53 protein-coding genes (1 of these 53 running past the window's edge) are annotated in these 57,074 nt (G+C 67.4%); 40 read left to right on the top strand and 13 right to left on the bottom strand.

The genetic code is table 11. The features are described from left to right. Positions 1–1,180 carry the 5' portion of a heparan-alpha-glucosaminide N-acetyltransferase domain-containing protein gene (locus tag QRN53_RS19160; RefSeq protein WP_285245390.1) on the bottom strand. 71 nt of this gene lie to the left of the window's left edge, so only the first 1,180 of its 1,251 coding nucleotides appear in the window; it begins with the start codon at positions 1,178–1,180; the stop codon falls past the left edge of the window. A gap of 131 nt (positions 1,181–1,311) precedes the next feature. Here QRN53_RS19160 and QRN53_RS19155 point away from each other — a divergent pair, with 131 nt between their 5' ends. The 7 genes from QRN53_RS19155 to QRN53_RS19125 all read left to right on the top strand — a co-directional run bounded on the left by QRN53_RS19155 (position 1,312) and on the right by QRN53_RS19125 (position 9,243). After that, on the top strand, positions 1,312–1,692 hold the full coding sequence (locus tag QRN53_RS19155; protein ID WP_285245389.1) for a hypothetical protein: 381 nt from the start codon (positions 1,312–1,314) through the stop codon (positions 1,690–1,692). Positions 1,693–1,750: 58 nt separating this feature from the next. Beyond that, positions 1,751–2,659, top strand: coding sequence for a 4-hydroxy-tetrahydrodipicolinate synthase (gene dapA, locus QRN53_RS19150; RefSeq protein WP_285245388.1), 909 nt, complete (start codon positions 1,751–1,753; stop codon positions 2,657–2,659). Positions 2,660–2,699: 40 nt separating this feature from the next. Continuing rightward, positions 2,700–4,391, top strand: coding sequence for a ribonuclease J (locus QRN53_RS19145; RefSeq protein WP_285245387.1), 1,692 nt, complete (start codon positions 2,700–2,702; stop codon positions 4,389–4,391). Between the two features lie 188 nt (positions 4,392–4,579). Then, entirely contained in the window at positions 4,580–7,465 is a 2,886-nt protein-coding gene (locus tag QRN53_RS19140; RefSeq protein WP_285245386.1) for an FtsK/SpoIIIE family DNA translocase, read from the top strand. Between the two features lie 45 nt (positions 7,466–7,510). After that, entirely contained in the window at positions 7,511–8,149 is a 639-nt protein-coding gene (gene pgsA, locus QRN53_RS19135) for a CDP-diacylglycerol--glycerol-3-phosphate 3-phosphatidyltransferase (RefSeq protein WP_285245385.1), read from the top strand. Beyond that, a complete protein-coding gene (locus tag QRN53_RS19130) occupies positions 8,146–8,625 on the top strand; it encodes a CinA family protein (protein WP_285245384.1) in 480 nt (159 codons plus the stop codon). Before pgsA ends, QRN53_RS19130 begins: the two co-directional genes overlap by 4 nt. Before the next feature lie 165 nt (positions 8,626–8,790). After that, positions 8,791–9,243, top strand: a complete 453-nt coding sequence (locus tag QRN53_RS19125) for a helix-turn-helix domain-containing protein (RefSeq protein WP_018763632.1) — start codon at positions 8,791–8,793, stop codon at positions 9,241–9,243. Between the two features lie 79 nt (positions 9,244–9,322). On the opposite strand, the gene QRN53_RS19120 is transcribed toward QRN53_RS19125, so the two are convergent. Continuing rightward, entirely contained in the window at positions 9,323–9,853 is a 531-nt protein-coding gene (locus tag QRN53_RS19120; protein ID WP_285245383.1) for a MarR family winged helix-turn-helix transcriptional regulator, read from the bottom strand. Positions 9,854–9,894: 41 nt separating this feature from the next. Between QRN53_RS19120 and QRN53_RS19115 the strand changes: the two genes are divergently transcribed. The 6 genes from QRN53_RS19115 (at position 9,895) to dapF (ending at position 15,535) form a co-directional block, all read left to right on the top strand. Next, positions 9,895–10,119, top strand: coding sequence for a DUF3046 domain-containing protein (locus QRN53_RS19115; protein WP_018763630.1), 225 nt, complete (start codon positions 9,895–9,897; stop codon positions 10,117–10,119). Between the two features lie 251 nt (positions 10,120–10,370). Further along, positions 10,371–11,426, top strand: a complete 1,056-nt coding sequence (gene recA / locus QRN53_RS19110; RefSeq protein ID WP_026265110.1) for a recombinase RecA — start codon at positions 10,371–10,373, stop codon at positions 11,424–11,426. 159 nt (positions 11,427–11,585) lie between these two features. Beyond that, positions 11,586–12,086, top strand: coding sequence for a regulatory protein RecX (locus QRN53_RS19105; protein WP_350224190.1), 501 nt, complete (start codon positions 11,586–11,588; stop codon positions 12,084–12,086). 3 nt (positions 12,087–12,089) lie between these two features. Then, positions 12,090–13,646 (top strand): tRNA (N6-isopentenyl adenosine(37)-C2)-methylthiotransferase MiaB, encoded by a 1,557-nt coding sequence (miaB, locus tag QRN53_RS19100; RefSeq protein WP_285245382.1) that lies wholly within the window; start codon positions 12,090–12,092, stop codon positions 13,644–13,646. 3 nt (positions 13,647–13,649) lie between these two features. Continuing rightward, complete coding sequence (gene miaA / locus QRN53_RS19095; RefSeq protein WP_285245381.1) at positions 13,650–14,546, top strand: tRNA (adenosine(37)-N6)-dimethylallyltransferase MiaA; 897 nt, start codon at positions 13,650–13,652, stop codon at positions 14,544–14,546. 44 nt (positions 14,547–14,590) lie between these two features. Next, complete coding sequence (gene dapF / locus QRN53_RS19090) at positions 14,591–15,535, top strand: diaminopimelate epimerase (RefSeq protein WP_285245380.1); 945 nt, start codon at positions 14,591–14,593, stop codon at positions 15,533–15,535. Here dapF and QRN53_RS19085 read toward each other — a convergent pair. Beyond that, a complete protein-coding gene (locus QRN53_RS19085; protein ID WP_285245379.1) occupies positions 15,507–16,130 on the bottom strand; it encodes a class I SAM-dependent methyltransferase in 624 nt (207 codons plus the stop codon). The genes dapF and QRN53_RS19085 overlap by 29 nt on opposite strands. Positions 16,131–16,568: 438 nt before the next feature. Between QRN53_RS19085 and hflX the strand changes: the two genes are divergently transcribed. Together hflX and QRN53_RS19075 are read left to right on the top strand one after the other, a co-directional pair. After that, a complete protein-coding gene (hflX, locus tag QRN53_RS19080; protein WP_285245378.1) occupies positions 16,569–18,146 on the top strand; it encodes a GTPase HflX in 1,578 nt (525 codons plus the stop codon). Then, positions 18,139–20,199, top strand: coding sequence for an ATP-dependent DNA helicase (locus QRN53_RS19075; protein WP_285245377.1), 2,061 nt, complete (start codon positions 18,139–18,141; stop codon positions 20,197–20,199). Before hflX ends, QRN53_RS19075 begins: the two co-directional genes overlap by 8 nt. 32 nt (positions 20,200–20,231) lie before the next feature. Here QRN53_RS19075 and lexA read toward each other — a convergent pair whose 3' ends face one another. After that, positions 20,232–20,960 carry a transcriptional repressor LexA gene (gene lexA / locus QRN53_RS19070; RefSeq protein ID WP_285245376.1) on the bottom strand — a complete coding sequence of 243 codons (729 nt, stop codon included), beginning with the start codon at positions 20,958–20,960 and terminating at the stop codon, positions 20,232–20,234. Between the two features lie 412 nt (positions 20,961–21,372). Here lexA and QRN53_RS19065 point away from each other — a divergent pair, with 412 nt between their 5' ends. The 8 genes from QRN53_RS19065 (at position 21,373) to QRN53_RS19030 (ending at position 27,612) form a co-directional block, all read left to right on the top strand. Then, the gene (locus tag QRN53_RS19065) at positions 21,373–21,729 is read left to right on the top strand and encodes a LysM peptidoglycan-binding domain-containing protein (protein ID WP_285245468.1); all 357 of its coding nucleotides are present in this window, start codon (positions 21,373–21,375) and stop codon (positions 21,727–21,729) included. Between the two features lie 57 nt (positions 21,730–21,786). Continuing rightward, positions 21,787–22,905, top strand: a complete 1,119-nt coding sequence (locus QRN53_RS19060; protein ID WP_285245375.1) for a histidinol-phosphate transaminase — start codon at positions 21,787–21,789, stop codon at positions 22,903–22,905. Positions 22,906–22,966: 61 nt separating this feature from the next. After that, positions 22,967–23,593 (top strand): imidazoleglycerol-phosphate dehydratase HisB, encoded by a 627-nt coding sequence (gene hisB / locus QRN53_RS19055; protein WP_285245374.1) that lies wholly within the window; start codon positions 22,967–22,969, stop codon positions 23,591–23,593. Next, entirely contained in the window at positions 23,590–24,357 is a 768-nt protein-coding gene (gene hisH, locus QRN53_RS19050; RefSeq protein ID WP_285245373.1) for an imidazole glycerol phosphate synthase subunit HisH, read from the top strand. The genes hisB and hisH overlap by 4 nt, the downstream gene beginning before the upstream one ends. After that, complete coding sequence (locus QRN53_RS19045; RefSeq protein ID WP_285245372.1) at positions 24,358–24,516, top strand: CG2302 family histidine operon protein; 159 nt, start codon at positions 24,358–24,360, stop codon at positions 24,514–24,516. Between the two features lie 76 nt (positions 24,517–24,592). Next, positions 24,593–25,339, top strand: coding sequence for a bifunctional 1-(5-phosphoribosyl)-5-((5-phosphoribosylamino)methylideneamino)imidazole-4-carboxamide isomerase/phosphoribosylanthranilate isomerase PriA (gene priA, locus QRN53_RS19040; protein ID WP_285245371.1), 747 nt, complete (start codon positions 24,593–24,595; stop codon positions 25,337–25,339). 21 nt (positions 25,340–25,360) lie between these two features. After that, positions 25,361–26,245: an SseB family protein gene (locus tag QRN53_RS19035; RefSeq protein WP_285245370.1), complete on the top strand. Its 885-nt coding sequence runs from the start codon at positions 25,361–25,363 to the stop codon at positions 26,243–26,245. A gap of 56 nt (positions 26,246–26,301) precedes the next feature. Next, positions 26,302–27,612 (top strand): MFS transporter, encoded by a 1,311-nt coding sequence (locus QRN53_RS19030; RefSeq protein WP_285245369.1) that lies wholly within the window; start codon positions 26,302–26,304, stop codon positions 27,610–27,612. Between the two features lie 133 nt (positions 27,613–27,745). Here the strand turns inward: QRN53_RS19030 and QRN53_RS19025 are convergent, their stop codons facing one another. Beyond that, entirely contained in the window at positions 27,746–28,132 is a 387-nt protein-coding gene (locus tag QRN53_RS19025) for a DUF1844 domain-containing protein (protein WP_018763612.1), read from the bottom strand. Between the two features lie 401 nt (positions 28,133–28,533). Between QRN53_RS19025 and infC the strand changes: the two genes are divergently transcribed. The 4 genes from infC (at position 28,534) to QRN53_RS19005 (ending at position 31,380) form a co-directional block, all read left to right on the top strand. Continuing rightward, complete coding sequence (infC, locus tag QRN53_RS19020; RefSeq protein WP_502934861.1) at positions 28,534–29,559, top strand: translation initiation factor IF-3; 1,026 nt, start codon at positions 28,534–28,536, stop codon at positions 29,557–29,559. A gap of 121 nt (positions 29,560–29,680) precedes the next feature. Continuing rightward, positions 29,681–29,875 carry a 50S ribosomal protein L35 gene (gene rpmI / locus QRN53_RS19015; protein WP_009358635.1) on the top strand — a complete coding sequence of 65 codons (195 nt, stop codon included), beginning with the start codon at positions 29,681–29,683 and terminating at the stop codon, positions 29,873–29,875. Positions 29,876–29,993: 118 nt separating this feature from the next. Beyond that, positions 29,994–30,383, top strand: a complete 390-nt coding sequence (rplT, locus tag QRN53_RS19010; protein ID WP_018763610.1) for a 50S ribosomal protein L20 — start codon at positions 29,994–29,996, stop codon at positions 30,381–30,383. Positions 30,384–30,453: 70 nt separating this feature from the next. After that, on the top strand, positions 30,454–31,380 hold the full coding sequence (locus QRN53_RS19005) for a TrmH family RNA methyltransferase (protein WP_285245368.1): 927 nt from the start codon (positions 30,454–30,456) through the stop codon (positions 31,378–31,380). Between the two features lie 92 nt (positions 31,381–31,472). Here the strand turns inward: QRN53_RS19005 and QRN53_RS19000 are convergent, their stop codons facing one another. After that, positions 31,473–31,748, bottom strand: coding sequence for a GlsB/YeaQ/YmgE family stress response membrane protein (locus QRN53_RS19000; RefSeq protein ID WP_285245367.1), 276 nt, complete (start codon positions 31,746–31,748; stop codon positions 31,473–31,475). A 199-nt stretch (positions 31,749–31,947) separates the two neighbouring features. Here QRN53_RS19000 and QRN53_RS18995 point away from each other — a divergent pair, with 199 nt between their 5' ends. Next, entirely contained in the window at positions 31,948–32,904 is a 957-nt protein-coding gene (locus QRN53_RS18995) for a cation diffusion facilitator family transporter (protein WP_285245366.1), read from the top strand. Between the two features lie 15 nt (positions 32,905–32,919). On the opposite strand, the gene QRN53_RS18990 is transcribed toward QRN53_RS18995, so the two are convergent. Continuing rightward, a complete protein-coding gene (locus QRN53_RS18990; protein WP_285245365.1) occupies positions 32,920–34,128 on the bottom strand; it encodes an MFS transporter in 1,209 nt (402 codons plus the stop codon). 156 nt (positions 34,129–34,284) lie between these two features. Between QRN53_RS18990 and QRN53_RS18985 the strand changes: the two genes are divergently transcribed. After that, complete coding sequence (locus QRN53_RS18985; RefSeq protein WP_285245364.1) at positions 34,285–34,731, top strand: (deoxy)nucleoside triphosphate pyrophosphohydrolase; 447 nt, start codon at positions 34,285–34,287, stop codon at positions 34,729–34,731. Between the two features lie 66 nt (positions 34,732–34,797). Here QRN53_RS18985 and QRN53_RS18980 read toward each other — a convergent pair whose 3' ends face one another. From QRN53_RS18980 to QRN53_RS18970, 3 genes are all read right to left on the bottom strand, one after another. Further along, positions 34,798–35,907, bottom strand: a complete 1,110-nt coding sequence (locus QRN53_RS18980; RefSeq protein ID WP_285245363.1) for an Rv2578c family radical SAM protein — start codon at positions 35,905–35,907, stop codon at positions 34,798–34,800. Between the two features lie 76 nt (positions 35,908–35,983). Further along, on the bottom strand, positions 35,984–36,640 hold the full coding sequence (locus QRN53_RS18975; protein WP_285245362.1) for an SIMPL domain-containing protein: 657 nt from the start codon (positions 36,638–36,640) through the stop codon (positions 35,984–35,986). Next, the gene (locus QRN53_RS18970; RefSeq protein WP_285245361.1) at positions 36,637–37,092 is read right to left on the bottom strand and encodes a hypothetical protein; all 456 of its coding nucleotides are present in this window, start codon (positions 37,090–37,092) and stop codon (positions 36,637–36,639) included. The genes QRN53_RS18975 and QRN53_RS18970 overlap by 4 nt, the downstream gene beginning before the upstream one ends. 199 nt (positions 37,093–37,291) lie before the next feature. Here QRN53_RS18970 and pheS point away from each other — a divergent pair, with 199 nt between their 5' ends. Genes pheS through QRN53_RS18955 form a run of 3 tightly spaced genes read left to right on the top strand, consistent with a single transcriptional unit; the run spans position 37,292 to position 41,635 of the window. After that, complete coding sequence (pheS, locus tag QRN53_RS18965; RefSeq protein ID WP_285245360.1) at positions 37,292–38,353, top strand: phenylalanine--tRNA ligase subunit alpha; 1,062 nt, start codon at positions 37,292–37,294, stop codon at positions 38,351–38,353. 2 nt (positions 38,354–38,355) lie between these two features. After that, positions 38,356–40,899: a phenylalanine--tRNA ligase subunit beta gene (gene pheT, locus QRN53_RS18960; protein WP_285245359.1), complete on the top strand. Its 2,544-nt coding sequence runs from the start codon at positions 38,356–38,358 to the stop codon at positions 40,897–40,899. Positions 40,900–40,930: 31 nt separating this feature from the next. Further along, positions 40,931–41,635 carry a 4'-phosphopantetheinyl transferase family protein gene (locus QRN53_RS18955; protein WP_285245358.1) on the top strand — a complete coding sequence of 235 codons (705 nt, stop codon included), beginning with the start codon at positions 40,931–40,933 and terminating at the stop codon, positions 41,633–41,635. Here QRN53_RS18955 and QRN53_RS18950 read toward each other — a convergent pair. The 3 genes from QRN53_RS18950 to QRN53_RS18940 form a co-directional block, all read right to left on the bottom strand. After that, the gene (locus tag QRN53_RS18950; RefSeq protein WP_285245357.1) at positions 41,599–42,957 is read right to left on the bottom strand and encodes a M1 family metallopeptidase; all 1,359 of its coding nucleotides are present in this window, start codon (positions 42,955–42,957) and stop codon (positions 41,599–41,601) included. The genes QRN53_RS18955 and QRN53_RS18950 overlap by 37 nt on opposite strands. A 12-nt stretch (positions 42,958–42,969) precedes the next feature. Then, positions 42,970–46,914 carry a Pls/PosA family non-ribosomal peptide synthetase gene (locus QRN53_RS18945; RefSeq protein ID WP_285245466.1) on the bottom strand — a complete coding sequence of 1,315 codons (3,945 nt, stop codon included), beginning with the start codon at positions 46,912–46,914 and terminating at the stop codon, positions 42,970–42,972. Between the two features lie 193 nt (positions 46,915–47,107). Further along, positions 47,108–48,073, bottom strand: coding sequence for a quinone oxidoreductase family protein (locus QRN53_RS18940; protein ID WP_285245356.1), 966 nt, complete (start codon positions 48,071–48,073; stop codon positions 47,108–47,110). Positions 48,074–48,240: 167 nt separating this feature from the next. Between QRN53_RS18940 and argC the strand changes: the two genes are divergently transcribed. Genes argC through argH form a run of 8 tightly spaced genes read left to right on the top strand, consistent with a single transcriptional unit; the run spans position 48,241 to position 56,953 of the window. Next, on the top strand, positions 48,241–49,272 hold the full coding sequence (gene argC / locus QRN53_RS18935; RefSeq protein ID WP_285245355.1) for an N-acetyl-gamma-glutamyl-phosphate reductase: 1,032 nt from the start codon (positions 48,241–48,243) through the stop codon (positions 49,270–49,272). Further along, positions 49,269–50,435 carry a bifunctional glutamate N-acetyltransferase/amino-acid acetyltransferase ArgJ gene (argJ, locus tag QRN53_RS18930; protein ID WP_285245354.1) on the top strand — a complete coding sequence of 389 codons (1,167 nt, stop codon included), beginning with the start codon at positions 49,269–49,271 and terminating at the stop codon, positions 50,433–50,435. Before argC ends, argJ begins: the two co-directional genes overlap by 4 nt. Before the next feature lie 42 nt (positions 50,436–50,477). Then, on the top strand, positions 50,478–51,437 hold the full coding sequence (gene argB / locus QRN53_RS18925; RefSeq protein WP_285245353.1) for an acetylglutamate kinase: 960 nt from the start codon (positions 50,478–50,480) through the stop codon (positions 51,435–51,437). Then, on the top strand, positions 51,434–52,687 hold the full coding sequence (locus QRN53_RS18920; protein WP_285245352.1) for an acetylornithine transaminase: 1,254 nt from the start codon (positions 51,434–51,436) through the stop codon (positions 52,685–52,687). The genes argB and QRN53_RS18920 overlap by 4 nt, the downstream gene beginning before the upstream one ends. Next, entirely contained in the window at positions 52,684–53,685 is a 1,002-nt protein-coding gene (gene argF / locus QRN53_RS18915) for an ornithine carbamoyltransferase (protein ID WP_285245351.1), read from the top strand. The genes QRN53_RS18920 and argF overlap by 4 nt, the downstream gene beginning before the upstream one ends. Beyond that, on the top strand, positions 53,685–54,215 hold the full coding sequence (locus QRN53_RS18910; RefSeq protein WP_285245350.1) for an arginine repressor: 531 nt from the start codon (positions 53,685–53,687) through the stop codon (positions 54,213–54,215). The genes argF and QRN53_RS18910 overlap by 1 nt, the downstream gene beginning before the upstream one ends. A 45-nt stretch (positions 54,216–54,260) precedes the next feature. Continuing rightward, entirely contained in the window at positions 54,261–55,466 is a 1,206-nt protein-coding gene (locus QRN53_RS18905) for an argininosuccinate synthase (RefSeq protein ID WP_285245349.1), read from the top strand. Beyond that, a complete protein-coding gene (argH, locus tag QRN53_RS18900; protein ID WP_285245348.1) occupies positions 55,463–56,953 on the top strand; it encodes an argininosuccinate lyase in 1,491 nt (496 codons plus the stop codon). The genes QRN53_RS18905 and argH overlap by 4 nt, the downstream gene beginning before the upstream one ends. Positions 56,954–57,074 lie beyond the last annotated feature (121 nt).

Below are 57,074 nucleotides of genomic sequence, written 5' to 3'. Positions count from 1 at the left end.
ATTCCAGCGGGCCGCGCCAGGATAACCGCGCGAAAACCACGCCAAGGGTGATCGCAGCGGCCGCGTGCGCAAAGTACATCCCGCCCTCAGTCCAGCCTGCCGGGAGGGGCTTGAGGTAGAAGGTCGACAGTACCCACACATGGGCCGTGTACAGGGTCAGAGTCATGGCACCCGGTCCACGCAGGGGCAGCAGCAGGTCCAGGTCGATCCACTCGGCGAGCCGCTCCAGCAGGAGGCAGGCGCCGATGACGGCTGCGGCCACCCCCGAGGTGTGGAGCAGGTCAAGGGAGGTCCCGGAGTGCGGCGCCGCCGAGGCCAGCCACCACCACGAACCTTCCTGCGTGAGCCCGGCAAGGTTGACCTGCAACACGTTGCCCAGCGGGTACCCGGGAGCGTTGAGGGCTTTCTCCAGGGCGGCCAGGCCACCCCAATCCTCCATCGCCGCCACCCCGATTGTCTTGGCGACGACTGCCACCACCGTTCCGCCCAGCAGGAGCAAGACGGGGACGATTGCCTTCGCAAGGGCCAGGCGGCCGATGGCCAGACCCACCAGCAGGTAGGCCAGCCACTGCACCACCGGGTAATAGCCGGTCAGGAAGAGGTCGCCCAGCAGCCGGTCCGGCGTGCCCAGGTCCTCCCACCGCGGGTTATGGCCAAGCGTCAGGGGCGGCTCCGCGGCAAGGAGCCAGGGGCGGAGGAGATAGGCCAGTACCGGTGAGGCCAGGACCCAGCCTGCCGCCCAGGAGCACAGGCTCCTGACGCCCATGCACAGGAAGGGCAGCACGCAGAGGAACAAGACGGCGTAATGGACCAGGATGACGGCCACGTTCACGTCCAGGCCCCCCAGGGTAAGTCCGACGGCGGCAATCACCACGGCCCGCAGCGCCACGCCACGGCGGGCTTTGGCGAGTTCGGAACCCGCGAGTGGCTGCTGCTTTCCCGTGGACAAGGCAAGCCCCACACCGGCGAGCACGGCGAAGAGGGCGGCAGCCCGTCCGGAAAAAGTGAGGCCGATCCAGGTAGGAGTGAGGGTGGCGTTCGACTCGAAGGTTGGCAGCAGGTGCGTGGCCATCATGCCCAGCAGTGCGAGTCCCCGTGCTGCGTCGATGCCGCGAAGACGGCCCGGTTGGTTCCGCACGGGGGCCTTTCGGGACCCGGTGGCCGGGGTGCGGGACGTCATGACCCGATCGTCTCATATGCCCGCGCGGCGAGGTTCCCCGACGTATGTGCCCTGCCCGTCGGCGGCCTGCCGCGCCGGGGCTGCCGGCGCATACCCTTGTGTTCGAATATATGTTCGAATAACATGGCGGGATGGACACGCCATCATCCGGAATCCCTGCCCGGCGGGAAAGCCTGCAGCCGGGAAGCACCCACTCACTCAACCTGCCGCTGAGGGCAATGAGCCCGGGTGTGGTGGACTATCTGTTCCGCCAGCTGGTGTCCGGGCGGCCGTCAGAGGACGTTCAGTGGGAGCGCGAGGGCATCGCCCTCGCCGCCCAGCCGGAAGGGGCGGAACTCGCCCGGCGGCTGTCCGAAACCGACATCGACGCCCTCACGCCCACCGAGCTGTTCCATTACGTACGGGCGGCGCAGCGGCTCGCTGCCTGGGCAGAGGATTTGCGGCAGGCCGCCGTCGGCCGCTATTGCCACGCCGGAACCGACACGCCACGGCCCGGCAATCAAGCTATTTGACGCTCGTCACGCCCGTGGCATTGTCCTAACCAGCCGGGGACAGGGTAACGTTTTTTCCATGGCTGATTCTTCCGCGCACATCCCTGCCCTCGGTACCCTCCTGACCGCCATGGTCACGCCGTTTACCAAGGACGGCGCAGTGGATTACGACCAGGCGGCGGCGCTGGCCAGCAAGCTCGTCGATGACGGCTGCGACGGGCTGGTGGTCACCGGCACCACCGGAGAAACCTCCACCCTGACGGACGAAGAAAACCTGGGCATGTTCCGTGCCGTGAAAGACGCCGTCGGGAACCGCGCCGCGATCATCGCCGGTACCGGGACCAATGACACCGCACACTCGGTCCACCTCTCCCAGCAGGCAGCTGCCCTCGGCGTCGACGGCCTGCTCCTGGTGACCCCCTACTACAACAAGCCCAGCCAAGCGGGCGTCCGCGCGCACTTCGAAACCGTCGCCTCCGCCGTCGACGTTCCCGTCATGCTCTACGACATTCCGGGCCGGTCCTCCATCGCGATCGAACCCGACACCATGATCCGGTTGGCCCAGCACCCCAACATCGTGGCCGTCAAGGACGCCAAGGCGGACCTTGTTGCGGCAACCCGCGTCATGGCGGAAACCGACCTCCTGTTCTACTCCGGCGACGACGGACTGACCCTCCCCTGGATGGCGCTGGGCGCCGTCGGCCTGGTGGGCGTCACCACCCACGTGGCCACCCGCCGCTTCCGCGAACTCATCGACGCCGTCAATGCCAACGACCTCGGCACCGCCCGGAAGATCAACATCGAGCTCCAGCCGGTGGTCCGCGCCACCATGACCCGTGTCCAGGGCGCCGTTGCGGCCAAGCAGATTCTTAAATGGCAGGGAGTCCTGCCCAACTCGATTGTCCGTTTGCCCCTCGTGGAGCCGGACGAAACCGAGATCGAAACCATCCGCGGGGATTTGGCGGAAGCGGGGCTGGTCTTCTCCTGAGGCTAAGACCGGCACCCTTCCGCCTGGAAAGTAGTGCACTATGACCCAAACTGCCCTTACCGGCCTTGTCACCCCTCCGCGCCTGCCCCAGGGCACGCTGAGGATCGTTCCGCTTGGCGGACTGGGGGAGATCGGCCGGAACATGGCCGTGTTCGAAATCGACGGCAAGCTGCTGATCGTGGACTGCGGCGTCCTCTTTCCGGAGGAAACCCAGCCCGGCGTTGACCTGATCCTGCCCGACTTCTCCTACATCGAGGACCGGCTGGACGATGTGGTGGCCGTGATCCTCACCCATGGCCACGAAGACCACATCGGCGCCGTGCCGTACCTGCTGCGCCTGCGCAACGACATCCCCCTGGTGGGATCGCAGCTCACCCTCGCCCTGATCGAAGCGAAGCTGCAGGAGCACCGCATCCGGCCCTACACGCTGACCGTCGAAGAAGGCCAGGTGGAGAAATTCGGGCCGTTCGAATGCGAATTCGTGGCCGTCAACCACTCCATCCCGGATGCCCTCGCCGTGTTCATCCGCACGGCCGGCGGCACAGTCCTGCACACCGGTGACTTCAAGATGGACCAGCTGCCGCTGGACGGACGCATTACTGACCTGCGCCACTTCGCCAAGCTTGGGGAAGAGGGCGTTGACCTGTTCATGTCAGACTCCACCAACGCCGACGTTCCCGGGTTCACCACCGCGGAGAAGGAAATCGGACCCACCCTGGAGCGGTTGTTCGGGCAGGCCAGCAAGCGCATCATCGTCGCGTCCTTCTCCTCGCACGTCCACCGCGTGCAGCAGGTCCTTGACGCTGCGGCCAAGCACAACCGCAAGGTGGCCTTCGTGGGCCGCTCCATGGTCCGCAACATGGCCATCGCCGAAAAGCTGGGCTACCTGGACGTTCCGGCGGGGCTGATCGTCGACATCAAGAACATCGACAACCTCCCGGACAACCGCGTGGTCCTCATGTCCACCGGCTCCCAGGGTGAGCCGATGGCGGCGCTGTCCCGCATGGCCAATGGCGACCACCGTGTGGTGGTGGGCGACGGCGATACCGTCATCCTGGCCTCCAGCCTCATCCCGGGCAACGAAAATGCTGTGTTCCGGATTATCAACGGCCTCCTCAAGCTCGGCGCCGACGTGATCCACAAGGGTAACGCCAAGGTCCACGTCTCCGGCCACGCAGCGGCCGGCGAACTGCTCTACTGCTACAACATCCTCGAGCCGCTGAATGCGATGCCCGTGCACGGCGAGACCCGCCACCTGATCGCCAACGGCAAGATCGCCATTGAGTCCGGCGTCCCGGAAGCCAGCGTCATCCTCGCGGACAACGGCACGGTGATCGACCTCCGCGACCACCAGGCGGACATCGTGGGCCAGGTGGAAGTGGGCTTCGTCTACGTCGACGGCTCCAGTGTTGGGGAGATCACGGACGCCGACCTCAAGGACCGCCGCATCCTGGGCGACGAAGGCTTCATCTCGATCATCACGGTGATCCACCGTGCCACCGGCAAGGTGGTGTCCGGACCTGAGATCCATGCCCGCGGCGTTGCCGAAGACGACTCCGTCTTTGACGACATCATCCCCAAGATCAACGCGGCCCTGGAGGAAGCGGTCCAGAACAACGCCGACCACACCAGCCACCAGCTCCAGCAGGTTGTCCGCCGCGTCGTGGGCACCTGGGTGAACCGCAAACTGCGCCGCAAGCCGATGATCATCCCGGTGGTCCTCGAAGCCTGAGTGCACCCGCGATGACCTGACCTGCGCAGACCTGCCAAGGGTCAGTTGCAGAACAGCTGAAAAGGCCCGGTTCCTGATGGACCGGGCCTTTTCGCGTGTTCGGCCAGATGCGTCGGGGAGCCCAGGCGGGCGGCCCGGCGGCCCCGATATCCCCGGAATCACGGCATGCTTCCGGTACCGTGGCTACTATGGCCACACGTACTACTTCCGCGCCCAAAGGTACCGGCAGGGGCAGCTCCGGCAGCAAAGCCGGAAGCTCCGCAGGCCGCGGAACCGGCTCCACAGCCGGCAAAACAGCGCGTGGCGGCTCATCCAGCACCTCACGCACCCGCCAGCTTCCCGCCGTCGAACACCACCAGCCCTGGCTGTTGCGTGTTGTAGGCGGAGCCTGGCTGGGAGTCGGCCACCTGGTGGGCGGGGGAGTGCGCCGGATCGGCCATGACGTCAGCGACCTCCCCGCGGAGGAACGCCGCGACGGTGCCGCGCTGTTCAACCTGGCGCTGGGTGTCTTTATTGCCACCTTCGCCTGGTGGGGCCTGACGGGCTGGTTCCCGGACGCCGTCTACGCCGTGGTCAACGGAACCTTCGGCTGGATCTCGCTGTTGCTGCCGCTCATGCTCTTCGTCTGTGCGTTCCGCCTGTTCAGGCGCCCCGCGGACGGCCGGGGCAACAACCGGGTGGGCATCGGCTTCCTGATCATGACCTTCGCAGGGTGCGGCCTGGCCCATATCCTTGGCGGCCAGCCCACGGTTGCCGACGGCTTCGACGGCCTCCGCAAAGCCGGCGGCATGCTCGGATTCCTGGCCGCCACTCCGTTGGCCGCCATCCATCCCGCCGTGCCGGTGGCGCTCTACGGGCTGCTTGCCTTCGTTTCGCTGCTGATCATCACCGCCACCCCGTTCACCGCCATCCCGCGGCGGCTCCGGGGCGCCTACGAGCACCTCATGGGCATCGACCTGATGGACCAGGAACCCGGCGACGTCCACGACCGCAGCTACCTTGAACGTGCGGCCCCCGCCGCACCACGGAAGAAGAAGCGCAAACTCTTCGGCAAGGACCACGAGGCCGACGCCGGCCTGGAAGGCTACGTGGGTGACGAAGCCTTCGAGCACGCGGTCATCGACGACGACGAGCCCGAGGCCGCGCGTCCGGCGCCCGGCGTCCGGCGCCCCACCCAGGCGGAGGTCGCCGTCGAAAAGATCAAGGCGGCGCAGGGCCTGGGTGCCGGCGCGGCGCCTCCCGCGGAGAACGCCACGGAGGCCATCCCGCTGGTCATTCCCGGCGCCGCGGCTCCCGGGAAACCGGCCGCCGCACCCACGGTGCCCTCGAACCCGGTAGCGCCCGCTCCGCCACCGGTGCCCATCCCGCAGCGGACCGAGCAACTCTCGCTCGCCGGGGACGTCACCTACACGCTCCCTGCCTCGGACTACCTGACCCCGGGATCCATCCCGAAGGAACGTACCGAGGCCAATGACGCCGTCGTCGCCGCCCTGACCGACACCCTGACGCAGTTCAACGTCGATGCCACGGTGACCGGGTTCAGCCGCGGCCCCACCGTCACCCGGTACGAGATCGAACTCTCGCCCGGCACCAAGGTGGAACGCGTCACCGCGCTGTCCAAGAACATCTCCTACGCGGTAGCCAGCTCCGACGTCCGGATCCTCAGCCCCATCCCGGGCAAGTCCGCGATCGGCATCGAGATCCCCAACACGGACCGCGAAACCGTCTCCCTGGGCGACGTGCTCCGCAGCCAGAACGCCCGCCGCACGGACCACCCCATGGTGATGGGCGTGGGCAAGGACGTCGAAGGCGGCTACGTGGTGGCCAACCTCGCCAAGATGCCGCACCTCCTGGTCGCCGGCGCCACCGGTGCCGGTAAGTCCTCGTTCGTGAACTCGATGATCACCTCCATCCTGATGCGCGCCACCCCGGACGAGGTGCGCATGGTCATGGTGGACCCCAAGCGCGTGGAACTGACCGCCTACGAGGGCGTCCCGCACCTGATCACCCCCATCATCACCAACCCCAAGAAGGCCGCCGAAGCGCTGCAGTGGGTGGTCCGCGAGATGGACGCCCGCTACGACGACCTCGCCAACTACGGCTTCAAGCACATCGACGACTTCAACAAGGCCGTCCGCGCCGGCAAGGTCCATCCGCCCGTGGACTCCAAGCGCGTCATCCGGCCGTACCCGTACCTGCTGGTGATCGTGGACGAACTCGCCGACCTGATGATGGTGGCCCCGCGCGACGTCGAAGACTCGATCGTCCGCATCACCCAGCTGGCCCGTGCCGCCGGCATCCACCTGGTCCTCGCCACCCAGCGGCCCTCCGTGGACGTGGTGACCGGCCTCATCAAGGCCAACGTGCCTTCCCGCATGGCGTTCGCCACGTCCTCCGTTACCGACTCCCGCGTGGTCCTGGACCAGCCAGGCGCCGAAAAACTTATCGGCCAGGGCGACGCGCTCTTCCTGCCGATGGGTGCTTCCAAGGCGATGCGCGTCCAGGGCGCCTGGGTCACCGAGTCGGAGATCCACAAGGTGGTGGAGCACGTCAAGGGACAGCTCCAGGCCGTCTACCGGGATGACGTCGCCCCCGAGGCGGAAAAGAAGCAGATCGACGACGACATCGGCGATGACCTCGAGGTGCTGCTGCAGGCCACGGAACTCGTGGTCACCACGCAGTTCGGCTCCACCTCCATGCTGCAGCGCAAGCTCCGGGTGGGGTTCGCCAAGGCCGGCCGCCTCATGGACCTGCTCGAGTCCAGGGGAGTGGTGGGCCCTTCCGAGGGCTCCAAGGCCCGCGACGTGCTGGTCAAGCCGGACGACCTCGCCGCGGTCCTGGCCGCGATGAAGGGCCAGGAAGCACCGGCCGCCCCGGATTCGCAGACCGCCGCCCTCAGTGAAAATGCCAACGCCAACATCGCCCAGGGCGGCTACGCAGAGGACCTGGTGGCCGCGGACCTGGACAAACGGAAGCAGAACGTCGAGTACTACGACGGCTCCGATTCCGCTCCCGGCGGGTACGGCGATGACGACGACGGCTCCGAGGACGCCTGGTCGCTCACAGGACGGTAGGGCCGCGCCGGCGTTGCGGCAGCCCCGGGAAGGTAGCCTAGGAACGTGACTAGCACCGATGCCACCGCCGCCGGCCCGCGCCGTGCCGGGGTCTGGAACCTTCCCAACGTCCTGACCATGATCCGCATCGCGCTGGTCCCGTTCTTCGTGTGGTTCCTTGTGGCAGATGCCCCCGGCCTGCACAGTGAGGCCGGGCCGTGGCGCTGGGCCGCGGTGGCGGCGTTCGCCGTCGCCATCTACACGGACAAGCTCGACGGCGACATCGCCAGGAGCCGGAGCCTCGTCACGGACTTCGGCAAGATCGCCGACCCCATCGCGGACAAGCTGCTTATCGGATCCGCCCTGGTCATGCTTTCCCTGCTGGGTGAACTGCCGTGGTGGGCAACGCTGGTGATCCTGGTCCGGGAATGGGGAATCACGGCCCTGCGCTTCTTCGTCATCCGCTATGGAGTCATTCCAGCTTCCCGCGGCGGAAAGCTCAAGACCGTCGTGCAGACCGCAGCGATCTTCCTATATTTGCTGCCCTTGGGCGCATTTGCGCCGTGGCTCGTGTGGGTTGCTTTCGCCGTCATGATGGCGGCGGTGGCCATCACCGTGTGGACCGGCGTCGAGTATGTCATCGAAGCCCTGCGCCTTCGCGCCAAGGGGCGGCAGGCAAAAGCAGCGAAAGGACAGGAACCGTGAGCAACCTCCACCATCTCGCCGGACAGGCCGTGCGGCAGGCACTTGACGCGGGACTGACCGTTGCCACCGCGGAGTCCCTGACCGCCGGCATGGTCTCCGCCGTCCTCGCCGACACCGCCGGCGCCTCCGGCATGCTCCAGGGCGGCGTCGTGGCCTACCAGAACTCCGTCAAGGAAGGCGTACTTCACGTCCCCGCCGGGCTCCTGGCCCGCGTCGGCTCCGTCGACCCGGACGTGGCACGCGCCATGGCGGCCGGAGCCCGCGATGTCCTCGGCGCCCACCTCGGGGTTTCCACCACCGGCGTGGCCGGTCCGGAGGCGCACGACGGCAAACCCGTCGGGCGGGTCTATGTGGGGATTGCCACCGCCGCCGGTACCGCGGCATTTGAATATTCCTTCACGGGCAGCCGGCCTGACATCCGTGCCGAAGCGTGTGCGGCGGCCCTCGAAAGGCTCCTCGAAGCGATCTCCGCCTGACGCTTGCCCGCTCAAGTTACCGCACGTAAAGTTGCCGGGAACAAAAGCCGGTACCGATTAGTTATTACATTGTGTCGCTTCCGGAGAGCGGAGGCGCCTAGGATGAAACGACCAGACGGTCCGCCTTTCGGCGGACCTGACCAATGAGGGAGCAAGGCGATACAGATGGTAAAGCAGCCCGTATCCGTAAACGGCGTTGTCCGCTGGAAGGATGTGGGCCTCGCCGAACAGGCTAAGAGCGAACAGAAGGAGCGCAAGATGGTGGTACTTCGTCACGAAATCGGTGATGTGCTGCGCGATGTCCGCCAGCGTCAGGGGCGCACGCTCCGTGAAGTTTCGCACAGCGCCCGCGTTTCCCTGGGATACCTCAGTGAAGTTGAGCGTGGCCAGAAGGAAGCCTCGTCAGAGCTCCTGTCCTCGATTTGCTCGGCTTTGGACGTGCCGTTGTCCAGCATGCTTCGGGAGGTCAGCGACCGGGTGGCGGTAGCCGAGGGCGTTGCAGTTCCGGACACCGTACCGCAGGAATTCTCCCAGCGTTACGGCCGTGACCTGGAACGCGACCTCAACGCTGAACTGAACGACGAACTCTCCACAGGCCTTCTCTCCGGCGCCCGTTAGGGGCTGCCCCCACCCGTTGGGTGGGCCGTGGAACAAGGAAGCCCCCGGCATGGCCGGGGGCTTCCTTGCGTGAAGGCGGCTAGCTCTCCTGTGCCGGAGACGCACCCGGTGCTTCCTTCGGGAATCCGTCGGGCTCGTAGGTGGAATTCAGCTTGGCCATGTAGCGGGCCAGTTCCTGCAGGTCCTCAACCGGCCATTCCCGCAGCCGTTCCTGGAAGACCTGGCGCCGGGCGTCCTGGACCTGGTGCATCTTTTCCTCCCCCTTGGGGGTCAACCGGATGGACTGCGCCCGGCGGTCCAGCGGATCGGCCTCCTTGGAAACCAGCCCCAGGCCTTCAAGGAACGCGATCTGCCGGCTGACGGAGGGCTTGCCCACCCCGATGTTCATCGCCAGTTCGGTCAGCCGGATGGGCCCCTCCCGGCGGATCACGGTCAACAGCCCGTACGCCGCAGGCTCCATGTCCGGGTGGACTTCCCGCGACAGCTGGTTCGAAATGGCCCGGGCCCGCCGCCAAAAAAGACTGATCTGGTGCTCGACGTTCTGCAGGGCCGTGTCGGCGGCAGCCTCGACTGCGACATCAGCCGGCGTGCCATCGGGGGAGTTGCTCATGGCAACAATTCTAGGGTCCCCAATCATGAGAGGATTTACCGATGCGAATCAGCGACTACTGGCGGCTCATGGATGACGAGTTCGGCGCGGGCTACTCCCGCGTGCTGAGCAGTACCCTGGTCCTGGCCGGGGTTGGCGGGCGCACTGCGGACCAGGCACTGGCCGCCGGCGTGGAGCCGCGCAAGGTCTGGCTTGCCGTCTGCGACCTCCAGGACGTGCCGGCGGACCGCCGGCTTGGACGGGACATAGCCCCCCGCCGCGACTGACTCCTCCAGGCCACGGCTCATCCGCCGGCCGGCCGGGCCCTCCTGCCGACCGGTCCGGGAACCCTTGCCGGACACGCCGCGCGACCTTCCTCTTCGAATACCTGTTCGGATAACGCTATGCTTTTTCTATTGGGTTTATCCACATAGCCGATGTCCTGAGGCCGGAATGTCAGTGGGTCCCCTTAGCGTCAGAGATGACCAACAAGACGGCCGCACAGGCCACCATCGAGAAAGCAATAGAGGTGTCAACCATGGCGGCAGCCCCGGATCGTGCAAAAGCGCTGGAAGCAGCACTTGCCCAGATTGACAAGCAGTTCGGCAAGGGCTCGGTGATGCGCCTGGGCGACGAAGTCCGTGCCCCCATCGAAGTCATCCCCACCGGGTCCATCGCCTTGGACGTCGCCCTCGGCATTGGCGGACTGCCCCGTGGCCGTGTGGTGGAGATCTATGGGCCGGAATCGTCAGGTAAGACCACCGTGGCACTGCACGCCGTGGCCAACGCCCAGCGGCTGGGCGGCATCGCTGCCTTCATCGACGCCGAGCACGCCCTGGACCCGGACTACGCCGCGAAGCTCGGCGTGGATACCGACGCCCTGCTCGTCTCGCAGCCGGACACCGGTGAGCAGGCCCTGGAAATCATGGACATGCTGGTGGGCTCCGGTTCGCTGGACATCGTCGTCATCGACTCCGTGGCCGCACTGGTTCCGCGCGCTGAAATCGAAGGCGACATGGGCGACAGCCACGTCGGCCTCCAGGCTCGGCTTATGAGCCAGGCGCTGCGTAAAATTACCGGCCGCCTGAGCCAGACCAAGACCACCGCCATTTTCATCAACCAGCTCCGTGAAAAGATCGGCGTGTTCTTCGGTTCCCCCGAAACCACTACCGGTGGTAAGGCGCTGAAGTTCTACGCGTCGGTCCGCATCGACGTCCGTCGCATCCAGACCCTGAAGGAAGGTGCCGATTCGGTCGGTAACCGGACCAAGGCCAAGATCGTGAAGAACAAAATGGCCCCGCCCTTCAAGGTGGCCGAGTTCGACATCATCTACGGCCAGGGCATCTCCCGCGAGGGCGGCATCATCGACATGGGCGTCGAGCACGGCATCATCAAGAAGTCCGGCTCATGGTTCACGTACGACGGCGACCAGTTGGGCCAGGGCATGGAGAACTCGCGCCGGTTCCTTCGCGACAACCCCGAGCTTGCCGCCGAACTGGAGCGCCTCATCAAGGAGAAGCTCGGTGTGGGTGTGAAGCCGGCGGAGGACGAGTCCAAGGACACGCCGAAGCTGAAAGCCGTCGACGGGTTCTAGCCCTTGACCTGGTCTCCCGAGGCGTATCCTCCCGAAGCGCGGCCACCCAAGGCCGGTTCCCGGCGACGCCGCTCCGCCAACCCGGCCCCGGGGGCAACGGAGCGACCCGCCGTACCGGAAGACCCCCTGGCCGAGGATTCCGAACCGGATCCCGCCGGGGTGGCCAAAGCCATCGTGTATCGGCAGCTGACGGCCGCGCCCAAGAGTAGGCTGCAGCTTGCCCGTAAACTGGCTGAACGGAACATTCCGGAGGACGTGGCCAAGGATGTACTGGATAAGTTCCAGGAAGTCCGACTGATCGATGACGCCGAGTTCGCCGATATGTGGGTCAGGAGCCGCTCCCAGTCCCGCAAGCTCGCCAGGGGAGCCCTCCGGCGTGAGCTGTCGGAGAAGGGCATTGACCCCGATACCGCCGCTGCGGCCCTGGAACAGGTGACGGACGCGGACGAGGAAGCGGCCGCCAGGACCTTGGTGGAGCGCAAGCTTCGGCCCGGAACAAACCTGTCAGACCCGGCGGAACGGGATAAGGCAGTCCGCCGCCTGGCGTCCATGCTGGCGCGAAAGGGCTACCAGCCCTCGCAGGCGTTCACAATCGTCAATGAGGTGCTCGGTGCCGTCCAGGAGTCCGACGGTGACCCGCTCCGGAGCCGGTACCCTTAACGGGTGAGTTTGACCATTCCTTCCCCCGAATCCGGTACCACCCCTTCAGCCGAACCCCGGACGGGTCCGCAGCCCGGGGGCCGGGCGCGTACCTACCAGGTGCGGACTTTCGGTTGCCAGATGAACGTCCACGACTCAGAGCGGATGGCGGGACTTCTCGAAGACGCAGGGTACGTTCCCGCGGAGGACGGCCATGCCGACGTCGTAGTGTTCAACACCTGCGCGGTGCGGGAAAACGCGGACAACAAGCTCTATGGAAACCTCGGCATCCTGGCGCCCGTCAAGGCGGCGAACCCCGGCATGCAGATTGCCGTGGGCGGCTGCCTGGCACAGAAGGACCGGGAGACCATCCTCAAAAAGGCGCCCTGGGTAGACGCCGTCTTCGGCACCCACAACGTTGGGGCGCTCCCGGCACTCCTTGACCGGGCCCGGCACAACGACGAAGCCCAGCTGGAGATCCTGGAGTCCTTGGACGTGTTCCCGTCCACGCTGCCCACCAAGCGCGACTCCGTGTACTCGGGTTGGGTGTCCATCTCCGTCGGCTGCAACAACACCTGCACGTTCTGCATCGTGCCGGCGTTGCGAGGCAAAGAGAAGGACCGCCGGCCGGGCGAAATCCTCGCTGAAATCCAGGCCCTCGTGGACGACGGCGCCATCGAAGTGACACTGCTCGGCCAGAACGTCAATTCCTACGGGGTGGAATTCGGCGACCGCCAGGCCTTCTCCAAGCTCCTGCGCGCCTGCGGCGAAATCCAAGGACTCGAACGGGTCCGTTTCACCAGCCCCCACCCGGCGGCGTTTACCGACGACGTCGTCGAAGCCATGGCCGAAACACCCAACGTCATGCCCCAGTTGCACATGCCGCTGCAGTCCGGATCGGACAGCATCCTGAAGGCCATGAAGCGGTCCTACCGGTCCACCAAGTTCCTCGGCATCCTGGACAAGGTCCGGGACAGGATTCCGGACGCCGCCATCTCCACCGATATCATCGTCGGCTTCCCCGGCGAGACCGAAGAAGACTTCCAGGCCACGCTTGACGTTGTTGAAAAATCCCGGTTTGCCACCGCCTTCACCTTCCAGTACTCCAAGCGGCCCGGGACCCCTGCCGCGGACCTGCCGGACCAGCTGCCCAAGGCCGTGGTCCAGGAGCGGTTCGAACGGCTCACCGCGCTGCAGGACAGGATTGCCGCGGAGGAAAACCGGAAGCAGCTCGGCCGCCGGCTGGAGGTCATGGTCACCGCCCAGTCGGGCCGCAAATCCGAGGAAACACACCGCCTCTCCGGCCGGTCCCGCGACCAGAGGCTGGTGCATTTCTCGGTTCCGGAAGGCGCGCCGGCACCCAGGCCAGGCGATCTCGTGACCGTCACCATCACCGAAGCCGCCGCCTTCCACCTGGTGGCCGACCCCACGCTCGAGGACTACAGCCTGCGCCGGTCCCGTGCCGGTGACGCTTGGGACCGATCCCAAGCCGACTCCTGCGGAGCGCCCGTTCCCGGCAGCGGGGCCGGGCAAAAGGGCGTCTCCCTTGGCATGCCCGCCCTGCCGTTGCGCACCCGCTGACCGGTGGTTGCCCCGCCCGTCATCGCCGTCGTCGGTCCCACCGGCTCCGGCAAGTCCGATCTCGCCGTCAACCTTGCCCTGCAATTGGACGGTGAGGTCATCAACGCCGACGCCATGCAGTTCTACCGGGGCATGGACATCGGCACCGCAAAAATCTCCGTTGCCGAGCGCAAGGGGGTGCCGCACCATCTCCTGGACATCATGGACGTTACGCAGGAGGCGAGTGTCTCCGATTTCCAGGAGCAGGCCCGCGGCGTGATCGCCGCCATCCATGCCCGCGGCAAGCGGGCCATCCTGGCCGGCGGCTCGGGGCTGTACGTACGGGCTGCACTGGACGTGCTGGAGTTTCCCGGCACGGACCCCTCGTTGCGCGCCCGGCTTGAGGCCGAACACGCGGAACGCGGCACCGCGGAACTCCTGGCAAGGCTCCGGGCCGTGGACCCCGTGTCCGCGGAGCGGCTCTCTGACGCCCGGCGGATCATCCGGGCCCTGGAAGTCCACGAACTCACCGGACGGCCTTTCAGCTCCTTCATGCCCCGCCGGGAGTACCATCAGCCGGCCGTCCAGGTGGGCCTCAGCGTGGACCGTGACGTCCTGCGGGAGCGCCTGGCAGCCAGGGTCCACCGCATGGTCGACGCCGGGCTGCTGGCAGAAGTCAGGACGCTGGACGCCCAAGGCTTGCGGAGGGGAAAGACGGCCTCCCGGGCCCTTGGCTATTCGCAGTTCCTGCGGGTGGTTGATGGCGCCTCAACCGTGGCGGACGCTGCGGAGGAAACCATCGTGGCCACCCGGCAGTTTGCCCGCCGCCAGCTCACGTGGTTCCGAGCGGATCCCCGGATTACGTGGATGGACTGGCAGGATCCGGAACTTGCCGGCAGGGCCGCGCTGCTCTGCCGTTAGCCGCGGTTTCAACAGCGGTGGCATCCGACGCTACGCTTGGGACCATGAATGCCACCCCCGCCGAAACGTCCGGATCCGCCCTTCGCGCTTTGGGCGGCCTTCGCTTTTCCAAGGGGCACGGCACGGGCAACGACTTCGTGCTGGTAGCCGATCCCGAGGGTACCCACACCTTTGACGCCCACCAGGCTGCTGCCCTGTGCGACCGGCACCAGGGAATCGGCGCCGACGGCCTGATCAGGGCGGTGCCCTCGCGTTACCTGCCCGAAGGCCGCGAATTGCTCGTGGACACGCCCGCCGCGGAATGGTTCATGGACTACCGCAACGCGGACGGTTCACTGTCCGAAATGTGTGGAAACGGGGTCCGGGTCTTCGTCCACTTCCTGCGGACTGAAGGACTGATCGACTTGCCCGACGGCGGTTCACTGGCCGTCGGGACGCGCGGCGGGGTCAAGACCGTTGTCCGGACCGGGAACGACTACGCGGTGGACATGGGCCCTTGGGAGTTCATCTTCCCCGGCGAAGCCAGCGCCAAGGCCATGGATTCCCTGGTCGCCGCCGACGGGCTAGAAGTTCCCCGCCCGGCCTTGTCCGTGAGCATGGGCAACCCGCATACCGTGGTGGCCCTCGCCGAGCTCTCCGAACTTGTCGGCACCCGGCTTTTCACGGCGCCGAAAGTCGACCCCGTCCCGGCTAACGGAACCAACGTCGAGTTCGTCGTTCCGGCAGAGCCCCTCGTGCACGAGGGCGTCGGATCCGTGACCATGCGGGTGCACGAGCGCGGGGTGGGAGAAACACAGTCCTGCGGTACGGGCGCCTGCGCGGCCGCCGTAGCCATCCGGCACTGGGCGGGTGCCGAGGCTCCCGACGTCTGGCGCGTCAACGTTCCCGGAGGCGTTGTCGGCGTGAAGTTCTTCGCCGGACCCGGCGGCCACGAGCATGTTGAGCTCAGCGGCCCGGCGGTCATTGTGGCGAGTGGGACGCTTTCCTGACCTTCAGGATCCGGAAGGACTTGGCGGTCGATTCGCGCGTTACGGTGAAGGAGCTGTCCAGCTCGGCCGCCAACCAGCGCTGCAGGGAATCCGAGCCCAGGTTCTTTTGAACCACCAGCCACGCCGTCCCGCCCTCAGCCAGGCGCGGGAGCCACAACTTCAACAGGGCATGCAGCTCTCCCTTGCCGATCCTGATGGGCGGATTGGACCAAATGGTGTCGAAACGCACATCGGCGTCCACGGCTTCAGGCGTGCTTGCGACCACATTGGACAGGCCCAGCGCCTCGGCATTCTCGTTGGTCAGAGTGATGCACCGTTCGTTCACATCCACCGCGTAGACCCGTGACTGGGGTGCCAGCAGCGCCATGGTGAGGGCCACCGGTCCCCAGCCACACCCAATGTCCAGCAGGTTGCCGTGGGGGTGCGGGGCAGGAACCTCGGCCAGGAGTATGGCCGTACCCTTGTCGATGCCGTCCGGGCTGAAGATGCCCGATGAGGTGTGGAGCTTGCGCGTCCCCCCGGCCAGTTCCACGGTGAGGGGCTTGCGGGTGAAGGGCCCCGCGGGGGACGTGCTGAAATAGTGAGCGGACTCCATAACTGGCCAGAGTAGTTCCCCCTGCAGCGTAAAGGGAAACTGTGCACACACCCCTCTGTTAGGCTAATGGGCATGTTCTTGATCTTTGAGTAGCCGGTACGGGTCCTGCCCGTGCCCGCCGCTGCCCTGCAGAGGCAGCCTGTCCCACCAGCGACGCAGGTTTGCAACCTTCCGCTTGTGCACCGGACCGGACCACTTCGTCCGGGGCCGGCCGCCGGACAATACTCGAACGTCAGCACCCCACTGCGCTTCCTGCCATTCTCCGGCCTCGCCAGCCCCGCCGCCCAGTCGCACGCGGCATCCTGGCCCCGGCATCGAAGCCGGCGGCCCCACCACCAGGAGGACTGCATGACCGCAGGCCGTCAGCCCAGCGCGAATACTTCCCACGTACCAACCAATCGGCACTATTCTGGAACTGCCGAATCTTCAAAGGAGACCATGACCAGCCAGCCAAACACCGGGTCCGATCCAGCCGCCCAGGACATGAGTCCCGAGGAAATCCAGGCTGTCATCGACCGGATTCTCGCCAAGGACGTACCCGCCCGGAATGTCAGCACGCCCCCCGGCGACGGCAGCACCGGAAAAGCGGTGCTCGGCAAGGCCCAGGCCATCTCGCGCCTCGACGAAGAACATTCAACGTTCGACGGCGACCAGCAGGACCTCGAGGAACGCCGGGCCCTGCGCCGCAGGGCAGGGTTGTCCACCGAACTCGAAGACGTCACGGAGGTCGAATACCGCCAACTCCGCCTGGAACGCGTGGTCCTCGCGGGGTTGTGGTCCGAGGGAACGCTCGCCGATGCCGAAAACTCGCTTCGTGAGCTTGCGGCCCTCGCCGAGACGGCCGGCTCGGAGGTCCTCGACGGGCTGGTGCAGCGGAGGGCCAAGCCGGATCCCGGAACGTTCCTGGGCTCGGGCAAGGCGCTCGAACTGAAGGACATTGTCATGTCCACCGGCGCGGACACCGTGGTGGTGGACGCCGAACTCGCACCCTCACAGCGTCGTGGCCTCGAAGACATCGTCAAGGTCAAGGTGATCGACCGGACGGGCCTGATCCTGGACATCTTCGCCCAGCACGCCAAGAGCCGCGAGGGCAAAGCCCAAGTGGAGCTGGCGCAGCTGGAATACCTCCTTCCCCGCCTGCGCGGCTGGGGTGAGTCGATGTCCCGCCAGGCAGGTGGCCAGGTGGGTGGCGCCGCTGCCGGTATGGGCTCGCGCGGTCCCGGTGAAACCAAGATCGAACTGGACCGGCGGCGGATCCGTACCCGCATGGCCAAGCTTCGGCGTGAGATCGCCGCAATGAAGCCGGCCCGGGAGACCAAGCGGGCCAACCGTCGTCGTAATGAGGTACCGTCGGTGGCCATCGCCGGGTACACCAACGCGGGGAAGTCCTCCCTGCTCAACCGGCTCACCGACGCCGGCGTCCTGGTGGAGAACGCCTTGTTCGCCACCCTTGATCCCACCGTCCGCAAAGCGGAAACCGCTGACGGCCTGGGCTACACCCTGGCCGACACCGTGGGGTTCGTCCGCTCGCTGCCCACCCAGCTGGTGGAGGCCTTCCGCTCCACCCTGGAAGAGGTGGCGGATTCGGACCTGATCCTGCACGTGGTGGACGTCTCGCACCCCGACCCCGAGGGCCAGATTGCCGCGGTCCGGAAGGTCTTCAGCGAAGTTGACGCCCGCAAGGTGCCCGAGATCATCGTGCTAAACAAAGCCGATGCCGCTGACCCGTTCGTGATTGAGCGGCTGAAGCAGCGCGAGCCGCGCCACGTGGTGGTCTCGGCCCGCACGGGGGAGGGCATTGCCGAGCTGCTGAAAGCCATCAGCGACGCCATCCCCAGGCCCAGCGTCAAGCTCGAGCTGCTCATCCCTTACGACCGGGGCGATCTCCTCAGCAAACTGCACGAATCCGACGCTGAAATCATCAACCTCGACCACGTTGAGGAAGGCACCAGGGCCGTGGTGATGGTCCGGGAGGGCCTGGCGTCCGAGCTGGAACCATTCGCCCTCAATGACTGACGGCGCGGCCGGGGAAGCTGCGCAGACGGCCGGCGAGCAGTTCGTCATCGAACTGCTCGACCGCGCCGTCGCCGGCATGGGCGGACAAAGCCGCACCGGACAACACGAAATGGCCCGCCAGGTGGCCCGGGCCATCAGCACCGGCAACCATCTCCTGGTCCAGGCCGGGACCGGTACTGGCAAGTCGCTGGCCTACCTGGTCCCGCTCATTGCCCATGCCTTGGAAAGCAACAAGCCTGCCTTGGTGTCTACGGCCACGCTGGCGCTTCAAACCCAGATCGTGGGAAGGGACCTGCCCCGGCTCCTGAAGAACATCACCCCGGCCCTGGAACGGCCCGTCAAAGTGGCCTTGGTCAAGGGCCGGTCCAACTACGTCTGCCGCCACAAGGTGGAGGGCGGGTTTCCCTCTGAGGAGCCCTCGGAAGGCCAGCTGTTCTCCCTGGGCGAGGACACCAGCGTGCCGCACTTCGCTGCCTCTGTGGGCGGTCCGGCCTCCCAGCTGGGCAAGGAAGTGGTGCGGTTGCGGGAGTGGGCCGAGAAGACGGCCACCGGCGACCGTGACGAGCTCCTGCCCGGCGTGACCGACCGTGCCTGGCGGCAGGTGTCTGTGACTTCCATGGAATGCCTGGGGGCCCAAAAATGCCCCATGGCCGCTGAGTGCTTCAGCGAACTGGCCCGGCAGGATGCCGCCGAAGCAGACGTCGTGGTGACCAACCACGCCATGCTCGCGGTCAGCGCCTTCGAGGGGCTCGCCGTGCTGCCCGAGTATGACGTCGTGGTGGTGGACGAAGCGCATGAGTTGCAGGACCGCGTCACCGGTGCGGTGTCCGGGCAGCTGTCCGTCGCCATGGTTCACGCGGCCGCATCAGGTGCCCGCAAGCACACCGCCATCACCGTTGACGCCCTGAACGCGGCCGCCGCCAACCTTGAGCTGGCCCTGGCCGGGGCGCCGAACGGCCTGCTTCCCAATGGCCTGAACGACGAACAGCTGGATTGCGTGGACCAGCTGCGTGAGGCCTGCCGCGCGGCACTGTCCGATTCCAAGGGGGACAGCAACACCACAGCCGACGGCGGCCGGCAGCTCGCCAGGTCACGCCTCATGCTCATCCTGGAACTGTGCGAAAGGCTGCTCGCGGCGCGGGAAAACCGCGAAGTGGTCTGGTTCTCCCGGGCCAGCACCTTCGATCCCGGCCAGGGCTACTCCCAGCCTGACGAGGATGCGCCGGTACTGGTCAACATTGCACCGCTGTCAGTAGCCGGGCGGCTGCGGGAGGGACTTTTCGCCGGCCATACCGTGGTGCTGACCTCAGCCACCCTCGCCATCGGGTCCGCGTTCGAACCGGCAGCGGGCGGACTGGGCCTGATAGGCGACGGAGCTCCCAGCTGGAAGGGCGTGGACGTCGGTTCACCCTTTGATTACCCCAAACAGGGAATCCTCTACGTGGCAGGCCACTTGCCCAAACCCGGGCGTGGTGTTTCGCCGGAGGCGCTGGAGGAGCTCGAGGCGCTCATCAAAGCATCCGGTGGCGGTGCCTTGTGCCTCTTTTCCTCGCGTCGCGCTGCGGAGGAGGCCGCCGACGTCCTGCGGCCCAAGCTCGGCATGACCGTGCTCTGCCAGGGCGAGTCAACCATGACTGCCCTGGTCAAGCAGTTCGCCGACGAGCCGGACACGTGCCTCTTTGGCACCATGTCTCTGTGGCAGGGGGTGGACGTGCCGGGTGGATCCTGCCGGCTTGTGGTGATCGACCGGATTCCCTTCCCCAGGCCGGACGATCCGCTCATGACGGCGCGGTCGCGGGCCGTGGCCCAGGCCGGCGGCAACGGATTCATGTCGGTGTCAGCCACTCACGCGGCAGTCCGATTGGCGCAGGGCGCCGGGCGACTCATTCGGTCAACCGGCGACAAGGGCGTGGTGGCGGTCCTGGACTCTCGGCTGGCAACCGAGCGCTATGCCGGCTTCCTGCGCGGTGCGCTGCCGCCGTTCTGGTCCACCACCGACCGCAGCAAGGCGCTGGCGGCACTCACCAGGCTCGGCGCAGAGGCCTCAGGCTAGGGGCCTGCCGCGGCCGGAGGTGACGGGCGCGGTCAGAGGGACCGCAGCACCGAAACCACTTTGCCCATGATCGTGGCGTGGTCACCGAGGATGGGTTCATACTGCGTGTTCTGCGGGAGCAGCCAGGTGTGGCCGTCGCGCTGGCGAAAGGTCTTGACAGTGGCTTCGTCATCAAGCAACGCAGCGACGATGTCCCCGTTGACGGCGTCCGCCTGGCGGCGCACCACCACCCAGTCTCCGTCGCAGATGGCGGCGTCCACCATGGAGTCTCCGGCCACCTTGAGCATGAACAGCTCGCCCTGACCCACCAGTTGCCGGGGGAGCGGCATGACATCCTCAACCAGCTGCTCGGCGAGGATGGGACCGCCGGCGGCAATCCGGCCAACCAGCGGAACCATGGCGGTGTCCAGCGCGGTGGGCAGTTCCGTTACGGTGGCACCGGGCATCTGCGGCGCTGACGCGGCGATCGACTTCCCGGCGCCGCCATCGAGCGTGAGGGGCATGAGAACCTCCATGGCCCGCGGCCGCTTCGGGTCGCGCCGGAGGTACCCCAGCTTCTCCAGCTGGGACAGCTGATGGGTCACGCTGGACAAGCTGGCCAGGCCCACCGTATCGCCGATTTCGCGCATTGAAGGCGGGTAGCCGTTGTCATTGACGGACCGCTGGATGGTCTCGAGGATCTTCTTCTGCCGCGGGGTAAGCCCCTTTGAGGTCCTCTTTGGTTGCGGGGCCGTCCTGCCCCCGGCGGCTGCTGCTGCCATGTTTGCCAATGCCTTTCGCTTGCCGCCGGATGTTCCGCCCCGCGCCGTACCCCGGCGCCGGCTGAACGGTTGCCCCTGTCATTGTCAGACCCTGCTGTTCAACTTCAGTGGTGGTTGTTCTTGGGTTCCAAGCTAGGCCAGCCACATGGCTTTTTCAAACATTTGTTCTAGCGAGTCTCGACATTGTTCGTTGATAGGTGCTAAAACTTAGAAAGCAAAGTTCGAATATGTGTTCTAACCATTGCGTGGCTTGTTCGAAGACCTGGCCGGAAAAGATCGGATTTTCCGGCAGGCGGGCAGGACGGCAGCGGCGGACACCGGGCAGCACGGCAGGTCCAGGAGGGCTCAGTTCATGTCAGCTTTAACTCTTTCCCACGTTTCCCGTCCGGAATTCCTTACCGCGGAACGCCACATGTCCGCCAACCGGCGGATCAGCGCCGGTCGTGCGCCTTCGCAGGCGCCCCTTCGTCTGACCCGCCGGGGCCGGATCGTCCTGGTGGGAGTTCCGCTCATTATCGTCGCGGTGCTGTTGCTCTCGCTGGCGGGACTTTTCCACTCCCCGGCCAAGGCGTCCGACTCCGCCGCGGACCTCGCCGTGACACCCACGGTGACTGTCACCGTCCAGCCCGGTCAGTCCCTGTGGGCTATCGCCGGGGCCGTGGCGCCGGACCGGGATGCGCGCGACGTCGTGGCAGACATCGTCCAGCTCAACAACCTGTCCGCCGGCGCCGTCCTGCCCGGGCAGCAGCTCTTTGTCCCGAGCCACTGACGAGGGCCTGAGGCCGTCACATTTTCCGGTCGTTGCCAGGGCAACTAAACTGTTCAGGTGAACGACCAGCTAGAACGCCTGAACCGGTTACCCCTCCGCAGCAATCTTCGCGGGCTGACTCCCTATGGGGCGCCCCAACTGGACGTCCCCATTCTCCTGAACGTCAACGAGAACACACATGGCGTTCCGGCGGACGTGCGCGCCGCCATCAGTGCCGCCGTGACGGAAGCCGCGGCGGGCCTCAACCGCTACCCGGACCGGGAGTTCACCGATCTCCGCAAGGCGCTGGCGGAATACCTTGGACACGGCCTCGACGAAACCAACCTGTGGGCGGCCAACGGCTCCAACGAGGTGCTGCAGCAGATCCTCCAGGCTTTCGGTGGCCCCGGCCGGACAGCCTTGGGCTTCCCGCCCACGTACTCCATGTACCCGTTGCTGGCCAGTGGCACGGACACCGGGTACATCACCGGAGTCCGGGGGGAAGGCTATGACCTCACCGCAGAGTCCGCCGCCCGCCAGGTACGGGAACTGAAGCCGAACATCGTGTTCCTTTGCTCGCCGAACAATCCCACCGGCACGGGTCTGGGACTGGACGTCGTTGAGGCTGTCTACGAGGCCGGTGCCGCAAGCCAGACCATCGTCATCGTGGACGAGGCCTATCACGAGTTCGCCCACGACGGCACGCCCAGCGCACTGACCCTGCTGCCCGGCAGGGAGCGGCTGATCGTATCCCGCACCATGAGCAAGGCATTCGCCCTCGCCGGTGCCCGCCTCGGCTACATGGCCGCAGCCCCGGAGGTGACCGATGCCCTGCGCCTGGTGCGCCTGCCTTACCACCTGTCCGCCATCACGCAGGCCACCGCACTGGCAGCCCTGGAACACCGGGAAGCGCTGATGGCGGACGTGCAGGACATCAAGCAGCAGCGCGACCGGATCGTGGCGGAACTGACCAGGATGGGCCTGACCCCAGCCGCGTCCGACTCCAACTACGTGTTCTTCGGCGGCCTGGAGAACCCGCACCAGGTCTGGCAGGAACTGCTCGACGCCGGCGTGCTGATCCGTGACGTCGGAATTGCCGGCCACCTGCGGGTCACGGCCGGTACTGAGGCCGAAACCACTGCTTTCCTCACGTCCCTGGAACGCATCCTTGCGGGCCAGGCCGCGCTTCCCGCCTAGACTTGGTACTGCGGCGCTGGACGCCCTGAACCACTCCTTCTCCCACTAAGGACCCTTCACCATGAGTTCAACCGGATCGACCACGGCTGCGGCCCGGACCGCCCGCATGGAGCGCGCCACCAGCGAGTCCTCCGTCCTCGTGGAGATCAACCTCGACGGAACGGGCGTGTCCGACATCGACACCTCCGTGCCGTTCTACGATCACATGCTGACGGCATTGTGCAAGCACTCACTGATCGACATGACTGTCAAAGCCACCGGTGACACCCACATCGACGTCCACCACACCGTGGAGGACGTCGCCATCACGTTCGGCGAAGTCCTGCGGACCGCCTTGGGGAACAAGGCCGGGATCCGCCGCTTCGGCGAGGCCACCGTGCCCCTGGATGAAGCCCTCGCCAACGCCGTGGTGGACGTCTCCGGGCGTCCCTACCTGGTTCACGGCGGCGAGCCCGCAGGCCAGGAGTACCACCTGATCGGTGGCCACTTCACCGGCTCCCTCACCCGCCACGTCTTTGAGGCAATCACGCTGCACGCCGGCATCTGCCTGCACATGAACGTCCTGGCCGGCCGGGACCCGCACCACATTGTGGAGGCGCAGTTCAAGGCGTTCGCGCGTGCCCTGCGCGCCGCCGTCGAACCCGATCCCCGAGTCGAGGGCATCCCGTCCACCAAGGGTGCACTGTGAGCGGCCAGATCCTCAAGGACGGAGCAATCATCGACCCCACCGCGGCGCAGAGGCTCCCGTCGCCCGAGGGCAAGCCCACGGTGACGGTACTCGACTACGGATCCGGGAACGTCCGCTCCGCCGTTCGTGCCCTGGAGCGCGCCGGTGCGGAAGTGATCCTCAGCGCCAAGCCGGAGGACGTGCTCAACGCCGACGGCCTGGTGGTCCCCGGCGTCGGCGCATTCGAGACCGTGATGCGCGAACTCAAGGCCGTGGACGGCATCCGGCTCATCGGCAGGCGCGTGGCAGGCGGACGTCCCGTACTGGGCATCTGCGTGGGTTTGCAGGTCCTCTTCGAGGCGGGCGTGGAGCACGGCACCGAAGCCGAAGGCATCGGTGAATGGCCCGGCAAGGTGGAGGCACTGCGCGCCGAGGTTGTCCCGCACATGGGCTGGAACACCGTCAAGGTGCCCGAAGGCTCCAAGTTGTTCGCCGGCGTCGAAAACGAGCGGTTCTACTTCGTGCATTCCTATGGTGTGCAGGAGTGGAACTTCGACGTGATCCAGCCGCGAATGGCGGCTCCCCTGGTTACCTGGTCCGAGCACGGCGGCCCCTTCATCGCCGCCGTCGAGAATGGGCCGCTGTGCGCGACCCAGTTCCACCCGGAGAAGTCCGGTGACGCCGGCGCCCGGCTGCTGCGCAATTGGGTGGAAGGCCTCCGCAAGCCCGCCACCGCAGAAGCCGCGAACGGCGCCTCCCCGGCCGAAGCCGGCAGCGGCGCCTAGATGTGGTCCGTACTCCTGATGGGCCTCGCCGGAATCCTGATCGGCGGCGGCATCTCGTTCCGGCAACAGCACAAGCCGCTGTGGACGCAGGTGTCGTTCTACGTCCTGGCAGCCATGTCGCTGCTGGCCGCCTACCTGCTCACGCTGCCCGCCGGCTGATCCCGCTGGCCCGCTCCATTCACGCCGCCGCTTTCGCCCTTGCCCCTGTCCCGAAGAACCAAAACTGAGGATGAGTATGACCACCGCACATGACCTGCCGGTCCTTGAACTGCTGCCCGCCGTCGACGTCGTCAATGGGCAGGCCGTCCGGCTGGTCCAGGGCGAGGCAGGCAGCGAAACCAGCTACGGCACGCCCCTGGACGCGGCGCTGAACTGGCAGCAACAGGGCGCCGAATGGGTGCACCTGGTGGACCTGGATGCGGCGTTCGGGCGCGGCTCCAACGCGGACCTGCTCCGCGACGTGGTGGGCCGGCTGGACATCAAGGTGGAACTCTCGGGCGGTCTTCGCGACGACGAGACCCTCGAAGCGGCCCTGGACCTGGGCGTGGCCCGGGTCAACCTGGGCACCGCTGCGCTGGAAAATCCGGAGTGGACCCGCCGGGCCATCGATCGCTTTGGCGACAAGATCGCCGTCGGCCTTGACGTCCGGGGCACCACCCTGGCCGGCCGTGGCTGGACCAAGGAAGGCGGGGACCTCTGGGACGTGCTGGGCCGCCTCGAAGAGGCCGGCTGCGCCCGCTACGTGGTGACCGACGTAACCAAGGACGGCACCCTGCAGGGACCCAACGTTGAACTCCTGCGCCAGATGGTGGAGAAGACCGGCAAGCCCGTGGTGGCCTCCGGCGGCATCTCCAGCCTCGATGACCTGAAGGTCCTCCGTTCGCTGGTGCCGCTGGGCGTCGAAGGCGCCATCGTGGGCAAGGCCCTCTATGCCGGGGCCTTCACGCTGCCCGAAGCCCTCGACGTCGCCGGCCGCCGCTAGGCGCGGGGAAGCAGCCCGGCCATGCCCAGCTCCGAAAAACCGGTACGCCCCGCAGGCCGCCCACTGCCAGGACATATCGCCGCAGCCCTCGCCGGTGCCGGCGGGCCCTCGGACTCCGCGGGCCGGCCGTGGGCCGGGCGCAGCCTGGCCGGCGAGGACGCGAAGATCCACAACTTTGAGGACGACGACGGCACGGCCGACGCCGGGTACCTCGCCGCCGTGGCCGCGCTCCGGCAGGGGAGCGGCAGCGAAGCCGGCGTGGTGGCCGCGCTGGCGACGGCCCGGGTGTTCATCCCCATCGTGGCGCAGCTGGCAGAAGAAGCTGAAACGGATCACGGGCTGCACGCCGACAAGCAGGCGGACATGGCCCTGGTCACGCTGAAGGCCGCCGACGGCCGGACCGCGCTCCCGGCTTTCACCTCGGCGGCCGCGCTCTCAGCATGGCACCCCGAGGCCCGGCCGGTTGCTGTGTACGCGGCCCGCGCCGCGCTCTCTGCCGTCGCTGAAGGTGCTGAACTGCTGGTCCTGGACCCAGGGGCCGACTTCACGTTCGTGGTCCGCCGGCCGGCCGTCTGGGCCCTGGCCAAGCAGCACAACTGGGTCCCCTCCTACGAAGACCGTGAGCTGGCCGGCGAATTAGGCCGTGCGGCCTCCGGGTTTCCCGCGGTCCGCGGCATCGAACTCCTGCCGGGCAGGGGAGTGGCAGCTGCCGCGGCGGACGGCACGGTGGTCCACGGCGGCGGTGCCGGACCCGAACTGCAGGTGGTGCTCTACCTTGAGGACGGCCTGGACGCTGCGGCTGTCCAGGAACTGGTGGCAGGCCTGCAGGTGGAATGGTCCCGGAATGTATTGTTTGGGGAGCGCGTCGATTCCCTGGACATCAAGCTCAGGCGCGCTCCCGACTAGCTGCCGGCCGGATGGTGACCCCGCCCGCGCCGGGGTAGACCCTGAAGGATCGTTTCGTGAATTTCGCTCTCTACCGGGAGTTGCTCGCTGTCCGGCCCATCCGGCGGCTGCTGCTGGTGGGCATGGTTGCCCGGATCCCGCACTCGGCCGCCGGCGTCCTGCTCACCCTCCACATCGTCCTGACCCTTGGCCAGGGCTACGCCGCGGCCGGCGCCGCCGCTGCAGTGATGACCATTGGCATTGCCCTTGGCGCACCCTGGCGTGGCCGGCGCGTTGACACCGTGGGCCTGCGGACGGCACTGATCCCGTCGGTGATCTCGGAGACCATCATCTGGTCCGTGGTGCCGCACGTTTCCTACCAGTGGCTCCTGCCGCTCGTCTTCGTCGGCGGCCTGCTCACACTTCCCATCTTCAGCGTCGTCCGGCAGTCACTGGGCGTCCTGGCCGAAGGGGAGCAGCGCCGCACCGCCTTTGCCCTGGACGCCATCACCACGGAAATGGTGTTCATGATCGGCCCGGCGGCGGGCGCCGTCGTGGCCACCAGCGGGTTCACCACCGCCGGCTTGACCGTGGTGGGCATAGCGACGTCGCTGGCCGGCTTGTTCCTCATGTGGTTCAACCCGCCCACCCGCAGTGCGGGGCAGGGTGCGGTACTCGCCGTTGACGAGCAGCACGCGGCGGAGGCCGCCGTCGTCTCCACCGCACCGGCACATGTCCAGGAAGCCGCCGCAGAACTGGCGCCCGCCGGCGCCGCCGCCCCGCAGGAAGGCCTGCGGGGCAGGTTGGCGGGCGGCTTCTCCTGGTTCACCGCCACCGTGGCGGCCCTCTTCGCGGTGGCAGCCGGAGCCGGCATGGTCCTGAGCGGCACCGACGTCGGCATTGTTGCCGCCCTTGAAATCGGCGGACACCAGAGCGAAATCGGCATCGTCTTTGTCTTTTGGTGCGCGGCCTCCGTAGTGGGTGGTGTCATCTACGGCGCCATGCACCGGCCCGTCCCGCCCGTCTTCCTGCTGCTGGGCATGGCGGCCCTGACCCTGCCCATGGCCCTGGCCCACGACACCTGGACGCTGGCTTTCGTCTCCCTCCTGCCCGGGCTGCTGTGTGCCCCGGTGCTCTCGGCGGCCTCCGAGAAGGTGGCGGACCTTGTCCCGGAGGAGCGGCGCGGGGAGGCGATGGGCTGGTACGGCTCGGCCCTGACAGCCGGTGTTGCGCTCGGTTCGCCGCTGGCGGGAATCTTCATCGACCTGATGGGCCCCTCCGGCGGCTTCGTTTCCGTCGGCGGCGCGGGCGTGCTGCTGTGCCTGGTGGGGTTGGCCCTGCAGCGGCGCCGGCGCGGGATGCCCGTCCGTCCAACTGCTCCCCGGTAGTTGGTCCGGCGCGCCGCCGCGGCGGAGGCGGCGCTGCACCTGGCGAAGCGGCCGCTTTTTCGGGGATACGACGACGGCGGGACGACCTTGCGTGGTCGTCCCGCCGTCGGGCGTTGCGTGGGGGAGTCCGGCGCTAGTTCACGGCCCCGGTGTACTTTTCGCCCGGGCCCTTGCCCGGAGCGTCGGGAATCAAGGACTCCTCACGGAAGGCAAGCTGGAGGGACCGAAGGCCATCGCGCAACGGTCCGGCGTGCTGGGAGCCGATTTCCGGGGCGGCCGCGGTGACCAGGCCGGCAAGGGCGGTGATCAGTTTCCGGGCCTCGTCCAGGTCCTTGAGTTCGGCTGCGTTGTCTTCGGCGGCGAGCCCCAGCTTCACGGCGGCGGCGCTCATGAGGTGCACGGCGGCAGTGGTGATCACCTCGATGGCGGGGACCTCCGAGATGTCGCGGATCTGCTGTGAAACGTCCGCGCCTGCGTCCGCGGGCTCGAAAACGTACGAATTACTGTCTGAGGTGCTCATACTGGTAAGCTTGACACAGACCGACTGGATGTCGTTATTTCAGAAATCGTTCCAAACGATGGGTTCCCAGCAGCGCTTCGCGGCGTTGGCGGGAATTTTTTCTGTAGAATGGCATACAGTTTGCAAGCGGAGTTCTCTCCCACCCGCGTCAGCCGCTGTTCCCAGGTTCCTTGCGAACCGCCGGGGACGAAAGGTTGCCGGGTAACTGGTTGGGCATGGAACCGGCATATGCCGGAACTGTGCGCGTGCTTCCCCGTTGCCGGGGCGGCTTCGCCAACCTATCTGAGGCCTTCGATTGCTCCGGCAATTGGGGGCCTTCTCTATTTGCCGGACACAACAACAAACACAGGAGCTTTAACATTAGCGAGCCAAGAATCAATGAGCGTATCCGCGTCCCCGAGGTGCGGCTGGTCGGCCCTGCAGGTGAACAGGTAGGAATCGTCCGTATTGAGGATGCCCTGCGACTGGCTGCCGAGTCCGACCTTGATCTCGTTGAAGTTGCACCTCAGGCGAAGCCTCCGGTGTGCAAGCTGATGGACTTCGGCAAGTACAAGTACGAGGCCGCGGTCAAGGCACGTGAAGCACGGAAGAACCAGACGAACACCGTTCTGAAGGAAATCCGGTTCCGCCTCAAGATTGACACCCACGACTACGAGACCAAGCGGGGCCACGCCCTTCGCTTCCTCGGCGCCGGGGACAAGGTCAAGGCCATGATCCAGTTCCGCGGCCGTGAGCAGCAGCGCCCGGAAATGGGTATCCGCCTGCTCCAGCGCTTCGCGGACGACGTCGCCGAAGTTGGCGTGGTGGAGTCCAGCCCCCGCATCGATGGCCGCAACATGGTCATGGTTGTGGGTCCGCTGAAGAACAAGGCCGAGGCCAAGGCTGAAGCCCGCCGCGCCACCCAGCGCGCCGAGGCCAAGGCACAGAACGAAGCCAAGGCCGCCGGCCGCGTGGACACGTCCGGCACGGACCAGTCGCCCATGACCCAGTCACTGGCCGACCTCCTGCCGGAAGGGTTCACCGTTTCCACCGAACCGGATACGGCTCCGGAGGAAACTGCCGCTACCGAGGCGCCTGCCGCACCGGCTCCCGAACAGGAAGCCGTTACGGAGGAAGCACCCAAGGCGGCACCTGCTCCCGAGCAGGAAGCTCCCAAGGCTGCTGCACCTAAGGCTGCTGCACCTAAGCAGGAGGCTCCGAAGCAGGAAGCTCCGAAGCAGGAGGCTGCTGCGCCCAAGGAGGAAGCTCCGAAGGCCGCCGCCGCAGCGCCGAAGCCCGCGACTGCCGCCAAGCCGGCGGCAGCGGCGCCGAAGCCCGCTGCCGTGCCTGCACCGCCAAAGCCGGTGGCCAGGCCTGCTGCACCGAAGCCTGCTGCCCGCCCTGCCCCCAAGGCAGCGCCGAAGCCGGCGGGTAAGAAGACCAACTAGTTCACAGCTGCCGGAGGTTCCGCCCTCCGGCAGTCAGCAACCAGCATGCTGCCCGCAGGGGCGGCTGCGCGATAGAACTGCCGGCCCCAGGGCCCGCAGAAACGTAAGGAGATCGGTTCCCATGCCGAAGATGAAGACCCACAGTGGTGCTAAGAAGCGCTTCAAGCTGACCGGCAGCGGCAAGCTGCGCCGCCAGCAGGCCAACCGCCGCCACTACCTGGAGCACAAGTCCAGCCGCCTGACCCGCCGCCTCGCCGGCGACAAGATCGTCTTCAAGGGCGATGCCAAGGTCATCCGGAAGATGCTCGGCATCTAGTTTCCAAGTTTATTGATGGGCCGCCCCCTGGCGGTTCGTCTTCTGCCAAACAGCCTTCTCAGGCCGCCGGATTTCCGGCAACAGATGCTTGGGATCAGATTTTCGAAGGAGTACGCACGTGGCACGTGTGAAGAGGGCGGTCAACGCCCACAAGAAGCGCCGGGTTGTCCTTGAGCGGGCAAAGGGTTACCGCGGACAGCGTTCGCGCCTGTACCGCAAGGCCAAAGAGCAGCTGCTGCACTCGTTTGTGTACAGCTACGGTGACCGCAAGAAGAAGAAGGGCGACTTCCGCCGCCTGTGGATCCAGCGCATCAACGCTGCGTCCCGCGCCAACGGCCTCACCTACAACCGCCTGATCCAGGGCCTGAAGGCCGCTGAGGTCGAGGTTGACCGCCGTATGCTGGCCGAGCTCGCCGTCTCGGACGCCAACGCATTCGCCGCACTGGTCCAGGTGGCCAAGGACTCCCTGCCGGCTGACACCTCCGCCAAGAAGGTCGCCGCAGCCTAGAGGCCGCGAAGCGCTCCTCCCCTGAGGGGCCGGTCAGGAACTGGTGGCAGCAGCTACTACAGTTTCTTCTATGAACGACACCGGGCGCCCGCAAGATTTTCCACTTTCCAATCCCCGAGCCGATCGGGTCAGGGACGTGGCAAAGCTTGCAGGGCGCCCGGCCCGTTTAAAGCGTGGCCAGTTCCTGGCAGAGGGACCGCAGGCCGTCCGGGAGGCGCTCAAGCTGCATCAGCAGCGCCTTGCGGCCGGAGCCCCGGGCATCGTCACGGACGTCTACGCGAGCGAAAGCTGCCTGGACCGGTTTCCCGAGTTCGAGGAGCTTGCCGAAGGAACCACTGCCCGGCTGGCCACCGATGAAGTCCTCGCGGCCATGGCGGACACGGTCAATCCGCAGGGAATCGTCGCCGTCTGCCGGTTCGTTGACGTCTCCCTCGCGGAGGTGCTCGACGCCGGACCGCGCCTGGTTGCCGTGCTCTGCCAGGTCAGGGATCCCGGTAACGCCGGAACAGTGCTGCGCGCCGCAGATTCCGCCGGTGCCGACGCCGTCGTATTCACCGCGTCCAGCGTTGACATCTACAACCCCAAGGCAGTCCGCTCCACCGCCGGCTCCCTCTTCCACCTGCCCGTGGTCCTGGCAGCCGATCCGGCGGAACTCGCGGCTGCCTGCAAGGCCCGCGGCATCGGCATCCTCGCCGCAGACGGTTATGGACAACTGGACCTGGATGTACTGCAGGATGAGAGCGCCCGCCGCAGGCTCACCGGAAACGGCCCCGACTCCGTATACGACCTGGCCGCACCAACCGCCTGGTTCTTCGGCAACGAGGCCCAAGGCTTGTCGGAGGAAGAGCTTGGCTTGGCCGACCACCGGGTGGCTGTTCCCGTGTACGGGGCTGCGGAGAGCCTGAACCTGGGGACCGCGGCCACGGTCTGCCTCTATGCCAGCGCCAGGTCCCAGCGCCGGGACGGGGGCGTTCCGGAACAGGTCCCGGCAGGCTAGGAGCAGAGGCTGGGCCGGCCGCCATGGGGCGGCCGGGCACAAAGAAAGGCCCCGGAGATCCGGGGCCCGTGGGTTATGTGGTGACGGACTGCTCAGGGTGCGCGGGTTGCTTTTCCGCGTCCGGTGACGAATCCGTAGATGCCGGCGACAACGAGGCCACCAACAATAGCGAGAATCCAAGTGCCGAGGTCGAAGAAGCCCAAATCGCCCTTGTTGAAAAGAAGGCTGCCGATCCAGCCGCCAACAATGGCACCAACAACACCAAGGATGAGGCTGGTGACCCAGCCGCCGCCAACCCGTCCGGGCATAACGGCCTTAACGATGGCCCCGACAATCAGGCCCAAAATAATCCAAGCAAGAAAACCCATGTCTCCTCCTTATTGTGACCGGGATTAATAGTCCCGATGAGGCTCAAGCTAACATAAGCACCCCGCAAAGTCAGTAGACGGGCGGGAGCCGTTGCTGCATCGTTAAGCGGCGCCCCGGGTACGGTATTGACGCGGTGGCTGCCCCGCGGGATCCTGCACTATCCGACTCCAAAGAACCGGCAAAGAGGAGAAGCCTCGCGTGTCTGCCCATGGTGGTACCAAGGCGATAGTGGCGGCTTTGGCCGCGAACCTGGCCATCGCCGTCATGAAATTCCTGGCGTACCTGCTGACACTGTCCTCGTCGATGCTCGCCGAGGCCATCCACAGTGTGGCCGACTCCGGCAACCAGTTGCTGCTGCTCCTTGGCGGCAAGAAGTCACAGCGGGCCGCCAGCCCGGAGCACCCCTTCGGGTACGGCCGGGAGCGCTACATCTACGCCTTCATCGTCTCCATCGTGCTGTTCAGTCTCGGCGGGCTCTTTGCCCTGTATGAGTCCTGGCAGAAGTTCCAGCACCCGCACGGCATTGAAGGCGGCTTCTGGTGGGTTCCGCTGGCCGTCCTGGTGGGTGCCGTCATCGCCGAGTCCTATTCCTTCCGGACGGCCATCAAGGAGTCCAACCAAACCCGCGGCACCCAGTCGTGGATCGCGTTCGTGCGCACTGCCAAACAGCCCGAACTGCCGGTGATCCTGCTCGAGGACTTCGGCGCCCTCCTGGGACTTCTGTTCGCCCTCGTCGGAGTCGGCCTGACCCTGCTGACCGGCAACGGGGCATGGGATGCTGCCGGCACGGGAATGATCGGCCTGCTGCTGGTGTCCATCGCCGTGGTGCTGGCCTTGGAAACGAAGTCATTGCTGCTGGGTGAATCGGCCACGAGGGCGGACGTGGAACGGATCAGGGTTGCCATCGAATCGGACGGAGGCCGCATCATCCACCTCAGGACGATGCACCTGGGCCCGGAAGAACTGCTGGTGGCGGCCAAGATTGCGGTCAGCCGATACGCCACCGGAGAGCAGATCGCCACGGCTATCGATGACTGCGAGGCGCGGATCCGGGCAGCAGTACCCATCGCCCGCGTGATCTACCTGGAACCGGACCTGCGCCGGCCGCCGGCTGCCGAAGGCCAGGAACAGGCCGCAACGGTCCCCGGCCCCTAAAGGCTGCGGATGGGGTCAGGCTGCCAGCGGTCGCTTGCGTTCCAGCGCGCCGCTGAGCAGGGCGACGCCGAAGCCGAGGACAGCGAGTACGGCGCCCACCAGGGCCGGCGCCACGAAGCCCCAGCCGAGGGCGATGACGAGGCCGCCGAGGAAGGCTCCCAGGGCGTTGGCGACGTTGAGCGCGGCGTGGTTGAGGGAGGATGCCAGCGACGGTGCATCCGGTGAAGCATCAAGCAGCCGCGTCTGCAGGGCGGGGACCAGCATGGAACCCGCGGCCCCCACCACGAACACCATGACCAGGGCGCTCCATGCCCAGTGTGCCGCCACGGCGTAGAGCACCAGGGCGACGGCTATGGCGGGCAGGACCCGGTAGATGGTGCCCATCACCGACCTGTCGGCCAGCCTGCCGCCGATGATGTTCCCGGCAACCATGCCCAGTCCGTAGAGTGCCACCACCACCGGGATCAGGGCCGACGGGATTCCGGCCACATTGGTCATGGTGTGGGCGATATAGGTGTAGGTGGCGAAGAAGCCGCCGAAGCCGACGATTCCCACCAGGAGCGCAAGCCATACCTGGAGCCGTTTCAGCGCACCGAGTTCGCGCCGGATGCTCGCGTCCGGATGCGCCTTTTGGAACGGCACGAAGATCCAGACCAGCACAAGTGCCAGCAGACCGATGCCACCCACCAGGATGAACAGGAGGCGCCAGCCGAAGGCCTGCCCCAGCCACGTGGCGAAGGGGACGCCGACGACGTTGGAGATGCTGAGGCCGGCCATCACCATGGAGATGGCCCAGCCGCGCCGTGTCGGCGGGACCAGGGACGCTGCAATCACGGCGGCCACCCCAAAGAACGCCCCGTGCGGCAGGCCCGCGGCGAACCGTGAGACGAGCATTGCCCCGTAGTCCGGCGCTGCGAACGAGCTCAGGTTGGCAACGGTAAAGAACAGCAGGAGCCCCAGGGCCAGGTACTTGCGGGGGAGCTTGGCCCCCACGACGGCGAGCAGCGGGGCGCCCACCACCACGCCCAGGGCGTAGGCGGAGATCAGGTATCCGGCTTGGGGGGTGGTGATCGCCAGGCCCTGCTCCACCTCTTTCAGCAGTCCCATCATGGTGAACTCGGTGACGCCGATGCCCACCCCGCCCATGGCCAGCGCAAAGATGGCCATCCCAAGGTTGGGGGTCTTGGCGGATGTGGCCGTGGACTGGGAAAGAACGCTGCTCATGTGCCTGCTTCTCAAAGGGGTGGGTGAAGGACCGGATGCCACGGCAGTGGGGCAGGTACGTGCGGACAGAGTCGCAAACCCCTGGCGGGCAGGACCTATTCCCTTGGGCGGGAATGCTGTTCCGGGACATTCCATTGTGGACCATAGAATGGGCCGGTGACTGGACTGATTCAGGTTGTGGGCGGAGCCATCGTGGACAAGCTGGCGGAACCGGCGGCACTGCTGGTCGCCCGTCGGAGTGCGCCGGAGCACCTGGCCGGGCTGTGGGAGTTTCCCGGCGGCAAGGTTGAGCCCGGCGAGGAGCCCGAGGCGGCCCTGGTGAGGGAGTTGTCGGAGGAACTTGGAATCGGTGTCCGGCTGGGACCCGAACTGCCTGCAGGGGTTCCCGATGGCTGGCCGTTAAACGAGCGGGCCAGCATGCGCGTCTGGTTCGCGGAAGTCAGCGTCGGCGAACCGCGGCCCCTTGAAGACCATGACGAACTGCTGTGGGTGGACCTCCGTGACCGGGACGCGGTACTTGGGCTGCCATGGATCCCGGCGGATTTTCCGATCGTCCGGGCTTTGTTGGACTCCGTGGCATCGCCGCTGGGAGGGACCCGCTAGACCCGAATCCGCTGAGGCAAGGCCCGCTGAACCAGGACCCGGACAGGCGCTGCTGGACAGAACCTGCTAGAAGAGGGCATCCTGCGCCGAGGGCCGGGAAGCAGGAACGTTGGCGCTGCCCTCCCTGGCCGGGGCGGGAATGCTGCCGGCGGGGTACTGCGCTTCCTCTTCGCGGGGATCTTCAACATTGTCCAGGTCCCGGTGGCTGAAGCCGGAGGAATGCGAGAAACCGTGGCGTGCCTTGAAGTACCGGACCTTGGCGGCAAGCCAGGTGCGGTATTCCTTGGAGGCGTAGGACCCGGTCCCGTACAGCCGCCGGTAGCGTCCCGCCAGTTCAGGGTGGTGGGCGGCGATCCATTTCATGAACCATTCCCTGGTCCCGGGCTTCAGGTACAGTGCGCCTGCGGTGACCCCTGTTGCGCCGGCGGCGGCCAGGGAGCCGAAGAGTGCATCCAGGGCTTCGTCGCTGTCGGAAAGCCACGGCAGGATGGGCATCGCCATGACGCCGCAGGGAAGTCCGGCCTCGCGCAGCCGGGTCACCAACCTCAGCCGCGCCCGGGGCCCGGGCGTGCCCGGCTCGATGGCCTCCGAGAGGGCCTCATCGGTCATGGCCAGCGAGATTCCCAGCCCCACCGGCACCTGCGTGGCGGCACTTTTCAACAGGGGGATGTCCCGTGAGAGCAAGGTGCCCTTGGTGAGGATGGACAGGGGAGTGCCGGAGTCCGCCAAGGCGGCGATGATTCCCGGCATGAGGCGGTACCGTCCTTCGGCCCGCTGGTAGGGATCGGTGTTGGTGCCAAGCGCCACTTGCTGCCGCGTCCAGGACGCCTTGTTTACTTCCTTCCGGAGAATTTCGGCTGCGTTGACCTTAACCACCACTTGGCTGTCGAAGTCCATGCCGGCGTCGAAATCCAGATATGTGTGCGATTTCCTGGCAAAGCAGTACACGCAGGCGTGGCTGCAGCCGCGATACGGGTTCACCGTCCACTCGAAAGGCATCTTCGACCCTGCCGGAACCCGGTTGAGCACCGATTTTGCGGTGACCTCGTGGAACGTGATGCCGGCGAACTCAGGGGTGGTGACGGTGCGGACGAGGCCGGCCAGCGGCAGCAGTGCCGGAGCGGCCCCGCCGGTGGCATCCTGCGCGGTGACCAGTGTTTGCGCTTCCCATCTCATGGCCTCCATTCGAAAACATGTTCGAATGGAAGTCAAGGGCGGCGCGCGGCGGAAACGCCCCCGCAGGCAGCGCCCGCTAGTGCAGCAGCTCCCAGGTGACAGTCACGCCGGCCTCCACCCGGTTCCTGCCGGGTTCAATAGCCGGCCCCTCAACCGCAGACGCCCGTTGCAGGCCGGCAACCGGCACCGGGCCCGGAGCTGCCCTCTGCTCCGTCACGGACAGCACCCGGCCCAGGGTGGCTGAGGAGAGCGAGGCGAACTGGGTGGCTGCGCGGAACGCGTCCTGCCAGGCAGCCTCCCGGGCCTGGGCGAGGACGGCGGAGCCATCGGAGAGGACAAGCTGCAGGCTGTCGAGCCGGACGTTGTCGCCACCCGACTCAACGGCCCGGGAGATGGCGGTTGCTGCGTTGTCGACGTCCCGCAGCCTGACGGCCAGGCTGCCGGCCGCAACATAGCCCACCAGTTTCTGGCCTTCGCCGTCGCGCCACGCGAGGTCAGCCCGCACTGACAGCCCGTTCGTCCGCAGATCGGCAGGGCCAACGCCGTGTTCCCGGAGGGCCGCGGCCGCTGCGGAGAGGCTCTGCCCCGCCGCCGCGTACGCGCCCGCCACGGACGGCGCGCGGCACTCCACCGCCACCGAAACCGTCACCAGATCCGGTTCGGCTTCCGCCCACCCATTCCCGGTGACGGTGACCGTGCCGGCCTCCCCGGAGGCCTGGTCCGTGCGGTTCACAGGACCGCGCTCCCCGCCGGAGCCGGGTAGCCGCCGGCGGCCAGGCCGGCCCTGCGTTCGAAAATATTCGCCGTTCCCGGATTTCCGGTCCGCAGGACGGACCAGCAGGCCGCGGCCAGGTACAGCGGGAGGAAGGGGAGGCCGAGGCACCATGCGTACTGGCTGCAGTGCCGTTCCTCATGGCCCAGCAGTTCAGCCCGGGACAGCAGGTCGGGGGCGGAACCGCGGTACAGGACCACGTTGCCCAACGTGAAGGCGCGCGCGGCCGGAAGCCGCCAACGGTACCCGGCGGCTATGACCATGCCGCGGGGGCCCCGGCTCATCCGCGTCCCGGCGGCGAGGGCGACGGCGACGCCCGCCAGGGTGCTCCCGTTGAGGAGGTTCGCCGCCCGCCTGAGCCGCTGGGCGGTCGTCGGGCGGTCCCGGGTACCCGCGCACTGCCGCAAAGTCATGAGGCCATGGTAGCCGGAGGGTTCAACTAGACTGGAGGGCAGTGGCCGCCGGTCCTGCCGGTGAGCCCTGACCTGGTCATTGAATGCCACTGACGTTCGGTATTCATCCATGACCTGCCGGCGACGGACGCGCCGCGCGGGACACCGCGCACGGTTGCCCCGACCGCCGGCAGCCACGACTCGTAGCTAAGAACAGTAGATGACTGAAACTTTGCCGGGCGGCGCCATCCCGAACCCCACGGATGAAGCCGCCATCAACGCCGCTGTAGACCAGGCCATCACCGCCATCGCCGGTGCGGCCACCCTCGACGAGCTTAAGGCGGTGCGGCTCGCCCACAGCGGCGAGAAGTCCCCGCTGAGCCTTGCCAACCGTGAGATCGGCCGGTTGCCCAAGGACCAGAAAGCGCTCGCCGGAAAGCTGATGGGCGCATCCCGCGGCCGGGTCAACAAGGCGCTCGCTGACCGGACAGCCGTCCTGGAGGCCGAGAACGATGCCCGGATCCTGGTTGAGGAGACCGTGGATGTCACCGCAGCGCCCCGTCGCCGCCGTGCCGGCGCACGCCACCCCCTCTCCACCCTCCAGGACCGCGTCGCGGACATCTTCGTGGGCATGGGCTGGGAAATCGCCGAGGGCCCCGAGGTCGAGTCGGAGTGGTTCAACTTCGATGCCCTGAACTTCAAGCCGGACCACCCCGCGCGCGAAATGCAGGACACTTTCTTTGTGGAACCGCCCGAAGCCCACCTGCTGATGCGTACCCACACCTCCCCGGTGCAGGTGCGTTCCATGCTGGAGCGCGAGGTGCCCATCTATGTCCTGTGCGCGGGCAAGGTGTTCCGCACCGACGAGCTGGACGCCACCCACACCCCGGTATTCCACCAGTTCGAGGGCCTCGCCATCGATAAGGGCCTGTCCATGGCGGACCTGCTGGGCACGCTGGAGCACTTCACCCGCCAAATGTTCGGCGAGGAAGCCAAGGTCCGCCTTCGCCCCAACTACTTCCCGTTCACCGAGCCGTCCGCCGAGCTGGACATCTTCCACCCCGGCGCCAAGGGCGGCCCGCGCTGGATCGAGTGGGGCGGCTGCGGCATGGTCAACCCCAACGTCCTGCGCGCCGCCGGCATCGACCCGGACGTCTATTCAGGTTTTGCCTTCGGCATGGGCATCGAGCGTGCCCTGATGTTCCGCAACGAAGTAGGAGACATGCGGGAAATGATCGAAGGCGATGTACGGTTCAGCGAGCAATTCGGGATGGAGATCTAAGAGTGCGTATCCCACTTTCCTGGCTGCGTGAATTCGCGGCCGTACCGGCCGATGCGACGGCCGAAGACGTCATGGCCGAACTGGTCAAGGTCGGCTTTGAAGAAGAAGCCGTCCACCGTCCCACGGACACCCTGCAGGGCCCCGTGGTGGTGGGCCAGGTCCTGAGCCTGGTCAAGGAACCGCAGACCAACGGCAAGACCATCAACTGGTGCCAGGTCCGCGTTGTCCCCGAAGGGCAGGAGCAGACCCTCACCGGCGACGGCATCGACCCCTCCGGTGTCCAGGGCATCATCTGCGGCGCGCACAACTTCGTTGAGGGCGACAAAGTGGTGGTCACTCTTCCCGGCGCTGTGCTGCCCGGCGACTTCCGCATCTCCGCCCGTAAGACCTACGGCCACCTCTCGGCCGGAATGATCGCCTCGGTCCGCGAACTGGGCATCGGCGACGACCACGACGGCATCCTGGTGCTGTCCCGCATCGGGCTGGACCCGGAAATCGGCACCGACGCGATGGAGCTCCTTGGCCTGTACGACCAGGCCGCGGAAATCAACGTCACCCCCGACCGCGGCTACGCCTTCTCCATCCGCGGCGTGGCCCGCGAGTACGCGCACGCCACCGGGACGGCCTTCACCGACCCCGCCACCAAGGTCAACGCCCCGGCGGAACTGTCCGGTGGCTACGGCGTCAAACTCAACGACGACGCCCCCATCTACGGCAAGCCCGGCTGCGACCGCTTCGTGGCGCGCACCGTCCGTGGCGCGGATGCTACGAAGCCCACGCCGCAGTGGATGGTGTCCCGGTTGCGGCTGGCGGGCATCCGCTCCATCTCCCTCCCGGTGGACATTTCCAACTACGTCATGCTCGAGCTGGGCCAGCCCACGCACTGCTACGATCTCGACACGCTCTCCGGCGACATTGTGGTGCGCCGCGCTGCGGCAGGGGAGAAGATCACCACCCTGGACGGCAAGGAACGCACCCTTGACGCCGAAGACCTCCTGATCACCGACGACTCCGGCGCCATCGGCATCGCAGGCGTCATGGGCGGTGCGGCCACCGAGGTGAGCGACTCGACGTCGAACATCCTGGTTGAGGCGGCGCACTTCGACGACGTGTCCATCGGACGTTCCCGGCGCCGGCACAAGCTCCCCTCCGAGGCGTCCAAGCGCTTCGAACGCGGCGTTGACTGGCAGGTTGCGGGCATCGCCGCGCAGCGCGTGGTGGACCTCCTGGTGGAACTCGCCGGAGGCACCGCGGACGAGGCGGGGACCGACGTCGGGACCGCCCCGGAAACGGTCACCATTGAGCTGCCGGCCGGCTTCGCCGCCGCACGCATCGGGATCGACTTCACTGAGGACCAGATCGTCACCTCGCTTGAGGACCTGGGCGCAGCAGTAGTGAAGAACGACGCCGGCTGGACCGTCACGCCGCCGAGCTGGCGCAGCGACCTGGAAACCAAGGAAGACCTCACCGAGGAAATCGCCCGGCTGGTGGGCTACGACAAGATCCCCGCCACGCTGCCCGTCGCCCCTCCTGGCCGCGGCCTCACCCGGGTCCAGCAACAGCGCCGGCGCCTGATCCAGGCCCTGGCCGACGCCGGACTCACCGAGGTCCTGTCCTACCCGTTCGTATCCAAGGCGGCCAACGACACCTTCGGAACCGCCGACGAAGGTGCTTCGCGGAGCGCCGTCAAGCTGGCCAACCCCATCAGCGAGGAGCAGGGCTACCTGCGGACCTCGATCCTTCCCGGCCTGATCGAGGTGGCCAAGCGGAACCATTCCCGCGGATTCCGCGACCTCGCCCTCTTCGAGTCGGGCCTGGTGTTCCTGCCGGGCGAAACCATGGGCACCGCCTCCATCCCGCCGCTGGGCGCCAGGCCTGCCGATGAAGTGCTCGACGGACTCTACGACGGCGTCCCGGACCAGCCCTTCCACGTCGCCGCGGTCCTCACAGGCCATGACTCCCCGGCGGCAGCCGCGCATACCCCGCGGGTGTGGGACTGGTCGGACGCCCTGGATGTGGCCCGGCTTGCCGGGGACGTCCTCGGCGTGGACCTGGTGGTCAGCCAGGGCAGCCACCAGGCATTCCACCCGGGCCGCACCGCCAAGCTTGCGCTGCGCACCGGGGAAGTGGTGGGCTACGCCGGCGAGCTGCACCCCAAGCTGCTGGCGGCCGCTGACATGCCGGCGCGCTCGGTGGCGTTGGAACTGAATGCCGACGCCCTGTTCGAAGCCGCACCGGACGTGATCGTTGCCCGCCACATCTCCACCTTCCCGGTGGCTACCCAGGACGTGGCGCTCGTGGTCCCGGCCGACGTCCCGGCGGACGAGGTCCTGGCCGCACTGCGGGAAGGTGCCGGCGAGCTGCTGGAAGATGTCGCGCTGTTCGACGTCTACGCCGGCAAGGGCATCGAGGAGGGCAAAAAGTCACTGGCCTTCGGCCTTCGGTTCCGTGCTGCTGACCGCACGCTGACCGCCGATGAAGCCTCGGCAGCGCGTGAAGGTGCAGTTGCACTTGCCGCGGAACGCTTCGGAGCTGTCCAGCGGTAGGTTCCCGGCAGGCTTTCCGGAAGGGCGGGTCATGGTGCAATGCGAGGTGCGCGCCGTCCCGCCCTTCGTGCTGCCCGGGGAAGCCGCCGCGGTGCGAAGCGACGCGGAACGCCTCCTGGACGGCGTCGAGCTGGCGCGGGCCAGGGCGATGGCGCCTGCCGCCGGGACGGTGTTCCTGGCCGGCCGGCTGGCCCAGCGGGCCTTCGCGGCCCACCTGATGTCAGTGTCCGCAGCGGACCTCGCCACGGTTTACGACTGCCCGCGCTGCGGCGCCGGACCCGGGCTGGGCCACGGCAGGCCGGGGTACACCTATCGGGGCGCTCCCTTGCCGCTGGCCCTGAGCCTGTCCCGGGCCGGGGGCTGGACGCTGCTGGCGGCCGTGGCGGACGCCGCCCCGGGAACCCGGCTCGGTACGGATATCGAGGACCCTTCCCGCACGGGCTTCGACGGGTTCGACGCCCTTGCCCTGGCACCTGCGGAGCGGCTGGCACTTGGGGACGTCGCGGCGGACCTCGTGCCGGCCGTCAGGGCAAGGCTCTGGGCCCGCAAGGAGGCCTGGCTGAAGATGACCGGTGAAGGGCTCCTGACGGCTCCGTCCGCTGTGGACGTGCGGGAACGCCCGGGCCTGCGCGACCTGGACCCGGCCGAAACCGGGCTGCCCGCCCACCTGGCCGCCGCCGTCGCCCTTTCCGTTCCTGGTCAGGCCGCCGGCAGCGGCGGCAGCGGCTCCTCGTAGAGCCACGGGTGCAGCAGGGATTCGGCATCCACGGCTGTTGCCCGGCTGACGGACATGATGAAGTCCTGCGTGGTGACCGAGCCGTGCCGGTGGCTGGCGGTCCAGTCCTGCAGGACGGCAAAGAAGGCGAGGTCGCCCACGGCCATCCGGACGGCATGGACAGCCAGCGCGCCCCGCTTATAGACACGGTCATCGAACATCCGCTCAGGTCCGGGGTCGCCCACCAGTATGTCCTGTTCCTCCACAGCCAGCCGGTGCCAGGCAGCCCCGGCCCGGTCCGCCACGCCCATGACGCCGGCTTCTTCGGACCAGATCCATTCGGCGTAGCAGGCAAAGCCCTCGTGCAGCCAGATGTCCTGCCAGCTGGCCGCCGTCAGGGCATTGCCAAACCATTGATGGGAGAGTTCGTGGGCGATCAGGCGCTGGGACTCCCAGTCCAGGCCCAGGTGGTTGGGGCCAAAGATGGACATGGCCTGCGCCTCAAGCGGGATTTCCAGTTCGTCTTCGGTGACAACCACGACGTACCCGGGAAAAGGGTAAGGGCCAAAGCAACTGCTGAAGGTGCGCATCATTGCCGGCTGGAGAGCCAGGCCGGCCCGTGCCCGGTCCGTGAGCGCGTGGGAGACGGCCACGGTCTGCGGAACGGGGGTGCCGTGCCGTCCGCTTTCCAGTTCCAGCAGCGCGTACCTGCCGATCTGAACGCTGGCCAGGTAGGCGGGCATGGGATCAGCCTGTTCGTAGACCCAGGTTTCCCGGCTGGAGCGGGCTGTGTGCGATTGGAGGACGCCGTTGCACACCACGCGGTAGTTTGCGTCGGTGGTCACGGTGAACCGGTAGCTGGCCTTGTCCCGGAGGTGGTCGTTGCACGGAAACCATGAGGGGGCCCCGTTGGGCTGCCCCGCCACCAGGACGCCGTCCGTCAGTTCCTCCCAGCCCACCTCACCCCACAAGCCACGCCGTGGCCGCGGATTGCCTTCGTAGCGCACTTCCAGGGTGAACGGCTGCCGGGCCTCGAAGGCGTCCTGCGCGGAGACCACCAGTTGTCCTGCCCGCTGGCTGAACCGCAGCGGCTTCCGGCCGTCCAGCAGCACTTTCGTGGCCCGCAGCCCCGCAAGGTCCAGCACCAGGGCCGACGCCGGGACGCAGGTGACGCCGTGCAGCACCGCCCTGCCACTGAGCCGGTTGCTGGCCACCCGGTAGTCCAGGTCCAGTTCGTACCGCTCCACGCGGAAGGCGTTGGTCCCGGCGCCGGGCAGGTAAGGATCCGGGGCTTCGCCGGCCTCATGGACGCTGCCGCGGGGGGCTGATGCTGAAGAACTCATGGGGACCTTCGGTTATGGGGCAGACGGCGATCCGGGGCCGGTCCACGGACTGACGGGGTTGCCCATCCAGTACGTCGCGGCGGGAACTGCTTCGCCGCGCATCACCAGGGAAGCCGGCCCCACTGTTCCGCCGGCGCCGACGCTGGCCTGGGGAAGGATGACCCCGTGCGGGCCCATGGTGGCCCCGTCCTCGAGCGTAACAGCGTCGATGCTCATCACCCGGTCGTGGAACAGGTGCGTCTGGACCACGCAACCCCGATTCACCGTGGAGTTCCGGCCCAGCGTCACCAGATCGGCCTCGGGCAGCCAGTAGCTCTCACACCAGGTGCCGCTGCCGATCTTCGCGCCAAGCGCACGCAGCCACCAGACCAGCGCCGGGGTACCGGAGGCAGCCCGGGCAAACCACGGCGCAGAGACCAGCTCGATGAAGCTGTCCACCACTTCGTTGCGCCAGATGAACGAGCTCCAGAGCGGGTGCTCACCGGGGCGGATCCGGCCCACCAGGATCCATTTGGCGACGACGGACGCGGCTGCGGCGACAAGGCCCGCGAGCAGCATGACCACGCCGGTGAGCAAAGCCGCTGCAGCATAGCCCCAGGTGGCTGCGATCCGGTCGAAGGCCAGCATGGTGCCGGCAGCAATGGCCACCGTGAGCATGACCGGCAGGAACCGGCCCAGCTCCCACAGGGTACGGGCCACCTTCAGCCGCGCCGGGGGCCGGAAGGTGCGGGACCCGTCTGAGGCGATGGCGGTCCGCCGCAGCCGGACCGGCGGACTTCCCAGCCAGGAGGTGCCCGCCTTGGCTTTTGCCGGCGTCGCGGACAGGACGGCCACCAGCGAATTCTTGGGAACGTTCCGGCCGGCGGCGGTCATTCCGGAATTGCCGAGGAAGGACCGCTTGCCGATCTTGGCCGGTGCCACCCGCAGCCAGCCGCCGTCGAGCTCGTATGAGGCCACCATGGTGTCATCGGCGAGGAAGGCGCCCTCGCCCACGGTGGTCATCTTCGGTATCAGCAGGACGGTGGAGGCCTCGACGTTCTTCCCGACCTTGGCGCCCAGCAGGCGAAGCCACACCGGTGTGAACAGGCTGGCATAGAGGGGGAAAAGCAGGTCCCTGGCCAGGTCCAGCACCCGCTCGGTGGCCCAGATCTGCCATCCCACCCGGCTTCGGATCCGGTAGTAGCCCTCGGCGATCCCGACGGACAGCAGGCGCGTGGCGCCCAGCACCAGGACGGCGTTCATGACGAACCACACCAGCGACGCCGGGGCAAGGGCCGGCAGCAGCCGGGGGAGGGCTTCGGCCAGGGACGTGCTGCCTTGGATGAAGGCGAATGCGACCCAGAGCGCGGCGGCAGCCGACAGGTACGGGATGATCGACAGGCAGGCCGAGGCCAGCGCGAAGCCGGCGAACCAGGCACGTGCGGCAAACCGTCCCTGGGCTGCGGCTTCGGGCACGCTGTGCTTGGCCTTGCCCTGCCGGCGGGCCGGTGACCCTGCAGCCAGCTGGCCCGCTTTCACCTTCCCCAGCACCGCCGAACCGGCTTCCACCTGCGCCCCGGCTCCGATCGATGCGCCGGGCATCAAAGTGCTCCGTGCACCCACACTGGCGCCGCGGCCAATGCGGATGGCCCCGATGTGGACGTCGTCGCCGTCGATCCACCAGCCCGAAAGGTCCACTTCCGGCTCCACGTTGGCTCCGCTGCCCAGCGTCAGCATCCCCGTGACCGGCGGCAGCGAGTGCAGCTGGACGTCCCGGCCGATCTTTGCCCCCAGTGCCCGGGCGTAATACGGCACCCACGGCGCACTGGCGAGGCTGATGGCACCGGCGAGGTCCTGGATCTGTTCCGCCAGCCACAACCGCAGGTGGACGCGCCCTGACCGCGGATAGACCCCCGGTTCCACCCCGCGCAGCAGGAACCGGGCGGCCGCAATGGCCAGCAGCATCCGCCCCGCCGGGCTGACGAACACGAGCCAGGACACTGCCACCCACCACCACGAGACGGTGGGCGCGGCAGTAAAACCGGCAAGCCCGGCCAACAGGTTGTTCAGGGCCATGAGGTAGGTCAGCCACCGCATGCCCACCAGGATGTGCAGCGGCACGCCCATCAGCGTCTGGAAGACCTGGGACTTCCGGGCAGTCGGCCGCACGGTGCGCTCCGGTGCCGGCCCGGCGGAGCCGCCGGGACGGGACTGCCGTGCCACCTCCACCAGGGCCCCTATGCGAGGCGTGGCGTAGATATCGGCCACGGTGATGGTGGGGTAGCGCACCCGCAGGGCAGAGACCAGCTGCGCGGCCGAGAGTGATCCGCCACCGTACGCGAAGAAGTCGGCATCCAGCGAGGAGACGGGGCTGCCCAGCACGCTGCTCCACTGCTCCACGATCCAGGCCGCATCATCGGGGATGTTCAGGGGTGCGGCGTTTGCCTCCGCGGCGCCTGCACCGGCCAGCGGCCACGGGAGCTCGTGCCGGTTTACTTTGCCGCTGGTCTTGGTTGGCAGGGTATCCACCACGGTGAGCATGGGAACCAAGGCCGCCGGGAGGCTCGCCGCCAGCTGCCCACGGGCAACCGAAAGGTCAAGGACCACCCCGGCCGCCGGCGCCAGGTAGCCCACCAGGACCTGGTTTCCGGCGGCTGTGGTCTGGACTGCAGCGGCGCCACCTGCCACGCCGGGGAGGGCCTGGAGGGCGGCATCGACCTCGCCCAGCTCAATCCTGCGGCCGCCGAGCTTCACCTGTTCGTCGGCCCGGCCCTGGAAGACCAGGCCGGCCTGCTCGAAGCGCACCAGGTCACCCGAACGGTAAGCCCGGTCCCACCCCAGGGTGGGCATGGGGGCGTACTTCTCCGCGTCCTTGGCAGGATCGAGGTAACGGGCCAGGCCAACCCCGCCAATAATGAGTTCGCCCACCTCGCCTTCGGCTACAGGTACCGCGTTGCCGTCAACGATGGCCAGGTCCCAGCCGTCCAGAGGCAACCCGATCCGCACGGGACCGGGGGTGCCCAGGGGCGCCGCGCAGGCCACCACTGTTGCCTCCGTTGGACCGTACGTGTTCCAGACCTCACGGCCTTCCACGGCCAGCCGTTCGGCGAGTTCAGGCGGGCAGGCCTCGCCGCCGAAAATCAGGAGTCGGACGTTCTCCAGTGATTCCGCGGGCCAGAGTGCAGCGAGGGTGGGAACGGTTGAAACGGCAGTGATGCCGTGGTTGATCAGCCAGGGGCCAAGGTCCATGCCGGTCCGGACCAGGGCGCGCGGTGCCGGCACCAGGCACGCGCCATGCCGCCAGGCGAGCCACATTTCCTCGCAGGAAGCGTCGAAGGCAACCGAAAGCCCGGCCAGGACCCGGTCCTGCGGGCCGAGGGGATCGTCCTGGAGGAAGATCCTTGCCTCCGCGTCCACAAAGGCGGCCGCGGACAGATGCCGGACCGCCACGCCCTTGGGTGTGCCGGTGGAGCCGGAGGTAAAGATGATCCAGGCGTCGTCGCCAGGTTCCGGGGGCCGTGCGCCCTTGAACGGGCCTTTCCTGCCCTGCCCGGCCGGTCCGCGTCCGATCGAGCCGCCCGGGCCCAGGACTGCTGCCACATTGGCCTCACCGAACACCAGCCGCGCGCGTTCTTCGGGGTCGTCGGCGTCCACGGGCACGTAGGCGGCACCCACCAGGAGGACGGCGAGGATGGATACGTACAGTTCGCTGGTGCCGGAGGGGATCCGGATGCCGATCCTGTCCCCGGCGCCCAACCCGGCCTGGTGCAGGCGGCGGCCGGTGGCACGGACTGCGTGCAGCAGCTGGGCGTAGCTGAGCGACGTGCGGCCGTCGTCCAGGGCGGAGGCGTCGGGAAAACGGGCCGCGGTGTCCTGCAGGACATCGATCAGCGTCCGGGCCGGGGGCGCGGCCGCGGCCCCGGGCAGTTGGGGCGCGTACGCGGCAAGGCCCCGGCCGGCGTCTTCGGCCGGCGGCACGGCTGCGGAGGCCGCAGGATCCTGGCGGACGGTGCTGGCCGGAGCTGCACGGGGGGTGTCATCCCCGAAGGGGACCTGCTGCTGGGTCACCTGAGCATTTTCCCGGGAGAAGATGAACAAAAGGTGTCCGGCGCGCCCGGACGCGCCGTTTCCGGCGGTCCGGGCGTTTGCCAGGTGTTCACGTTGCCCGCGGTTACGGAACCAGGAGCACTTTTCCGGTGGTCTTCCTGCCCTCCAGGTCGCGGTGCGCGAGGGCCGCCTGCGACAACGGGTAGCGCGCACCGACCCGGACCTTCAGGCTGCCATCGGCCGCAGCGGCGAACACCTCGTCCGAGCGCCAACGCCGCTCCGCGGCATCGCGGAGGTAGTGCCCCATGGTGGGACGGGTCAGGAACAGGGAGCCGCCCGCATTGAGTCGCTGCGGGTCAAACGGCGGGACGGGGCCGGAGGCGGCACCGAACAACACCAGCATCCCCCTGACGCCCAAGGCGGCAAGGGATCCGTCGAAGGTGTCCTTGCCCACGCCGTCGTACACCACGTCCACGCCGGTACCGCCCGTCATGTCCCTGACCCGCTCCGCAAATCCTTCGTACCGCAGCACATGGTCCGCACCGGCGCCGCGTGCCAATTCTTCCTTCCCGTCCGTTGACACCGTGGTGAACACTTCCGCGCCGCGGGCTTTGAGCAGCTGGATCAGCAGCAGCCCCACGCCTCCCGCGCCGGCGTGAAGCAGGACCTTGTGGCCAGGTTCAACCTTGAAGGTGGAGTTCATCAGGTAGTGGGCGGTGATGCCTTGCAGGGGAAGCGCCGCGGCGGTGAACACGTCCAGGCCCCGCGGTACTGGCAGTGCGGCGTCTTCATCAACCAGCGCGTAATCCGCGTAGCAGTTGATGCCTTCAGCGGTGGCAATCCGGTCGCCGGCGGCGAATCCGGTCACCCCTTCGCCCACTGCCTCCACCGTGCCGGCTGCCTCGGTTCCCGGGGTGAAGGGATACTGCACTTTGTAGGTGCCGCTGCGCTTGTAGGTGTCGATGAAGTTCACGCCGGCCGCGCCCACCTTGAACAGCAGCTGCCCCGGACCGGGCGTGGGAGGCTCAACTCCGGCATACTCAAGGACTTCCGGTCCGCCTGCCTGCCGTGCGACGATTGCGTGCGTCATGGCGCTCCTTTCCCGGGTCCCGGTACCTCCGGCCCCGGCTGCCGAAATCCATCCTAGGGACACCGCGTGCGCGCGGGACAGGTACATGGAACATCCAAACATCGAACCCCGATGGCTTATGCATAAATATCGGCACCAATGCATAATTATTGTTGTATAGTCGAGGCATGACTATTTCTGTTGCGGTTTCGGGAGCCAGCGGCTACGCCGGGGGAGAGGTCCTCCGCCTCCTGGCCGGACACCCCGGTGTGACCATTGGCGCCATCACGGCCCACAGCAACGCAGGCTCGCGGCTGGGTGAACTGCAGCCGCACCTGCACGGACTGGCAAGCCGGATCCTGGAGGACACCACGGTGGAGAACCTCTCCGGCCACGATGTCGTCTTCCTTGCCCTCCCGCACGGCGCATCTGCCGAAATCGCCGCCCAGCTGCCGGAAGGAACGGTCGTCATCGACGCCGGCGCCGACCACCGCCTTGAGGACCCCGCCGCCTGGGAAAAGTTCTACGGTTCTCCCCACGCCGGCACGTGGCCCTACGGACTCCCCGAGCTGCCCGGCCAGCGCGAAGCCCTGAAGGGCGCCCGGCGCATCGCGGTCCCCGGCTGCTACCCCACATCCGCCCTCCTGGCGCTCACCCCCGGGTTCGCAGCCCACCTGCTCGAACCCGACGACGTCGTCATCGTTTCCGCGTCCGGCACCTCCGGCGCCGGCAAGGCTGCCAAGGTCAACCTCATCGGCTCCGAAGTCATGGGATCCATGAGCCCCTACGGCGTGGGCGGCGGACACCGGCACACCCCGGAAATCGAGCAGGGACTGTCCAACGCGGCGGGGGAGCAGGTCACAGTGTCCTTCACCCCCACACTGGCGCCGATGAGCCGCGGCATCCTCACCACCGCCACCGCCAAGGTCAAGGTGGGCACCACTGCAGCCCAGTTGCGCCAGGCCTGGACGGATGCGTACGACGACGAGCTGTTCGTTCATGTGCTGCCGGAGGGCCAGTGGCCTGCCACCAAGTCCGTCCAGGGCTCCAACCACGCCGCCATGCAGGTCGCCTTCGACCCCCACTCCGGACGCGTGATCGTGACCTGCGTGATCGACAACCTCACCAAAGGCACCGCCGGCGGCGCCGTCCAGTCCATGAACATCGCACTCGGCCTGCCGGAAACGGCCGGCCTCAACCTGCAGGGAGTAGCCCCGTGACCATCACCGCACCCCAGGGCTTCCGGGCCGCCGGCGTCACCGCCGGCCTCAAGGCCTCCGGCAACCCGGACCTCGCCCTTGTGGTCAACGACGGCCCGGCCAAGGCCGCGGCCGCCGTGTTCACCAGCAACCGTGTGGCGGCCGCCCCCGTCCACTGGTCCCGCCAGGTGGTCTCCGACGGCCGCGTGGACGCCGTGATCCTGAACTCGGGCGGAGCCAATGCCTGCACCGGCCCTACGGGCTTCCAGAACACCCACAGCACCGCCGAGAAAGTTGCAGAGGTCCTGGGTATTTCGGCCACCGACGTCTTTGTCTGCTCCACCGGCCTGATCGGTGAACAGTTGCCGATGGACAAGATCCTGCCGGGCGTCGAAGCGGCGGCGGCAGCATTAAGCGCCGACGGCGGTCCGGCGGCAGGCACCGCGATCATGACCACGGACAGCGTGCCCAAGTCCGCCCTCTTCATCGGTACCGACGCCGACGGCCAGGAGTTCAGCATCGGCGGCATCGCCAAGGGCGCCGGCATGCTGGCCCCCGGCCTGGCCACCATGCTGGTGGTCCTCACCACCGACGCCGCCGTCGATTCCGACATGCTCGACGTCGTCCTCCGGGATGCCACGCGCGTCACCTTCGACCGGGCCGACTCCGACGGCTGCATGTCCACCAACGACACCGTGGTCCTGCTGGCCTCCGGTGCCTCCGGGGCCGTGCCGTCCGCGGCTGACTTCGGTGCCGGCCTCACCCAGGTCTGCGCCGAGCTGGCACGCAAGCTCATCGCCGATGCCGAGGGCGCCAGCCACGACATCGCCATCCGGACCTTCAACGCCGCCAGCGAAGCAGACGCCGAAACGGTCAGCCGGTCCGTGGCCCGCTCCAACCTGTTCAAGGCCGCCATCTTCGGCAAAGACCCCAACTGGGGCCGCGTGCTCTCAGCCGTCGGCACCACGGACGCCGTGTTCGAGCCGGACAAGCTCAACGTGGCCATGAACGGGGTCCAAATCTGCCGCAACGGCAGCATCGGCGACGACAGGGCCCTGGTGGACCTGGAACCGCGCGAGGTCCTGGTGGAGATCGACCTGCAGGCCGGTGACGCCGAGGCCACCATCTGGACCAACGACCTCACCCACGACTACGTCCACGAGAACAGCGCGTACTCCAGCTAGGAGCTCCCGCTCCCGGCAGGAACCGCTGCGGAAAGTGACAGCATGAACACCCAGACGCGTGAAACCACCAGCATGTCCGCTGCCCAGGACAAAGCCGCCACCCTGATCGAGGCGCTGCCCTGGATCCAGCGGTTCGCCGGCACCACCATGGTGATCAAGTACGGCGGCAACGCCATGGTCAACGATGAGCTGCGCCGTGCCTTCGCCGAGGACATCGTGTTTCTCCACCACGTGGGCATCCATCCCGTGGTGGTCCACGGCGGCGGCCCGCAGATCAACTCCATGCTGGGCCGGCTGGGCATCGAATCCGAGTTCAAGGGCGGCCTGCGCGTCACCACCCCCGAAGCCATGGACGTGGTCCGCATGGTCCTCACCGGCCAGGTGGGACGCGAACTGGTGGGCCTGATCAACTCGCACGGCCCCTACGCCGTCGGCATGTCCGGCGAAGACGGCGGGCTCCTGCGCGCCGTCCGCACCGGCACCGTGGTGGACGGCGAAGACATTGACCTCGGGCTGGTGGGCGAAGTGGTCGGCGTCGACCCCGCGGGCATCGTGGACATCCTGGCCGCCGGACGCATCCCGGTCATCTCCACCGTCGCCCCGGAAATTGTCGACGGCGGGGAGGGCGTGGCAGGTGCCGCGCGTTTCCAGCCCACGGGCCAGGTCCTGAACGTCAACGCGGACACTGCGGCTGCCGCGGTCGCCTCCGCTCTGGGGGCTTCCAAGCTGGTCATCCTGACCGACGTCGAAGGCCTGTACGCCAATTGGCCGGACAAGTCTTCCCTGATCTCCTCCCTCACGGTGTCCGAGCTGCGGGACATGTTGCCCAAGCTCGAATCCGGCATGATCCCGAAGATGGCCGCCTGTTTGAAGGCCGTCGACGAGGGCGTGGAACAGGCACACATCGTGGACGGGCGCCTGGCCCACTCCATGCTGCTTGAAACATTTACGACGGCGGGCATCGGCACCCAGGTGGTCCCGGACGAGGAAGTGAACGCATGAACACGGTTGAAAAGGCATCAGTCACTGAGCTGGTGGAAACCACCGGACACGCCGGATCCGAATGGCTCTCCCGCTATTCCACATCCCTTATGAACGTGTTCGGCACGCCCCAGCGCGTCCTGGTCCGCGGCGCCGGCTGCCTGGTCTGGGACGCTGACGGCAAGGAATACCTGGACCTGCTGGGCGGCATCGCCGTTAACGCCCTTGGCCACGCCCACCCCTTCGTGACGTCGGTCATCGCCAGCCAGCTGGCCACCCTGGGGCACGTCTCCAACTTCTTCACCAGCCCCACCCAGGTGGCGCTGGCCGAGAAACTCCTGGAACTGGCCCACGCCCCCGCCGGGTCAAAGGTGTTCTTCAGCAACTCCGGCACCGAAGCCAACGAGGCAGCGTTCAAGCTCGCGCGCCGCAACACCGGCACCGGCGATACCAAGCGGACCAAAATCATCGCCCTCGAAGGCGCGTTCCACGGCCGGACCATGGGTGCCCTGGCCCTCACGGCCAAAGAAGCCTACCGGGCACCGTTCGAGCCGCTGCCCGGTGGGGTGGTCCACATCCCGTTCGGCGACGTCGCCGCACTGGAGGCCGCAGTGGACGAAACCGTCGCCGCCGTGTTCCTGGAACCTATCCAGGGTGAAGCGGGCGTCCGGCCGCTGCAACCGGGTTACCTGAAGGCGGCCCGGGAAGCCACCAGCAAAGCCGGAGCCCTGCTGATCCTCGACGAAGTCCAGACCGGCATCGGACGGACCGGCAAGTGGCTGGCCAGCGAGGATGCAGGCATCGTCCCCGACGCCGTCACCCTGGCCAAGGGCCTCGGCGGCGGATTCCCCATCGGTGCCCTCATCACCTTCGGTGAGCAGGCGTCGTCGTTGCTCTCCGCCGGCCAGCACGGCACCACCTTCGGCGGCAACCCTGTTGCCACCGCGGCCGCCCTCGCCACCCTCCACGCACTGGAAAGCCAGAACGTCCTGGCGAACGCCACCGCGGTGGGGGAGCACCTGCGCTCCGGGCTGGCTGCCATCGCGGGGGTCACCGAGGTCCGCGGCGAAGGCCTGTTGATCGGTTTCGACCTTGACGCCGACGTTGCGCCCGCCGCGGTGCAGGCAGCCCTTGACGCGGGCTTCATCATCAACAGCCCAGGCCCCCACACCATCCGCCTGGCCCCGCCGCTGATCCTTACCGCGGCCCAGGCCGACACGTTCCTCGCCGCCTTCCCGGCAATCCTCCAAGCAGCTAAGGACGCCCAGTGACCAACGCAACCCGGCACTTCCTCAAGGACACCGACCTCAGCCCCGCCGAGCAGGCAGAGGTTCTGGAGCTCGCCGCGCGCATGAAGGCGGCCCCCTACAGCGTCCAGCCCTATGCCGCGGAAGGCAACGGCCGCAAGACCGTCGCCGTGATCTTCGACAAGACGTCCACCCGGACCCGCGTCTCCTTCGCCACCGGCGTTGCGGACATGGGCGGCAACGCCCTGATCATCAACCCGGGTGAAGCGCAGATCGGACACAAGGAATCCGTGGAGGACACCGCAAAGGTCCTCGAACGCATGGTCTCCACCATCGTGTGGCGCACCGGCGCGCACGCAGGCCTGGTGGCCATGGCGGAGAACTCCAAAGTGCCCGTCATCAACGCGCTGTGCGACGACTACCACCCGTGCCAGCTCCTGGCCGACCTGTTGGCTGTGAAGGAGCACAAGGGCCAGCTCAAGGGCCTCACCATGAGCTACCTCGGCGACGCCGCCAACAACATGGCCAACTCCTACCTCCTGGCCGGGGTCACCGCCGGCATGCACGTCCGCATCGCCGGACCCGAGGGTTACCTGCCTGCGGCTGACATTGTGGCGGCTGCCGAGGAACGGGCGGCTGAAACCGGCGGCTCGGTGCTGATCACCAGCGACGCCAAGGAGGCCCTCCAGGGCGCCGACGTCGTTGCCACCGATACCTGGGTGTCCATGGGCCAGGAATCCGAAAAGGAAGCCCGGATGCAGTTGTTCCGGGACTACTCCGTGGACTCGGACGCCATGGCACTCGCCGCGGATGACGCCGTCGTGCTCCACTGCCTGCCCGCCTACCGCGGCTACGAAATCTCCGCCGACGTCATCGACGGCCCGCAGTCCATCGTCTGGGACGAAGCCGAAAACCGCCTCCACGCCCAGAAAGCCCTGATGGCCTGGCTGATGCACCGCTCCGGCCTGGCTTTCGTCGACGGGCTCTCTCCGGTCGAAGGCACCGGAGAAAGCACGTTCTAGTGTCCGCCCAGCAGTCCTCCGCGGGCACCAGCCCGGCCACCAAGACCGCCCGGCAGGCGCGCATTACCGCCATCCTGACCGGGCAGTCCGTGCGTTCCCAGGCGGAGCTCGCGGCACTGCTGGCGGGCGAGGGCGTCCAGGTCACCCAGGCGACCCTGTCCCGGGACCTCGTGGAACTGGGTGCCGTCCGTGTCCGCGGTAAGGAAGGTGTCCTGGTGTACGCCGTTCCCGGCGAGGGCGGGGAACGGGCCGCGAAGAGCGGCGTCACCCAGGAGATCCTGGACGCCCGGCTCGCGCGGCTGTGCAGCGAACTGTTGGTGACCGCCGAAGCGTCCGCCAACATCGCCGTCCTCCGGACGCCGCCGGGAGCTGCGAACTTCCTGGCCCTGGCCATCGACCACTCGGTGATGCCGTCCATACTGGGCACCATCGCCGGTGACGATACCGTCCTGCTGGTCTCCCGCGACCCGCTGGGCGGCCCGGACCTCGCTGCCCGTTTCCTGCAGCTCGCAGAGGAAGCCGGGCAATAAGCTTGAAGACAAATCATCAACCAACCCCAACAAGGAGCATTTAAAGTGACTGAACGCATTGTGCTGGCCTACTCCGGCGGCCTGGACACGTCCGTCGCCATCGGCTGGATCGGTGAAGCCGCCGGTGCCGAGGTCATCGCCGTGGCGGTCGACGTCGGACAGGGCGGCGAATCGCTGGAAACCATCCGCCAGCGCGCCCTTGGTTGCGGCGCCGTCGAAGCCTACGTGGCCGACGCCTCGGACGAGTTCGCCAACGAATACTGCGTGCCCACGCTGAAGGCCAACGCCCTTTACCAGGGCCACTACCCGCTGGTGTCCGCCATCTCCCGCCCGGTTATCGTCAAGCACCTGGTGAAGGCCGCCCGCGAATTCGGCGCCACCACCGTTGCGCACGGCTGCACCGGCAAGGGCAACGACCAGGTCCGCTTCGAAGTGGGCATCCAGACCCTCGGCCCGGACCTGAAGTGCATCGCCCCGGTCCGCGACCTCGCCCTGACCCGCGACAAGGCCATCGCGTTCGCCGAGGAAAAGGGACTGCCCATCGAGACCACCAAGAAGAACCCGTACTCGATTGACCAGAACGTCTGGGGTCGCGCCGTGGAAACCGGCTACCTCGAGGACATCTGGAACGCTCCCACCAAGGACATCTACGACTACACCGCCACCCCGGAGTTCCCGCCGGCACCCGATGAGGTCACCATCTCCTTCGAAGCCGGCGTGCCGGTGGCGATCGACGGTGTCAAGGTCACCCCGCTGCAGGCCATCAAGGAACTGAACCGCCGCGCCGGCGCCCAGGGCGTAGGCCGCATCGACGTCGTCGAAGACCGCCTGGTGGGCATCAAGTCCCGCGAGATCTACGAAGCCCCCGGCGCCATGGCGCTGATCACCGCGCACAAGCACCTCGAGGACATCACCATCGAGCGCGAGCAGGCCCGCTTCAAGGCCATCGTTGGCCAGCGCTGGGCCGAACTGGTCTACGACGGCCAGTGGTTCTCCCCGCTGAAGCGCTCCCTGGACGCGTTCATCGAGGACACCCAGAAGTACGTCTCCGGCGACATCCGCATGACCCTGCACGGTGGCCAGGCAATCGTCAACGGCCGCCGCTCCGACACCTCGCTGTATGACTTCTCGCTGGCCACCTACGACACCGGCGACACCTTCGACCAGTCCCAGGCCAAGGGCTTCATCGAGCTGTGGGGCATGTCCGCCAAGGTTGCCTCCGGCCGCGACATCCGCGTCGCAGGGAAGTGAGTCAGCAGCAGGGCCCACGGGCGCAGGGGTCCCCGGCCGAGCGAAGCGAGGCTGGGGTGCGTCCGGGGACGAAAACGGAGGCAACGAACGCAGGTGCGCTGTGGGGCGGCCGGTTCGCCGGCGGTCCGGCGGATGCCCTCGCGGCGTTGAGCAAGTCGACGCACTTCGACTGGCGGCTGGCCCGCTACGACATCGCCGGGTCCAAGGCGCACGCCCGCGTGCTGCACAAGGCCGGGCTGCTGGACGACGCCGAGCTGCAGGGGATGCTTGAAGCCCTCACCAAGCTGGACGAGGATGTGGCCTCCGGCGCCTACCTGCCGGCGGAGTCCGATGAGGACGTGCACGGTTCGCTGGAACGCGGCCTGATCGAGCGAGCGGGTGCCCAGCTGGGCGGCAAGCTCCGCGCCGGCCGGTCCCGCAACGACCAGGTGGCCACCCTGGGCCGGATGTTCCTGCGCGACCACGCCCGGATCATCGCCCGCGGTGTCCTGGCCACCGTGGACGCGCTCGTGGAGCAGGCCAAGGCGCACCACGGTGTGGCCATGCCCGGCCGCACCCACCTGCAGCACGCACAGCCCGTCCTGCTCAGCCACCACCTGCTGGCCCACGCCTGGGCGCTGCTGCGCGACGTGCAGCGGCTCCAGGACTGGGACAAGCGGGCCGGGGTTTCACCGTACGGCTCGGGCGCCCTGGCCGGGTCCTCGCTGGGCCTGGACCCGGAGGCCGTGGCCGCCGACCTCGGCTTCTTCTCCGCGGTGCACAACTCGATCGACGGCACCGCCTCCCGCGACGTCTTCGCCGAGTTCGCCTGGGTCTGCTCGATGATCGGCGTGGACCTGTCCCGGATCTCCGAGGAAGTCATCTTCTGGGCCACCAAGGAGTTCTCCTTCGTCACGCTGCATGATTCGTACTCCACGGGGTCCTCGATCATGCCGCAGAAGAAGAACCCGGACGTTGCCGAGCTGGCCCGTGGCAAGGCAGGGCGCCTGATCGGCAACCTGACCGGGCTGCTGGCAACGCTCAAGGGCCTGCCCCTGGCTTACAACCGCGACCTGCAGGAGGACAAGGAACCGGTGTTCGACGCCGCCGACACGCTGGAACTGCTGCTCCCGGCCGTCTCCGGCATGATCGCCACCTTGACCTTCAACACCGAGCGGATGGAGTCCCTGGCACCCCAGGGCTTCGCGCTGGCCACGGACATCGCCGAATGGCTGGTCCGCCAGGGCGTGCCGTTCCGCGAGGCGCATGAGCTCTCCGGTGCCGCCGTCAAGCAGGCCGAGTCCCGCGGCGTCGAGCTGTGGGACCTGACCGACGAAGAGTACGCGGCGATCTCGGAGCACCTTACGCCCGAGGTCCGCACCGTGCTCTCCACGGAGGGTTCGCTCAACAGCCGGAACTCCCAGGGCGGAACGGCGCCGGCCGCCGTCGAACGCCAGCTGGCCGCGCTGGAAGGCGAGCTTGCCGGCGTGCGGGAGTACGCGGGGTAGGAAGCATTGTTGCCAAGGGCCCCGGGGCATGTGAACTGCTCCCCGGAAGTTGGACTGAAAATTCAGTTCGACTTCCGGGGAGCAGTTTTGCGTTCAAGTAGTTCTTTGTCGGCCGATCAGC

The organism is Pseudarthrobacter sp. fls2-241-R2A-127, from assembly GCF_030209355.1.
Classification (GTDB): Bacteria; Actinomycetota; Actinomycetes; order Actinomycetales; family Micrococcaceae; genus Arthrobacter.
This window is presented reverse-complemented; position numbering and strand designations above follow the sequence as displayed.

What these genes read in the sequence shown, in the direction of transcription:
- QRN53_RS19155 (WP_285245389.1), top strand. Translation starts at nt 1,312, where the DNA reads ATGGACACGCCATCATCCGGAATCCCTGCCCGGCGGGAAAGCCTGCAG.
- dapA (WP_285245388.1), top strand. Translation starts at nt 1,751, where the DNA reads ATGGCTGATTCTTCCGCGCACATCCCTGCCCTCGGTACCCTCCTGACC.
- QRN53_RS19145 (WP_285245387.1), top strand. Translation starts at nt 2,700, where the DNA reads ATGACCCAAACTGCCCTTACCGGCCTTGTCACCCCTCCGCGCCTGCCC.
- QRN53_RS19140 (WP_285245386.1), top strand. Translation starts at nt 4,580, where the DNA reads ATGGCCACACGTACTACTTCCGCGCCCAAAGGTACCGGCAGGGGCAGC.
- QRN53_RS19125 (WP_018763632.1), top strand. Translation starts at nt 8,791, where the DNA reads ATGGTAAAGCAGCCCGTATCCGTAAACGGCGTTGTCCGCTGGAAGGAT.
- QRN53_RS19120 (WP_285245383.1), bottom strand. Translation starts at nt 9,853, where the DNA reads ATGAGCAACTCCCCCGATGGCACGCCGGCTGATGTCGCAGTCGAGGCT.
- QRN53_RS19115 (WP_018763630.1), top strand. Translation starts at nt 9,895, where the DNA reads ATGCGAATCAGCGACTACTGGCGGCTCATGGATGACGAGTTCGGCGCG.
- recA (WP_026265110.1), top strand. Translation starts at nt 10,371, where the DNA reads ATGGCGGCAGCCCCGGATCGTGCAAAAGCGCTGGAAGCAGCACTTGCC.
- dapF (WP_285245380.1), top strand. Translation starts at nt 14,591, where the DNA reads ATGAATGCCACCCCCGCCGAAACGTCCGGATCCGCCCTTCGCGCTTTG.
- QRN53_RS19085 (WP_285245379.1), bottom strand. Translation starts at nt 16,130, where the DNA reads ATGGAGTCCGCTCACTATTTCAGCACGTCCCCCGCGGGGCCCTTCACC.
- hflX (WP_285245378.1), top strand. Translation starts at nt 16,569, where the DNA reads ATGACCAGCCAGCCAAACACCGGGTCCGATCCAGCCGCCCAGGACATG.
- QRN53_RS19075 (WP_285245377.1), top strand. Translation starts at nt 18,139, where the DNA reads ATGACTGACGGCGCGGCCGGGGAAGCTGCGCAGACGGCCGGCGAGCAG.
- lexA (WP_285245376.1), bottom strand. Translation starts at nt 20,960, where the DNA reads ATGGCAGCAGCAGCCGCCGGGGGCAGGACGGCCCCGCAACCAAAGAGG.
- QRN53_RS19065 (WP_285245468.1), top strand. Translation starts at nt 21,373, where the DNA reads ATGTCCGCCAACCGGCGGATCAGCGCCGGTCGTGCGCCTTCGCAGGCG.
- hisB (WP_285245374.1), top strand. Translation starts at nt 22,967, where the DNA reads ATGAGTTCAACCGGATCGACCACGGCTGCGGCCCGGACCGCCCGCATG.
- QRN53_RS19045 (WP_285245372.1), top strand. Translation starts at nt 24,358, where the DNA reads ATGTGGTCCGTACTCCTGATGGGCCTCGCCGGAATCCTGATCGGCGGC.
- priA (WP_285245371.1), top strand. Translation starts at nt 24,593, where the DNA reads ATGACCACCGCACATGACCTGCCGGTCCTTGAACTGCTGCCCGCCGTC.
- QRN53_RS19035 (WP_285245370.1), top strand. Translation starts at nt 25,361, where the DNA reads ATGCCCAGCTCCGAAAAACCGGTACGCCCCGCAGGCCGCCCACTGCCA.
- QRN53_RS19025 (WP_018763612.1), bottom strand. Translation starts at nt 28,132, where the DNA reads ATGAGCACCTCAGACAGTAATTCGTACGTTTTCGAGCCCGCGGACGCA.
- rpmI (WP_009358635.1), top strand. Translation starts at nt 29,681, where the DNA reads ATGCCGAAGATGAAGACCCACAGTGGTGCTAAGAAGCGCTTCAAGCTG.
- QRN53_RS19005 (WP_285245368.1), top strand. Translation starts at nt 30,454, where the DNA reads ATGAACGACACCGGGCGCCCGCAAGATTTTCCACTTTCCAATCCCCGA.
- QRN53_RS19000 (WP_285245367.1), bottom strand. Translation starts at nt 31,748, where the DNA reads ATGGGTTTTCTTGCTTGGATTATTTTGGGCCTGATTGTCGGGGCCATC.
- QRN53_RS18990 (WP_285245365.1), bottom strand. Translation starts at nt 34,128, where the DNA reads ATGAGCAGCGTTCTTTCCCAGTCCACGGCCACATCCGCCAAGACCCCC.
- QRN53_RS18980 (WP_285245363.1), bottom strand. Translation starts at nt 35,907, where the DNA reads ATGAGATGGGAAGCGCAAACACTGGTCACCGCGCAGGATGCCACCGGC.
- QRN53_RS18970 (WP_285245361.1), bottom strand. Translation starts at nt 37,092, where the DNA reads ATGACTTTGCGGCAGTGCGCGGGTACCCGGGACCGCCCGACGACCGCC.
- pheS (WP_285245360.1), top strand. Translation starts at nt 37,292, where the DNA reads ATGACTGAAACTTTGCCGGGCGGCGCCATCCCGAACCCCACGGATGAA.
- QRN53_RS18955 (WP_285245358.1), top strand. Translation starts at nt 40,931, where the DNA reads ATGGTGCAATGCGAGGTGCGCGCCGTCCCGCCCTTCGTGCTGCCCGGG.
- QRN53_RS18950 (WP_285245357.1), bottom strand. Translation starts at nt 42,957, where the DNA reads ATGAGTTCTTCAGCATCAGCCCCCCGCGGCAGCGTCCATGAGGCCGGC.
- QRN53_RS18940 (WP_285245356.1), bottom strand. Translation starts at nt 48,073, where the DNA reads ATGACGCACGCAATCGTCGCACGGCAGGCAGGCGGACCGGAAGTCCTT.
- argC (WP_285245355.1), top strand. Translation starts at nt 48,241, where the DNA reads ATGACTATTTCTGTTGCGGTTTCGGGAGCCAGCGGCTACGCCGGGGGA.
- argB (WP_285245353.1), top strand. Translation starts at nt 50,478, where the DNA reads ATGAACACCCAGACGCGTGAAACCACCAGCATGTCCGCTGCCCAGGAC.
- QRN53_RS18920 (WP_285245352.1), top strand. Translation starts at nt 51,434, where the DNA reads ATGAACACGGTTGAAAAGGCATCAGTCACTGAGCTGGTGGAAACCACC.